This window comes from Actinocorallia populi (assembly GCF_002995495.1).
GTDB classification, from domain to species: Bacteria; Actinomycetota; Actinomycetes; order Streptosporangiales; family Streptosporangiaceae; genus Actinocorallia; species Actinocorallia populi.
On sequence record NZ_PVZV01000001.1, the window covers coordinates 1,120,277 to 1,175,774 of the forward strand.

The 55,498-nt window shown below is 71.7% G+C and carries 57 protein-coding genes (2 of these 57 cut by a window edge); 45 read left to right on the forward strand and 12 right to left on the reverse strand.

What is annotated here, in order from left to right:
• A protein-coding gene (gene folK, locus C2865_RS05480; protein WP_232835372.1) for a 2-amino-4-hydroxy-6-hydroxymethyldihydropteridine diphosphokinase crosses the window boundary here: on the forward strand, positions 1-526 show its 3' portion. The gene continues 20 nt to the left of window position 1, outside the view; 526 of the gene's 546 nt are visible here — the last part of the coding sequence; the start codon falls outside the window, past its left edge; the stop codon is at positions 524-526.
• Positions 523-993, forward strand: coding sequence for a DUF3180 domain-containing protein (locus C2865_RS05485; protein ID WP_106397136.1), 471 nt, complete (start codon positions 523-525; stop codon positions 991-993). Before folK ends, C2865_RS05485 begins: the two co-directional genes overlap by 4 nt.
• 114 nt (positions 994-1,107) lie before the next feature.
• Here C2865_RS05485 and C2865_RS05490 read toward each other — a convergent pair whose 3' ends face one another.
• Positions 1,108-2,262 carry an NADH-quinone oxidoreductase subunit D gene (locus C2865_RS05490; RefSeq protein WP_106397137.1) on the reverse strand — a complete coding sequence of 385 codons (1,155 nt, stop codon included), beginning with the start codon at positions 2,260-2,262 and terminating at the stop codon, positions 1,108-1,110.
• 103 nt (positions 2,263-2,365) lie between these two features.
• Here C2865_RS05490 and C2865_RS05495 point away from each other — a divergent pair, with 103 nt between their 5' ends.
• A complete protein-coding gene (locus C2865_RS05495) occupies positions 2,366-2,905 on the forward strand; it encodes a PH domain-containing protein (protein ID WP_106397138.1) in 540 nt (179 codons plus the stop codon).
• Positions 2,902-4,254, forward strand: coding sequence for a PH domain-containing protein (locus C2865_RS05500; protein ID WP_232835373.1), 1,353 nt, complete (start codon positions 2,902-2,904; stop codon positions 4,252-4,254). The genes C2865_RS05495 and C2865_RS05500 overlap by 4 nt, the downstream gene beginning before the upstream one ends.
• 57 nt (positions 4,255-4,311) lie before the next feature.
• On the opposite strand, the gene C2865_RS05505 is transcribed toward C2865_RS05500, so the two are convergent.
• The 3 genes from C2865_RS05505 to C2865_RS05515 all read right to left on the reverse strand — a co-directional run bounded on the left by C2865_RS05505 (position 4,312) and on the right by C2865_RS05515 (position 5,836).
• Positions 4,312-4,623, reverse strand: a complete 312-nt coding sequence (locus C2865_RS05505; RefSeq protein ID WP_106397139.1) for a hypothetical protein — start codon at positions 4,621-4,623, stop codon at positions 4,312-4,314.
• A gap of 277 nt (positions 4,624-4,900) precedes the next feature.
• Positions 4,901-5,278 carry a hypothetical protein gene (locus tag C2865_RS05510; protein ID WP_106397140.1) on the reverse strand — a complete coding sequence of 126 codons (378 nt, stop codon included), beginning with the start codon at positions 5,276-5,278 and terminating at the stop codon, positions 4,901-4,903.
• Positions 5,279-5,557: 279 nt separating this feature from the next.
• Positions 5,558-5,836: a hypothetical protein gene (locus tag C2865_RS05515; protein ID WP_106397141.1), complete on the reverse strand. Its 279-nt coding sequence runs from the start codon at positions 5,834-5,836 to the stop codon at positions 5,558-5,560.
• 236 nt (positions 5,837-6,072) lie between these two features.
• On the opposite strand from C2865_RS05515, the gene C2865_RS05520 reads away from it, so the two are divergent.
• From C2865_RS05520 to lysX, 8 genes are all read left to right on the forward strand, one after another.
• Complete coding sequence (locus C2865_RS05520; protein WP_332873335.1) at positions 6,073-7,080, forward strand: SAM-dependent methyltransferase; 1,008 nt, start codon at positions 6,073-6,075, stop codon at positions 7,078-7,080.
• A gap of 118 nt (positions 7,081-7,198) precedes the next feature.
• Positions 7,199-8,083, forward strand: coding sequence for a Rossmann-like and DUF2520 domain-containing protein (locus C2865_RS05525; protein WP_106397143.1), 885 nt, complete (start codon positions 7,199-7,201; stop codon positions 8,081-8,083).
• A 32-nt stretch (positions 8,084-8,115) separates the two neighbouring features.
• Positions 8,116-8,955: a pantoate--beta-alanine ligase gene (gene panC / locus C2865_RS05530; RefSeq protein ID WP_106397144.1), complete on the forward strand. Its 840-nt coding sequence runs from the start codon at positions 8,116-8,118 to the stop codon at positions 8,953-8,955.
• Positions 8,955-9,368 (forward strand): aspartate 1-decarboxylase, encoded by a 414-nt coding sequence (gene panD / locus C2865_RS05535; RefSeq protein ID WP_106397145.1) that lies wholly within the window; start codon positions 8,955-8,957, stop codon positions 9,366-9,368. The genes panC and panD overlap by 1 nt, the downstream gene beginning before the upstream one ends.
• Positions 9,369-9,431: 63 nt before the next feature.
• A complete protein-coding gene (locus tag C2865_RS05540; protein WP_106397146.1) occupies positions 9,432-11,069 on the forward strand; it encodes an L-aspartate oxidase in 1,638 nt (545 codons plus the stop codon).
• A 97-nt stretch (positions 11,070-11,166) separates the two neighbouring features.
• Positions 11,167-12,048: a carboxylating nicotinate-nucleotide diphosphorylase gene (nadC, locus tag C2865_RS05545; protein WP_232835374.1), complete on the forward strand. Its 882-nt coding sequence runs from the start codon at positions 11,167-11,169 to the stop codon at positions 12,046-12,048.
• The gene (locus C2865_RS05550) at positions 12,048-12,836 is read left to right on the forward strand and encodes a type III pantothenate kinase (RefSeq protein ID WP_106397148.1); all 789 of its coding nucleotides are present in this window, start codon (positions 12,048-12,050) and stop codon (positions 12,834-12,836) included. Before nadC ends, C2865_RS05550 begins: the two co-directional genes overlap by 1 nt.
• A gap of 45 nt (positions 12,837-12,881) precedes the next feature.
• Positions 12,882-14,375 carry a bifunctional lysylphosphatidylglycerol synthetase/lysine--tRNA ligase LysX gene (gene lysX / locus C2865_RS05555; protein ID WP_106397149.1) on the forward strand — a complete coding sequence of 498 codons (1,494 nt, stop codon included), beginning with the start codon at positions 12,882-12,884 and terminating at the stop codon, positions 14,373-14,375.
• Between the two features lie 94 nt (positions 14,376-14,469).
• Here lysX and C2865_RS05560 read toward each other — a convergent pair whose 3' ends face one another.
• Positions 14,470-15,453 (reverse strand): LacI family DNA-binding transcriptional regulator, encoded by a 984-nt coding sequence (locus C2865_RS05560; RefSeq protein WP_106397150.1) that lies wholly within the window; start codon positions 15,451-15,453, stop codon positions 14,470-14,472.
• A 373-nt stretch (positions 15,454-15,826) separates the two neighbouring features.
• Here C2865_RS05560 and C2865_RS05565 point away from each other — a divergent pair, with 373 nt between their 5' ends.
• Positions 15,827-16,057 (forward strand): LuxR family transcriptional regulator, encoded by a 231-nt coding sequence (locus tag C2865_RS05565; RefSeq protein WP_106397151.1) that lies wholly within the window; start codon positions 15,827-15,829, stop codon positions 16,055-16,057.
• 111 nt (positions 16,058-16,168) lie between these two features.
• Here C2865_RS05565 and C2865_RS05570 read toward each other — a convergent pair whose 3' ends face one another.
• The gene (locus C2865_RS05570) at positions 16,169-17,107 is read right to left on the reverse strand and encodes a C40 family peptidase (RefSeq protein ID WP_232835375.1); all 939 of its coding nucleotides are present in this window, start codon (positions 17,105-17,107) and stop codon (positions 16,169-16,171) included.
• Positions 17,108-17,297: 190 nt separating this feature from the next.
• Here C2865_RS05570 and C2865_RS05575 point away from each other — a divergent pair, with 190 nt between their 5' ends.
• From C2865_RS05575 to C2865_RS05595, 5 genes are all read left to right on the forward strand, one after another.
• The gene (locus C2865_RS05575) at positions 17,298-17,810 is read left to right on the forward strand and encodes an amino-acid N-acetyltransferase (RefSeq protein ID WP_198652938.1); all 513 of its coding nucleotides are present in this window, start codon (positions 17,298-17,300) and stop codon (positions 17,808-17,810) included.
• Between the two features lie 7 nt (positions 17,811-17,817).
• Positions 17,818-18,591 (forward strand): RDD family protein, encoded by a 774-nt coding sequence (locus C2865_RS41320; protein WP_106397153.1) that lies wholly within the window; start codon positions 17,818-17,820, stop codon positions 18,589-18,591.
• A gap of 466 nt (positions 18,592-19,057) precedes the next feature.
• Positions 19,058-19,390, forward strand: coding sequence for a histone-like nucleoid-structuring protein Lsr2 (locus tag C2865_RS05585; RefSeq protein WP_106397154.1), 333 nt, complete (start codon positions 19,058-19,060; stop codon positions 19,388-19,390).
• Positions 19,391-19,662: 272 nt separating this feature from the next.
• A complete protein-coding gene (locus C2865_RS05590) occupies positions 19,663-22,176 on the forward strand; it encodes an ATP-dependent Clp protease ATP-binding subunit (RefSeq protein ID WP_106397155.1) in 2,514 nt (837 codons plus the stop codon).
• A 184-nt stretch (positions 22,177-22,360) separates the two neighbouring features.
• Complete coding sequence (locus C2865_RS05595) at positions 22,361-23,503, forward strand: ScyD/ScyE family protein (RefSeq protein ID WP_106397156.1); 1,143 nt, start codon at positions 22,361-22,363, stop codon at positions 23,501-23,503.
• A 45-nt stretch (positions 23,504-23,548) separates the two neighbouring features.
• Here the strand turns inward: C2865_RS05595 and C2865_RS05600 are convergent, their stop codons facing one another.
• Positions 23,549-24,424 (reverse strand): HhH-GPD family protein, encoded by an 876-nt coding sequence (locus C2865_RS05600; RefSeq protein WP_106397157.1) that lies wholly within the window; start codon positions 24,422-24,424, stop codon positions 23,549-23,551.
• Positions 24,425-24,491: 67 nt separating this feature from the next.
• Between C2865_RS05600 and C2865_RS05610 the strand changes: the two genes are divergently transcribed.
• The 3 genes from C2865_RS05610 to disA all read left to right on the forward strand — a co-directional run bounded on the left by C2865_RS05610 (position 24,492) and on the right by disA (position 28,115).
• A complete protein-coding gene (locus C2865_RS05610; protein WP_232835377.1) occupies positions 24,492-25,193 on the forward strand; it encodes a hypothetical protein in 702 nt (233 codons plus the stop codon).
• Between the two features lie 47 nt (positions 25,194-25,240).
• Complete coding sequence (radA, locus tag C2865_RS05615; RefSeq protein ID WP_106397160.1) at positions 25,241-26,635, forward strand: DNA repair protein RadA; 1,395 nt, start codon at positions 25,241-25,243, stop codon at positions 26,633-26,635.
• Positions 26,636-27,044: 409 nt separating this feature from the next.
• Complete coding sequence (gene disA, locus C2865_RS05620) at positions 27,045-28,115, forward strand: DNA integrity scanning diadenylate cyclase DisA (protein ID WP_106397161.1); 1,071 nt, start codon at positions 27,045-27,047, stop codon at positions 28,113-28,115.
• Between the two features lie 121 nt (positions 28,116-28,236).
• On the opposite strand, the gene C2865_RS05625 is transcribed toward disA, so the two are convergent.
• Both C2865_RS05625 and C2865_RS05630 read right to left on the reverse strand, forming a co-directional pair.
• Positions 28,237-29,286, reverse strand: coding sequence for an alpha/beta fold hydrolase (locus C2865_RS05625; protein ID WP_232835378.1), 1,050 nt, complete (start codon positions 29,284-29,286; stop codon positions 28,237-28,239).
• 62 nt (positions 29,287-29,348) lie between these two features.
• Positions 29,349-30,047, reverse strand: coding sequence for a class I SAM-dependent methyltransferase (locus C2865_RS05630; protein WP_232835379.1), 699 nt, complete (start codon positions 30,045-30,047; stop codon positions 29,349-29,351).
• 113 nt (positions 30,048-30,160) lie between these two features.
• Between C2865_RS05630 and C2865_RS05635 the strand changes: the two genes are divergently transcribed.
• The 9 genes from C2865_RS05635 (at position 30,161) to C2865_RS05675 (ending at position 38,200) form a co-directional block, all read left to right on the forward strand.
• Complete coding sequence (locus tag C2865_RS05635) at positions 30,161-31,033, forward strand: sugar phosphate isomerase/epimerase family protein (protein WP_232835380.1); 873 nt, start codon at positions 30,161-30,163, stop codon at positions 31,031-31,033.
• Positions 31,034-31,035: 2 nt separating this feature from the next.
• A complete protein-coding gene (locus tag C2865_RS05640; RefSeq protein ID WP_106397164.1) occupies positions 31,036-31,629 on the forward strand; it encodes a TetR/AcrR family transcriptional regulator in 594 nt (197 codons plus the stop codon).
• 60 nt (positions 31,630-31,689) lie between these two features.
• Positions 31,690-32,409, forward strand: a complete 720-nt coding sequence (locus tag C2865_RS05645) for an ABC transporter ATP-binding protein (protein ID WP_198652940.1) — start codon at positions 31,690-31,692, stop codon at positions 32,407-32,409.
• Positions 32,406-33,140 (forward strand): ABC transporter permease, encoded by a 735-nt coding sequence (locus C2865_RS05650; RefSeq protein ID WP_106397165.1) that lies wholly within the window; start codon positions 32,406-32,408, stop codon positions 33,138-33,140. Before C2865_RS05645 ends, C2865_RS05650 begins: the two co-directional genes overlap by 4 nt.
• A 28-nt stretch (positions 33,141-33,168) precedes the next feature.
• Positions 33,169-34,074 carry a proline dehydrogenase family protein gene (locus C2865_RS05655; RefSeq protein ID WP_106397166.1) on the forward strand — a complete coding sequence of 302 codons (906 nt, stop codon included), beginning with the start codon at positions 33,169-33,171 and terminating at the stop codon, positions 34,072-34,074.
• Between the two features lie 64 nt (positions 34,075-34,138).
• Entirely contained in the window at positions 34,139-34,933 is a 795-nt protein-coding gene (gene proC / locus C2865_RS05660; protein ID WP_106397167.1) for a pyrroline-5-carboxylate reductase, read from the forward strand.
• Between the two features lie 62 nt (positions 34,934-34,995).
• On the forward strand, positions 34,996-36,333 hold the full coding sequence (locus C2865_RS05665) for an efflux RND transporter periplasmic adaptor subunit (RefSeq protein WP_106397168.1): 1,338 nt from the start codon (positions 34,996-34,998) through the stop codon (positions 36,331-36,333).
• Complete coding sequence (locus tag C2865_RS05670; protein WP_106397169.1) at positions 36,330-37,019, forward strand: ABC transporter ATP-binding protein; 690 nt, start codon at positions 36,330-36,332, stop codon at positions 37,017-37,019. Before C2865_RS05665 ends, C2865_RS05670 begins: the two co-directional genes overlap by 4 nt.
• Positions 37,016-38,200, forward strand: a complete 1,185-nt coding sequence (locus C2865_RS05675; RefSeq protein ID WP_106397170.1) for an ABC transporter permease — start codon at positions 37,016-37,018, stop codon at positions 38,198-38,200. The genes C2865_RS05670 and C2865_RS05675 overlap by 4 nt, the downstream gene beginning before the upstream one ends.
• A gap of 73 nt (positions 38,201-38,273) precedes the next feature.
• On the opposite strand, the gene C2865_RS05680 is transcribed toward C2865_RS05675, so the two are convergent.
• Complete coding sequence (locus tag C2865_RS05680) at positions 38,274-39,302, reverse strand: alpha/beta hydrolase (RefSeq protein WP_106397171.1); 1,029 nt, start codon at positions 39,300-39,302, stop codon at positions 38,274-38,276.
• Positions 39,303-39,485: 183 nt separating this feature from the next.
• Between C2865_RS05680 and C2865_RS05685 the strand changes: the two genes are divergently transcribed.
• The 6 genes from C2865_RS05685 to C2865_RS05710 all read left to right on the forward strand — a co-directional run bounded on the left by C2865_RS05685 (position 39,486) and on the right by C2865_RS05710 (position 44,061).
• Positions 39,486-40,646: an acetoin utilization protein AcuC gene (locus C2865_RS05685; RefSeq protein WP_106397172.1), complete on the forward strand. Its 1,161-nt coding sequence runs from the start codon at positions 39,486-39,488 to the stop codon at positions 40,644-40,646.
• A 2-nt stretch (positions 40,647-40,648) separates the two neighbouring features.
• Positions 40,649-41,428: a phosphatase gene (locus C2865_RS05690; RefSeq protein WP_269802696.1), complete on the forward strand. Its 780-nt coding sequence runs from the start codon at positions 40,649-40,651 to the stop codon at positions 41,426-41,428.
• 109 nt (positions 41,429-41,537) lie between these two features.
• Positions 41,538-41,741 carry a helix-turn-helix domain-containing protein gene (locus C2865_RS05695; RefSeq protein ID WP_106397174.1) on the forward strand — a complete coding sequence of 68 codons (204 nt, stop codon included), beginning with the start codon at positions 41,538-41,540 and terminating at the stop codon, positions 41,739-41,741.
• Positions 41,742-41,930: 189 nt separating this feature from the next.
• Entirely contained in the window at positions 41,931-42,029 is a 99-nt protein-coding gene (locus C2865_RS05700) for a 30S ribosomal protein bS22 (RefSeq protein ID WP_012854759.1), read from the forward strand.
• 38 nt (positions 42,030-42,067) lie between these two features.
• Positions 42,068-43,138 carry an NAD-dependent epimerase/dehydratase family protein gene (locus C2865_RS05705; protein WP_198652942.1) on the forward strand — a complete coding sequence of 357 codons (1,071 nt, stop codon included), beginning with the start codon at positions 42,068-42,070 and terminating at the stop codon, positions 43,136-43,138.
• A complete protein-coding gene (locus C2865_RS05710) occupies positions 43,138-44,061 on the forward strand; it encodes a lysophospholipid acyltransferase family protein (protein ID WP_106397175.1) in 924 nt (307 codons plus the stop codon). Before C2865_RS05705 ends, C2865_RS05710 begins: the two co-directional genes overlap by 1 nt.
• A 41-nt stretch (positions 44,062-44,102) precedes the next feature.
• Here C2865_RS05710 and C2865_RS05715 read toward each other — a convergent pair whose 3' ends face one another.
• Complete coding sequence (locus tag C2865_RS05715) at positions 44,103-44,975, reverse strand: HAD family hydrolase (protein WP_106397176.1); 873 nt, start codon at positions 44,973-44,975, stop codon at positions 44,103-44,105.
• A 235-nt stretch (positions 44,976-45,210) separates the two neighbouring features.
• On the opposite strand from C2865_RS05715, the gene C2865_RS41325 reads away from it, so the two are divergent.
• From C2865_RS41325 to C2865_RS05755, 8 genes are all read left to right on the forward strand, one after another.
• Positions 45,211-46,560 carry a putative quinol monooxygenase gene (locus C2865_RS41325; RefSeq protein ID WP_106397177.1) on the forward strand — a complete coding sequence of 450 codons (1,350 nt, stop codon included), beginning with the start codon at positions 45,211-45,213 and terminating at the stop codon, positions 46,558-46,560.
• Positions 46,557-46,790, forward strand: coding sequence for a glutaredoxin family protein (locus C2865_RS05725; protein ID WP_106397178.1), 234 nt, complete (start codon positions 46,557-46,559; stop codon positions 46,788-46,790). Before C2865_RS41325 ends, C2865_RS05725 begins: the two co-directional genes overlap by 4 nt.
• 184 nt (positions 46,791-46,974) lie before the next feature.
• Positions 46,975-47,676: a redox-sensing transcriptional repressor Rex gene (locus tag C2865_RS05730; protein WP_106397179.1), complete on the forward strand. Its 702-nt coding sequence runs from the start codon at positions 46,975-46,977 to the stop codon at positions 47,674-47,676.
• Entirely contained in the window at positions 47,673-48,998 is a 1,326-nt protein-coding gene (locus C2865_RS05735; protein WP_106397180.1) for a glutamyl-tRNA reductase, read from the forward strand. Before C2865_RS05730 ends, C2865_RS05735 begins: the two co-directional genes overlap by 4 nt.
• On the forward strand, positions 48,995-49,897 hold the full coding sequence (hemC, locus tag C2865_RS05740; protein ID WP_106397181.1) for a hydroxymethylbilane synthase: 903 nt from the start codon (positions 48,995-48,997) through the stop codon (positions 49,895-49,897). The genes C2865_RS05735 and hemC overlap by 4 nt, the downstream gene beginning before the upstream one ends.
• Complete coding sequence (locus C2865_RS05745) at positions 49,894-51,438, forward strand: bifunctional uroporphyrinogen-III C-methyltransferase/uroporphyrinogen-III synthase (RefSeq protein WP_106397182.1); 1,545 nt, start codon at positions 49,894-49,896, stop codon at positions 51,436-51,438. Before hemC ends, C2865_RS05745 begins: the two co-directional genes overlap by 4 nt.
• Positions 51,435-52,403 carry a porphobilinogen synthase gene (hemB, locus tag C2865_RS05750; protein ID WP_106397183.1) on the forward strand — a complete coding sequence of 323 codons (969 nt, stop codon included), beginning with the start codon at positions 51,435-51,437 and terminating at the stop codon, positions 52,401-52,403. Before C2865_RS05745 ends, hemB begins: the two co-directional genes overlap by 4 nt.
• A gap of 162 nt (positions 52,404-52,565) precedes the next feature.
• Positions 52,566-53,213: a bifunctional DNA primase/polymerase gene (locus C2865_RS05755; protein WP_106397184.1), complete on the forward strand. Its 648-nt coding sequence runs from the start codon at positions 52,566-52,568 to the stop codon at positions 53,211-53,213.
• A gap of 105 nt (positions 53,214-53,318) precedes the next feature.
• Here the strand turns inward: C2865_RS05755 and C2865_RS05760 are convergent, their stop codons facing one another.
• On the reverse strand, positions 53,319-54,998 hold the full coding sequence (locus tag C2865_RS05760; RefSeq protein ID WP_198652944.1) for a serine/threonine-protein kinase: 1,680 nt from the start codon (positions 54,996-54,998) through the stop codon (positions 53,319-53,321).
• Positions 54,999-55,210: 212 nt separating this feature from the next.
• On the opposite strand from C2865_RS05760, the gene hemL reads away from it, so the two are divergent.
• Positions 55,211-55,498 carry the start of a glutamate-1-semialdehyde 2,1-aminomutase gene (gene hemL, locus C2865_RS05765; RefSeq protein ID WP_106397186.1) on the forward strand. It continues 1,020 nt past the right edge of the window, so only the first 288 of its 1,308 coding nucleotides appear in the window; it begins with the start codon at positions 55,211-55,213; the stop codon falls past the right edge of the window.

A 55,498-nucleotide genomic window follows, 5' to 3' on the forward strand; every position in this document is an offset into this window, starting at 1 on the left:
CGGCGGGCACATGCTGATCGAACACCGGGTGGTGCTGTCGCTGGGCAGCAACCTGGGAGACCGGTTGGAGAACCTGCAGGACGCGATCGACGCGCTGTTCGACGCGCCCGGCCTCACGTTCCTGGCGATCTCCCCGGTGTACGAGACCGCGCCGTGGGGCGGGGTCGAGCAGGACGACTTCCTCAACGTGGTCGTCGTCGCCGAGACCCTGCTGACGCCCGAGACGCTGCTGGAGCGCAGCCTGTCGATCGAGGAGTCGATGCGCCGGGAGCGGGTCGTCCGCTGGGGGCCGCGCACCCTCGACATCGACATCGTGCAGTTCGGCGGGATCGTCTCCGACGATCCCCGGCTGACGCTCCCGCATCCCCGCGCGCACGAACGGGCGTTCGTGCTGGTGCCGTGGGCGGGGGTCGAGCCCGACGCGGTGCTGACGGGCCACGGACCGGTCGCCGACCTGGCCGCCGCCGCGGCGGGGGACCAGGAGGTCACCCGCCGCGACGACCTGACCCTCCAGCCACCGGCGTGAGGGCGTCCCGGCCGTCCCTGCTGCTGGCGCTGGTGTTCGCGGCGGCGCTGGCGGTGTGGGCGCTGCTCAAAGGCGTGTACTCGCAGCTGCCGCCGCTGCCGTGGACGGCGGTGCCCACCCTGCTGCTGCTGGCGCTCGGCGAGGTCGTCACCGGCGTCAACATCCGCAACAAGATCCACCACAAGGCCGCCGCGGAGGACGCACGCCCCGTCGACCCGCTGAGCGTGGCGAACATGGCGGTGCTCGGCAAGGCCAGCGCGCACGCCGCGGCCGCCCTCACGGGTGTCTTCCTCGGTTTCGCCTTCCATGTCCTGCCGGACCTCGACCTCCCCACTCCCCGCCACGACTTCATCGTCAGCGCCGCCACCACCGCCTCGGCCCTCATCCTCACCGGCGCCGCGCTCTTCCTGGAGTGGTGCTGCCGCATCCCCAAGGACCCCGAAGAGGAGAAGAACGGCCGCCGCTGACCGCGGCCCGTCCCGCCTTCGAGACCGCCGGACGCGGCCCGGCCGATGAGCCGCGACTTCGGGAGCGGTCCCGCCGTCGAGGACGGCGGGACCGCTCCTCTTCCGGGTAGCGGGTTATTTGTCGATGTCGCCGACGACGAAGAACATGGAGCCGAGGATGGCGACCATGTCGGCGACGAGCTGTCCCTTCAACATCTCGGGAAGGACCTGGATGTTGTTGTAGCTGGCGCTGCGGAGTTTGAGGCGCCAGGGGGTCTTCTCGCCGCGGGAGACCAGGTAGTAGCCGTTGATGCCCAGGGGGTTCTCGGTCCAGGCGTAGGTGTGGCCGACGGGGATCTTGAGGATCTTGGGGAGCCGCTGGTTGATCGGCCCCGGCGGCAGGGCGGCGAGGCGCTCCAGGCAGGCGTCGGCGAGGTCGAGGGAGGCCAGGACCTGGTCGTGGAGGCATTCGAAGCGGGCCAGGCAGTCGCCCTCGGTGCGGGTGACGACGGGGACGTCGAGTTCGCCGTAGGCCAGGTAGGGCTCGTCGCGGCGCAGGTCGAAGTCGACGCCGGAGGCGCGGGCGATGGGGCCGCTGACCCCGTACTGCAGGATCTGCTCGCGGGTGAGGACGCCGACGCCGCGGGTGCGGGCGCGGAAGATCTCGTTGCCCAGGATGATGTCCGTGATGTCGGGCATCCGGGAGCGGACGAGCGCGACGGCCTGGCGGGTGCGCTCCAGCCAGCCGAAAGGCAGGTCCTCCTTGAGGCCGCCGACCCGGTTGAACATGTAGTGCATCCGGCCGCCGGAGACCTCCTCCAGCACCCGCTGCAGCTCCTCGCGTTCTCGGAAGGCGTAGAACATCGGAGTGATCGCCCCCACCTCGAGCGGGTAGGAGCCGAGGAACATGAGATGGTTCAGCACCCGGTTGAGCTCGGCGAGCAGGGTGCGCGCCCAGACGGCGCGCACCGGCACCTCCATGCCGAGCACCCGTTCGGCGGCCAGCACCACGCCGAGCTCGTTGGAGAACGCCGACAACCAGTCGTGCCGGTTGGCCAGCACCACGATCTGCCGCAGGTCGCGCACCTCGAAGAGTTTCTCCGCGCCCCGGTGCATGTATCCGACGATCGGTTCGGCCGAGTCGATGAGCTCGCCGTCGAGGGTGAGGCGCAGCCGCAGGACGCCGTGGGTGGAGGGGTGCTGCGGCCCGATGTTGAGGATCATGTCCTCGGTCGCGAGTTCCCGTGCCCCCGCCCCGATCCCGACAGTGCGTGTCTCCATGACGGCCATCGTCGCAGACTCCGCCGGCCGCCACGCGGCCGTGTCGCCCGCCACCGGTACGGGTGGTGGCTTTGATGTTAAAAAGAGGGCGTTTCCTGTTGACTGGGACACGATGAACGAGCAGCCGCAGATCCTGCCTCCGCAGCCCTACCGCCAGCGCACCCGGGAGGAGGCGTTCGCGCCGCCCGAAGGAGCCCGCTGGTGGCGGATCTCCTCGCGCCACAAGTGGTACCGCCGGACGGTCGCGCTGGTCGTCGCGCTGCTCGCCGGGCCGATCGGCGCGTTCGTGGTCGCCCGGACGGGAGGGACGCCGGGCGCGATCGTCTGGGGCGCGGCGACGGTGCTGGCGTTCGTCCTGGCCTGGCTGGTGGCCGAGCAGGACTACCAGGCCTGGGGCTTCCTGGAACGCGGCGACGACCTCGTGATCACCTCGGGGGTCTTCCAGCGCCGGATCGTCATCGTCCCCTACGCGCGGATGCAGTTCGTGGACGTGACGTCGGGCCCGCTGGAGCAGGTGTTCGGGCTGGCGACGGTGCGGCTGCACACCGCGGCGGCGACGACGGACGCCGCGATCCCCGGGCTGCCGGTCGCGGTCGCCGACCAGCTGCGGGACAGGTTGGCGGCCAGGGGCGACGAGGGGGCCGGCCTGTGAACCCCCACCCTTATCCGCCGCGGCAGCCGTACCGGCCGGGCTGGGCGCCGCCTCCGCGGCCGTCGATGGAGGTGCACCGCCTGCACTGGGCGACCGCTCCGCTGCGTTCGCTGAACATCGTGGTCGTCTATTTCGTCCTGATCGGCATGTGGCTGCTGCTGGACCCGGACGACTGGTTCACGCTGGACCCGGCACGGATCCTGCTGTTCCTGCTGGTCACCTTCCCGGTCGCGCTGGTGGCGGGCGCGGTGGGGGTGTGGACGTGGTGGGCGGTGCGGTTCTGGATCGACGGCGACGACCTGGTGGTCGACACAGGGGTGGTGCGCAGCCGGATCCGCCGCATCCCGTTGTCGCGGATGCAGGGCGTCGACGTGGTCAGCCCGCTGCTGGGCAGGCTGCTCGGGCTGGCGGAGGTGCGGCTGGAGCTGGCCGGGGGCAGTTCCGCCGAGATCACGTTGCGGTATCTGGGCAGGCGGCGGGCGCAGGAGCTGCGGGCCGAGCTGGTGGCGCTGGCCGCGGGGCTGCCCGGGCACACCCCGGAGGCTCCGGAACGGCCGTTCTGCCGGGTGGGGTTCGGGGCGCTGTTCCTCTCGCTGGTGTTGCGGGTCCCGGTGCTGCTGGCCTTCGCGCTGTTCGTCGCGCTGGTCGTCTTCGGGATCGTCACCGGGGAGCTGGCGGTGCTGGGCGTGGCCATCCCGATCCTGCTGGGCCTGTGCCGCGAGGTGGCCGCGCCCCTGGTGATGTACGCGCGGTTCCGCTCGTCGATCGCGCCGGACGGCATCCGGTTGCGGTTCGGCCTGCTGGAGAGCCGGCTGCAGACGGTGCCGCCGGGCCGGATCCAGGCGCTGCGGGTGGTGGAGCCGTGGATGTGGCGGCAGTTCGGCTGGGCCCGGGTGGAGATGACGGTCGCCGGTTACGGCGGGGAGCGCCAGGCCCTCTCGTCCACCCTGCTGCCGGTGGGGCCGAGGGAGGCGGCCTTCGCGATGGTCTCCGAGATCTTCCCCGGGGCCCCGGTCGAGGGCGTGGCGCTGACGGCGGCGCGGTCGCGGTGGCGGAGCGCGGACGCGGCGGGCATCTCCCGTGAGGTCTTCGTGTCCCGGCGGGGCAGGTTCTGCCGGACCTGGGACGTGGTGGACTTCGCCCGCGCGCAGTCCGTGCGGCTGACCGCCTCGCCGGTCCAGCGGCTGCTGGGGCTCGGCACCGTTCAGGTCGACGTGCCGCCGGGGCCGGTCCAGGTGGCCGCGGTGGACTGGGAGCTGGCGCAGGCCAGGGGCCTGGCGGACGAGACGGTGGCGCGGACCGGGCCGGCCAGGGCCAGGTCCGGTTCGCTGGAACGCTGGGCCGGATGAGGGGATGAAAAAGGGCCGGGGCCCCCCAAGGGGACCCCGGCCGGAACGACCGCTTGATCAGTGGCCGTACAGGTGGTGCTTGCTCTTCTCGACCTCGATGGAGTCCTCGTTCTGGCTCTCCTCGCAGGACGCGGTGGTCGGGCTGACGACCGGGATCAGCTCGATCGGGATCACGTTGGACCCGCAGATGTTGATCGAGAGCAGGTTGTTCAGCACGCCGTTGCCGTCGACGCTGGTGGGACTGACGACGTCCGGCCCGCCGAAGTGCGGGTGCGGCTGCGGGCCGGCGAGAGCCGGGCCGGCGGTGGCCAGGACACCGGCCGTGGCCAGAGCGAGCGCACCGGCTGCGGCGAACTTCTTGAGCGTCATTTAGGGGATCCTCCCTGTACTTGTTGATGCCGGAGCACCTGCGCAGCAACCCCGGCCATACGTAGAGTAGTTATTCAGCTACTCCGGGGTAGTGCGACCCCTAGTGATGGAGAGTTACCCGACCTCTATCCAAGCGTGACCATTCGATGACTTTAGGTAGTCGACTTGTCGGTGTGTGGTGGAAGACCAGGGGGAATGTCGGCGCAGCCGGTTTATCGAGTTATGTGGGAGAAGGCCGGGACTCCCAAGGAGTCCCGGCCTGATGCCGTGGAACGGATCAGTGGCCGTGCTTGTGGCCGTGGTGCTTGTGGTCGTCGTGCTTGTAGTCGTGCTTGTAGCCGTGGTGGTGGTGGTAGTAGCCGTGGTGGTGGTGCTTGCGCTTCTCGACCTCGATGGAGTCCTCGTTCTGGCTCTCCTCGCAGGAGGCCACGGTCGGGCTGACGACCGGGATGATCTCGATCGGGATCACGTTGGTGCCGCAGATGTCCAGCGAGATCAGGTTGTTGAGCAGGCCGTTGTCATCGACGCTGGTCGGGGCGATGACATCGGGGCCACCGAAGTGCGGGTGCGGCTGCGGGCCGGCGAGAGCCGGGCCGGCGACACCCATGACGCCGAGGGCGAGCGCACTGGCCACGGCGAACTTCTTGAACGTCATTAGGGGATCCTCCCTGTGTGTTGGCGGTACCGGAGCGCCTGCGCGGCGCCCCCGATCATTCGGGTGGTCGTCCGGCTGTCCGCCGATGGTGCGAGATTGGGTGACGGACGGCTGTTCACTGCCGTCCGGTAACAGGACGGGCGGATCACCTCGGTGATCGACCCGACCAGGCATGCTGGAGAACCGGGGTCGGTGCCGGTACCGCCGATGTGTCGGCCGTACCGGGGAGGCGGCCGGGGCTCTGGACGAGACCCCGGCCGGGGACGTCACCGGACCTGATCAGTCCTCGACCTCGATGTTGTCGTCGTTCTGGCTGTCCTCGCAGGTCGCGATGGTCGGGCTGAGCACCGGGATGACCTCGATCGGCACCACGTTGGTGCCGCAGATGTTCAGCGAGATCAGGTTGTTGGCGATGCCGTTGCCGTCGACGCTGGTCGGGGCGATGACATCCGGGCCGCCGAAGTGCGGATGCGGGTGCGGGCCGGCGAGAGCCGGGCCGGCGACACCCATGACGCCGAGGGCGAGCGCACCGGCCGCGGCGAACTTCTTGAGCGTCATTTAGGGGATCCTCCCTGTACTTGTTGATGCCGGAGCACCTGCGCAGCAACCCCGGCCATACGTAGAGTAGTTATTCAGCTACTCACGGGTAGCGCGACCCCTGTCGGCGGAGGGTTGCTTTACCTGTGCCCAAGTGTGACGGGTACATTACTTTAAGTAGTTATTTCGTCCGTGTGTACTGGTGGTTGAGCTGAATGTCGGCACCGCCGGGTTGCTGGGCATGCGACCCTGGTGCAGTGATCACCTGGCGCGCGGCGATGGAGCGGGCCCTGTACGGGCCCGACGGGTTCTACCGGCGGGAACATCCTGAGGCCCACTTCCGGACCTCGGTGCACGCCTCGCCGTTGTTCGCCCGAGCCTTGGCCGGTCTGCTGGAGGAAGTTGACGCCCGGCTCGGCCGCCCGGACCGGCTCGACGTGGTGGACATGGGCGCCGGCTGCGGCGCGCTGCTCACCGGCATCAGGGAGGCGGTACCGCCGGACGTGGCGCGGCGGCTGCGCGCGGTGGCCGTCGAGGTCGAGCCCAGGGGCGGCCGCGAGGGCGTCGTGTGGGCCACCGAGCCGCCGGAGGGGATCACCGGGCTCGTCGTCGCCAACGAGTGGCTCGACAACGTGCCGCTGGACATCGTGGAGTACACCCCCGACGGGCCCCGCCTGATGCTCGTGGACGCCGAGGGACACGAACGGCCGGGGCCCGCCCCCGCGGAACCCGACCTCGCCTGGCTGGAGCGCTGGTGGCCGGACCGCACGGGCAGGGCGGAGATCGGGCGCAGCCGGGACGAGGCCTGGTCGTGGCTCGTGGGGCGGCTGGACGCCGGGGTGGCCGTCGCCGTCGATTACTCCCACGACGTGGAGACCCGGCGGCCCACGCTGGCCGGCTACCGGTACGGCATGGCCGTCTGGCCCGTCCCGGACGGCTCCTGCGACGTCACAGCGCACGTCGCGCTGGACTCCTGCGCCGTGCCGGGACTGGAGACGGTGCTCACCACCCAGCGGGAGGCCCTGCGCGTCCTGGGTGTGGACGGGCGGAGGCCGCCCAGGGAACTGGCCTTCAGCGACCCGCGCGGCTACGTGACCGCGCTCTCGCGGGCCGGGGAGGCCGCCGAGCTCACCGATCCGGGAGGCCTGGGCGGATTCGGCTGGCTGATGCAGGCCAAGGGGCCGGTGAGCCTGGAGCGTTTCGAAGGCGGGGGCGGCGCTCCTCGGGATCCCGGCCCGTCCCGTGACACCCTCGAAGGGTCATGACCGCCGGGGCTGCGATGCGAAGGCCCTGAGTCGGGGGAGGGCGTCAGACGGGGCGCTCCCCGGCTTGGGTAACCTTGGCTCGCACCGTCCGGTACCCCTTTCGAGGACTGGAACGTTCATGGATCTGCCTACCCAGCGGCCCGGCAGGCTGAAGGTCGGCGTCGTCGGCGCCGGCCGCGTCGGCGCCGTGCTGGCCGCCGCGCTCGCGCGCGCCGGCCACCGCGTCGTCGCCGCCTCCGCCGTCGCCTCGCGCCCCCGCGCCGAGGAACTGCTGCCCGGCGTGCCGTTCCTGGCGCCCCAGGAGGTGGTGGCCGCCGCCGACCTCGTCCTGCTGACCGTCCCCGACGACGCGCTCGCCGGGCTCGCCGAGGGCCTGGTCGGCGCGGGTGCCCCGGTCCAGGGGCGGATCTTCGCCCACGCCAGCGGCCGGCACGGCGCCGCGGTGCTGGCCCCGCTCACCCGGGAGGGCGGCCTGCCGCTGGCGCTGCACCCGGTGATGACCTTCACCGGCCGCACCGACGATCTGGAGCGGCTCGCCGGTGTCTCCTTCGGGGTGACCGCGCCGGGGCCGCTGCGCCCGGTGGCCGAGGCGCTGGTGGTGGAGATGGGCGCCGAGCCCGTCTGGATCGCCGAGGAGCAGCGCACGACGTACCACGCGGCGCTGGCCCTGGGCGCCAACCACCTGGTCACCCTGGTGGTGGAGGCCTCCGGGCTGCTGAGCGCCGCCGGGGTCGCCGAGCCGGGCCGGATGCTCGGGCCGCTGCTGGGCGCGGCCCTGGACAACGCGCTGCGGCTGGGCGGCCAGGGGCTGACCGGCCCGGTGGCGCGGGGCGACGCCGGCACCGTCTCGGACCACCTGGCCGCGTTGAAGAAGGTCGAACCCGACGCGGTGCCGGGCTACCTGGCGCTGGCCCGGCGCACCGCCGACCTGGCCCTGGACTCCGGCCTCCTCAAGCCCGAGGACGCCGAACGGCTGCTGGGCGTGCTGGCCGACTCCCGGTGAGCCCGCCTTCTTCCCGAGCAGGAAGGACCTCGATGATCGTTCACTCTCTCGCCGACCTGGCGCGGGCCCGCGGGGCGCTGCCGGGCACCGTCGCGTTCGTCCCGACGATGGGGGCGCTGCACGACGGGCACCGGGAGCTGATCCGGCGGGCGCGCGAGGCCGCCGACCACGTCGTGGTCAGCGTCTTCGTCAACCCGCTGCAGTTCGGCGAGCAGGCGGACCTGGAGCGCTACCCCCGGACGCTGGAGGCCGACGCGGCGGTCTGCGACGCCGAGGGCGTGGCGGTCGTGTTCGCGCCGTCCGTCGAGGACGTCTACCCCCGGCCGCTCGAGGTCTCGGTGAGCACCGGCCGGATGGGCCGGGTCGTGGAGGGGGCGGCCCGGCCCGGCCACTTCGACGGGATGGCCACGGTGGTGGCCAAGCTCTTCGGAATGGTCCGTCCGGACAGCGCGTTCTTCGGGCAGAAGGACGCCCAGCAGCTCGCGGTGATCCGCCGGCTCGTCGAGGACCTCAACCTCGGCGTGCAGGTCGTCGCGGTGCCGACCGTCCGGGAGCCGGACGGCCTGGCGCTCTCCAGCCGCAACCGCTTCCTGTCGGAGGCCGAGCGGCGCACCGCGCTCGCGTTGTCGCGAGCCCTGTTCGCGGGACGCGACGCCGTGCCGGACGGCGTCGCGGCCGTCCTGGCGGCGGCGCAGCCCGTGCTGGACGAGGCGGCCAAGGCCGATCCTCCGCTGTGCCAGGACTACCTCGTCCTGGCCGATCCGGCGACCTTCGATCCCGTCGAACCCGGGCACCGCGGCCCGGCCGTCCTGGCCGTCGCGGCACGCGTCGGCGCCACCCGTCTGATCGACAACCTCCCCCTGGAGTTCTGATGTTCCGGACCATGTTCAAGTCCAAGATCCACCGTGCCACCGTCACCCAGGCGGACCTGCACTACGTCGGTTCGGTCACCATCGACGCCGACCTGATGGAGGCGGCCGACCTGCTGCCCGGCGAGCAGGTCCACATCGTGGACATCACCAACGGCGCGCGGCTGGAGACCTACGTCATCGAGGGCCCGCGCGGCACCGGGGTGATCGGGATCAACGGCGCCGCCGCGCACCTGGTGCACCCGGGCGACCTGGTGATCGTCATCAGCTACGCCGCGATGTCCGACGCCGACGCGCGCTCCTTCCACCCGTCGGTGGTGCACGTGGACGCGGACAACCGGATCGTCCTGCTCGGCGACGACCCGGCCGAGCCGGTGCCGGGCACCGACACCCGCCGCCCGGACCTCGTGCACTGACCCCGGGGAATAGCCCTCCCCGGATTAGTGTCATACTGACGAAAACCCCCCGAGGAGGGCGTCATGATCGAGGAGCTGGCCGCAGGGGCGCCCGGCTGGACCGCGCACACCGACACGGTCGTGATCGGCTCGGGCATCGCCGGGCTGGTGGCGGCCATGCGCGCGACGCGGCACGGCCGGGTGCTGCTGGTCACCAAGGCGCTGCTGGACGCCGGGTCCACCCGCTGGGCGCAGGGCGGCATCGCCGCGGCGCTCGCGCCCGAGGACACCCCCGAGGAGCACCTGGCCGACACCCTCACCGCCGGGGTGGGCCTGTGCGACACCGAGGCCGTGCGCACCCTGGTCACCGAGGGCCCGGACGCGGTGCGCCGGCTCATCGCCCTCGGCGCCCACTTCGACCTCGCCGCCGACGGCACGGTCTCGCTCACCCGCGAGGGCGGCCACCACCGGCGGCGCATCGCCCACGCCGGGGGAGACGCCACCGGCGCCGAGATCAGCCGGGCGCTGCTGGCCGCGCTCAAGCAGGCCGAGGGCGTCGAGGTCATCGAGCACGCCCTGGTGCTCGACCTGATCACCGAGGGCGGGCGCGCCGCCGGGGCCACCCTGCACGTCATGGGGGAGGGCAGCCGGGACGGGGTCGGCGCGGTGCGGGCGCGCTCGGTCGTGCTGGCCACCGGCGGGCTCGGCCAGGTCTTCTCCGCCACCACCAACCCGGTGGTCTCCACCGGCGACGGGGTGGCGCTGGCGCTGCGCGCCGGAGCCGAGGTCGCCGACCTGGAGTTCGTGCAGTTCCACCCCACGGTGATGTGTCTGGGGGAGGGCGCCACCGGCCAGCAGCCGCTGATCTCCGAGGCGGTCAGGGGCGAGGGCGCGCACCTGGTCGACGCCTCGGGCGCGCGCTTCATGCTCGGCCGGCACGAACTCGCCGAGCTCGCGCCCCGCGACGTCGTCGCCAAGGGCATCATGAACCGCATGCGCGAGACGGGCGAGCCGCACATGCTGCTCGACGGGCGCCACCTGGGCGCCCGCTTCTGGGAGTCGCGCTTCCCCACGATCCTGGCCAGCTGCCGGGAGCACGGCATCGACCCGGTGGTCCAGCCGGTCCCCGTCGTCCCGGCCGCCCACTACGCCAGCGGGGGCGTGCGCACCGACGGGTACGGGCGCACGTCCATCCCCGGCCTGTACGCCTGCGGCGAGGTCGCCTGCACGGGCGTCCACGGCGCGAACAGGCTGGCCTCCAACTCGCTTCTGGAGGGTTTGGTCTTCGCCGAGCGCATCGGCGAGGCGCTGGCCGAGGAGCAGCCCGTGTCCGGGACGCGCGTGCCGCCGCCCCCGCGCCGCAGGGGCCTGCTCGACCCCTCCGTCCGCGGCGGGGTCCAGCGCGTCATGAGCGCCCACTGCGGGGTCCTGCGCTCGGCGGAGGGACTGGCCGAGGCGCGCCGCCTGCTGGCGGAGCTGGGCGGGCGCGGCTGCGACGACCCGTGCGTGGAGGCGTGGGAGGCCACCAACCTGCACACCGTGGCGACGGCGATCGTGGCGGCGGCCGAGCGCCGCGGGGAGACCCGGGGCAGCCACTGGCGCGAGGACTTCCCCGACCGCGACGACGACCGCTGGCTGGGACGGCTGAGCGGGCGGCTGGCGGAAGGGGGGTTCCGGCTGGAGTTCACCCCCGAGCGCTCCCACCGGACCACCGCGGCCTGAGCGGTACCGGGCCCCGCGGGCCCGATCAGGCACCACCCCGTCAGCACGGCCGCCGTGCCGCGCGAGTGAGCAAGTGAGTGAGGAACCGATGACGCCGATGACGCCTGAGCTGGCACAGCGGCTGCGGGACCAGGGGCTCGATCCCCGGGCCGTGGAGGGCATCGTCAGGGCGGCGCTGGCCGAGGACGGCGAGACCGACGTCACCAGCGAGCCCATCTTCGACCCCGAGCAGGTCTCCACCGCGGACTTCACGGCCAGGGCCGAGGGCGTCGTGGCAGGTCTGGTGGTCGCCGAAGTGGTCTTCGAGGTCCTGATGGACGGCGAGGCCGGACTGGAGCAGCACTTCCTGGACGGCGACCGCATCGCCAGGGGCGACGTGCTGCTGACGGCCACGGCCCCGACGGTCAAGCTGCTGCGGGCCGAACGCGTCGCCCTCAACTTCATGACGCACCTGTCGGGCATCGCCTCCCAGACGGCGCGGTGGGTGGAGGCGATCGAGGGGACCGGCGCCCGCGTGCGCGACAGCCGCAAGACGCTCCCCGGCCTGCGCGGGCTGCAGAAGTGGGCGGTGCGGTGCGGGGGCGGCGTCAACCACCGCATGTCCCTGCAGGACGCCGCGCTGGTCAAGGACAACCACGTCGCCGCGGCGGGCGGCGTCACGGCCGCGTACAAGGCCATCCGTACGCGTTATCCCGAGCTGCACATCCAGGTCGAGGTGGACACCCTGGAACAGCTGGAAGAGGCATTGACGGCCGGAGCCACCGACATTCTGCTGGACAATATGTCGGACATGACGATGGCCGAGGCCGTCCGGCTCACGGCCGGGCGCGCCACGCTGGAAGCATCGGGCGGGCTGAGTTTGGACAGGGCCCGGGATGCCGCCGCCACGGGGGTGGACTACCTTGCGGTGGGTGGCCTCACGCATTCCGCGGCGGCCCTCGACATCGGCCTTGACTTCCGTACCGCAGCGGGGACCTGATGCTTCTCACGATAGACGTCGGCAACACCAACACCGTCCTGGGGCTGTTCGAGGGCGAAGAGGTCATCGAGCACTGGCGGATCAACACCGATCCGCGCCGGACCGCGGACGAGATCGCCGTCGTCCTGCAGGGGCTGATCCAGCAGAGCCCGCTGCTGGTCGAGACCGACATCAGCGGCATCGCCCTGTGCTCCACGGTGCCGTCGGTCCTGCACGAGATGCGGGAGATGTGCCGCCGCTACTACGGCGACGTCCCCGCGGTCATCGTGGAGCCCGGCGTGAAGACCGGGGTGCCGGTGCGCATGGACAACCCCAAGGAGGTCGGGTCCGACCGGATCGTCAACTCCCTGGCCGCCATCCACATGCACGGCGGCCCGGCGATCGTGGTGGACTTCGGCACCGCCACGACCTTCGACTGCATCTCGGCCCGCGGCGAGTACGTCGGCGGCGCCATCGCGCCCGGCATAGAGATCTCCATAGACGCCCTGTCGGTGCGCGGCGCCCAGCTGCACAAGATCGAGCTGGTGCGGCCGCGGAACGTCATCGCCAAGAACACCGTCGAGGCGCTGCAGTCGGGCATCATCTTCGGTTTCGCCGGCCAGGTCGACGGGCTGGTCGACCGGATGGCCGAGGAGCTGTCGGACAACCCCGACGAGGTGAAGGTCGTGGCGACCGGCGGTCTGGCGCCGCTGGTGCTGGAGGAGGCGCGCAGCATCGACGCCTTCGAGCCCTGGCTCACCCTGCACGGTCTGCGGCTCATCTACGAGCGCAACGTCGGCGGGTCCTGAGATACGCGTTCGCACCGGTTTTCCGGGGTCGATAGCCTTGACAGCGTGAGCGAAAATGTCTACGACGACGCCCCGGAGCAGATGCGCGTCCGCCTGGACAAGGTGGCACGGCTCCGGGAGAGCGGCATCGACCCCTATCCGGTGAACTTCCCGCGGACCCACACCATCGCCGAGGTCCGTGAGAAATATCCCGACCTCGAGCCGGGAACCGAGACGGGGGAGAAAGTCGCCGTCGCGGGCCGGGTCATGCTCTCCCGCGTCGGCGGCAAGCTGTGCTTCGCCACCCTGAAGGACGGCACCGCCGAGATCCAGGTCATGGTCTCCCTGGCCGGGGTCGGCGAGGAGTCCCTGGCCGCCTGGAAGCACGACGTCGACCTCGGCGACCACGTCGGCGTCACCGGCGAGGTCATCACGTCCCGCCGCGGCGAGCTGTCGATCATGGCCGAGAGCTGGGCGATCACCTCCAAGTGCCTGCGCCCGCTGCCGGAGAAGCACGCCGGGCTCACCGACCCCGAGGCGCGGGTGCGGTACCGCTACGTCGACCTCATCGTCAACGACGAGGCGCGCCGGATGGCGCGCCTGCGCAGCGACACCGTGCGCGCCGTCCGCGACTTCTGGCACGAGGAGGGCTACCTCGAGGTCGAGACGCCGATGCTGCAGCCGATCCACGGCGGCGCGACGGCCCGGCCGTTCAAGACGCACATCAACGCCTACGGCATGGAGCTCTATCTGCGCATCGCGATCGAGCTCTACCTCAAGCGGCTGGTCGTGGGCGGCGTCGACAAGGTCTTCGAGATGAACCGCAACTTCCGCAACGAGGGCGCGGACTCGACGCACAACCCCGAGTTCACCATGCTCGAGGCCTACGGCACCTACCTCGACTACAACGACATGGCCGACCTCACCCAGCGCATGTACCAGAAGGCCGTGGTGGCCGCGCTGGGCGGCACGGTGGTGGTGCACGAGGGCGAGGAGTACGACCTCGGCCTGAAGGAGTGGCCGCGCGTCACGCTGTACGGCGCGGTGTCGGAGGCGGTGGGGGAGGAGATCACCCCGCACACCCCGATCGAGGCCGTGCGCAAGCTCGCGGACGCCCGCGAGGTGCACTGGGACCCCAAGTGGGGCCAGGGCAAGGTGGTGCAGGAGCTGTTCGAGGAGCTCGTCGAGCACACCCTCAAGCAGCCGACGTTCGTCATGGACTACCCGCTGGAGACGTCCCCGCTCACCCGCGAGCACCGCGAGGAGCCGCTGCTGACCGAGAAGTGGGACCTCATCGGCTTCGGCACCGAGCTGGGCACCGCCTACTCGGAGCTGGTCGACCCGGTCGAGCAGCGCCGCAGGCTCACCGAGCAGTCGCTGCTGGCCGCCGGCGGCGACCCGGAGGCGATGCAGCTGGACGAGGACTTCCTGCGCGCCCTGGAGTACGCGATGCCGCCGACCGGCGGCATGGGCGCGGGCATCGACCGGATGATCATGGCCTTCACGGGGAAGAACATCCGCGAGACCATCCTCTTCCCGCTGGTGAAGCCGGGTTCCTGATCCCGTGCCCCGCCGAGGCGCGCCGCCTGCGCGCCTCGGCGGGCCGGCTCGGCGGTGCGCCGCGCCCGGCCCGCGGGCATGCCGGCCGCCCGGTTCAGGAGGCGGACTCCCGGACGACGAGTTCGGGGGTCAGCGTGACGTGCCGCCCCTCGGTGTCGTCCAGGAGGAGTTCCGCCGCGGCGGCGCCCAGCTCGTTGCGGGGCTGGCGCACGGTCGTGAGCGGCACGACGCAGGTGGCCGCCGGGACGATGTCGTCGTAGCCGACGACCGCGACGTCCTGCGGGATCTTCACCCCGTTGCGGGTGAGCTCGTTGATGAGCCCGATGGCCAGCAGGTCGTTGACGCAGAAGATGCCCGTGGGGAGCGTTCCAAACTCCAGAAGCCGTCGTGCCGCGCGCTGCCCCGCCGCCGGTGTGGGCTCAGGCTCCGCGATGGTGAGCACCTGCTCGGGCGCGTACCCGGCCTGGCCCAGGGACTGCAGCGCGCCGCCGCGCCGCCGCCGTACCGTCGGCGACTCGGGCTCGGTGGTGACGAACGCGATGTCGTGCCGGCCGAGCTCGACGAGGTGGCGCGTGGCGAGCCTGCCGCCCTGCAGGTGGTCGACGCCCACCGAGGACGCGACCGACCCGGTCGCCCTGCGGTCGACCAGCACCGTGCGGATGTCACGGGCGCGCAGCCGGGCGATGCGGTCGGAGTCCAGCGCGACGGGGGTGACGATGACGCCGGAGACGCCCTGCTGCTCCAGGAAGTCCAGCCGCCGCCGCTCCTTCTCCGGGTCCCCGTCGCTGGTGCACCAGATGAGGTCGTAGCCGCCGGCGTCGCAGGCGCGTTCGGCGCCCCGGACGAGGTCGGCGAAGTAGGGGTCGGCGAGGTCCTCGACGATCACTCCCAGTGTCCGCCCTGAGCCCTTGCGCAGGGTGCGCGCGGCCTCGTTGCGCACGAAGCCGAGCTCCTCGATGGCGGCGAGCACCCGGACACGGGTGGCTTCGGCCACGACGTCTGGCCGATTTAGGACATTCGAAACGGTCCCAACTGAAACTCCCGCGCGGCGTGCTACCTCCCGGATGCTGGCTCGCATCAGTCCACTCCCCCCCGGGTCGGGATGTGTTGTCGCAGGTTAACGGCTTTCGGGCGTGAACCGCGCCACGGCGGCGGCACGAAACGTGATTCAGGGGTCACTTTTTGCGCTCTCGGAGAGCTTGACGGTCCGCATCCGGCCGCCTAGCGTTCCGGGTCGTAGGGAGTTTGAAACGATTCATGGACCGGAGAGGGGAAGGCTGCAACCGATGACCCTTCTCTCGAGCCGACGTTACTCAGCGTTCCCCGCGAACGGCACTCGAACGACGTATCGGCCGAGTCCGGCCACCGACGGACAGTAGTACGGGACCCATTGCCCACAGCAGCGCAAGCTGCGCCCCCGCGGTCAGCACCAGCGACGAGGGAGGAATGGAGTGGATCAGGGCACACTCGCGCGCCGGGCCTTCGACGAACCCCGGCTGAACGAGGATGAACTGAAGTTGCTGGCGCAGATCGCCAGCGGCGTGACCGCCGACGTTGCGGCCCGGAAACTCGAACTCAGCGCGCGCACCCTGCGACGCCGGCTTCGGGCCATCTGCGACCGCCTCGACGTCAACACCCCCATCGAAGCCGTCGTGTGGGCGGCTCGCAGACAACTCATCTAGAACGACCGCGGAACGGGCGATCCGGTGATCCCGGTGCCCCCGGCGAACACCGCCGTCATGGAAGCCCCGGCCTCCGTGGCGGCGTTCTCCTTGTCCGGCGCGGGAACGGCCTCAGGCCACCCGTACGCCGCCCGCGAAGGGGCGGCCGTCGATCGGGGCTATCTTCACCACGTCGCCCGTCTGGGGGGCGTGCACCATCTGCCCGTCTCCGATGTAGAGGCCGACGTGGTGCAGGTCGCTGTAGAAGAAGACGAGGTCGCCCGGCTGCAGCTCGGAGCGGTCGATGTGCGCGCCGGCGTTCCACTGGCTGCCGGTGTAGTGCGGCAGGTGGATGCCGACCTTGGCGTAGGCCCACATGGTCAGTCCCGAGCAGTCGTAGCTGTCGGGCCCGTCGGCGCCCCAGACATAGGGCTTGCCGAGCTGGGTGAGCGCCAGCCGCAGCGCCTCGGCGGCCTTGCCCGCGCCGGGGACCGGCGGGATGTCGACGATCTTCTTGGGGTTCTTCCGGACTATTCTGTCGCGGATCTGGGTGTAGTCCTTCTTGAGCTTGCGCTGCCGCTCGGTCAGCTCGGTGTTGAGCCGGCGGACCTGGCCGGCCCGGTCGTCGGCCGCCTTCTTGGCGCGCTGCGCCGACTGCATGGCGGCCAGCAGCTCGTTCACCTTGGTGCCGTTCTGGGAGGCGAAGAAGCTGAGCGTGGAGGTGCGGTCCAGGAACTGCTGCGGCTGGTCGGAGGTGGCCAGCACGAGCGCCTGGTCGGTGCCGCCCAGCATGTAGCTGGTGGCGGCCAGCCCGCTCACCTCCTGCGCCACGACGTCCAGCTCCTTCTGCTGGCGCGTGGCGTTGTCGGAGGCGACCTTGGCGGCGCGCTCGGCCTGCTTCAGCTTGACCTTGAGCCCGTTGATCTGCTCACTGACCTTCTCGAGCTCCTCGTGAATGGACTCGATCCGCTTCATCGGATCGGGCTCGGCGTACGCGACGCCGGGAACGGCGACGACGGCGGCGGCGACACCGCAGGCCAGGGCCAGCAGACGATGATGGGGGCGCTTCACGGGCTTTCCTCTCCTCGGCCGCCCACCGGATCAGCTGTGGGGTGGAGGCCGGAGCAGCAGATGCGAACCACTGCCGATGCTCAGCGCAGGAGACTAACGAAGTCTGTCGTCCATGCCAACCGCGGCCGCTGATTCCGCAGGTCGTTCCCGGTCCGCCGAGGGGCCCGGTGCCACTAGTCTCAAGCCCATTATGGAGTTGACGATCCGGCGGGCGCGTACGCCCGATGTCCGTGACATCCGGTGCCTCGTCGACACGTACGGCGGCCCCGGACGGCGTCTTCTGGAGAAGAGCACCGTGAACCTCTACGAGGACGTCCAGGAGTTCTGGGTGGCCGACGCCCCGGAACTCGGGGGAATCATCGGATGCGGTGCCCTCCATGTGATGTGGGAGGACCTCGCGGAGGTCCGCACCGTTGCCATCGATCCGGAATGCCGGGGTATGGGCATCGGCCACCAGATCGTCGACAGGCTTCTGTCCACGGCGCGAGAACTGGGTGTGCGGCGGGTTTTCTGCCTTACCTTCGAGGTGGAGTTCTTCGCGCGTCACGGTTTCCGAGAGATCCAGGGCACTCCGGTGGCGCACGCCGTCTATGAAGAGCTCCTGCGGTCCTATGACGACGGGATCGCGGAGTTCCTCGACCTGGATCGGGTGAAGCCCAACACACTGGGAAACACGCGGATGTTGCTCCGCTTGGAGGAATGACGACATCATGACCGAACCCCCCAACCCGTACGGTCCGCGTTCGGGCGGCGGATATGGTCCGCCCCCGCCCTCGCAAGGCCCTTACGGAGCTCCTCGCCCGCCGCAACAGCCCGGGTATGGTCCGCCAGGTCCTGGATATGGCGGAGAGCAGGGATATGGCCAGCCGCAGTCGGGATATCCCGGTCCTGCGGAAGAGCCGCGGCGGACTTACCCTTCTTCCGGGCCCAGCGGTCCGCATCCGGCGGAGAACCTTCCGCTGGCCGCATTCAAGCAGCGCGCGTTCGCCCGGCTCATCGACGCGGGCCTGGTGTGGGTGGCCGGTTTCGCACTGGTCTTCCCGATCGTTCTGGCCGCCATCGGCGTCAACAAGGACGAGGACGGCGGGTGGTCGACCCCCGTCCTGTGGACGACGTTCATCGTGGTGGCGGTGCTGCCGTTCGTCTACGAGGCGGTCCAGCTCGCCCTGTGGGGCCGCACGCTCGGCAAGCGGCAGATCGGCCTGCGGGTCGTGCTGGCCGATCCGGCGGGGGACCCGCTGCCCATCATGACGGCGCTATGGCGCGCGGCCGTCAACAATCTCGGCTACATGCTGGGTGTTTTTCTGTTCCTGCTGCTGGGCGTGAAGGTCTGGGCCTTCTTCCTCTTCTTCATGTTCGTCGCGGCGGCCGGGGTGCTCATGGCCTACTTGTGGGCGATCTGGGACCGTCCCCTCTTCCAGGCGATCCACGACCGTTACGCCGGAACCGTCGTGGTGGACGACCATGCGGAGTGGAACCCATAGCGCTTCGGCGCCCTTGCGAGAGCTTCATCACAGGTACTCGCGACAAGGCCCTTCGGGATCGTCTCCGGAGGGCCTTCGCCGTGGGCATAGTCTTGCGACTGAGAAGGTAGATGTCCGTAGGGCCCCCAAGATCACGCAATTCTCACCTTATCTCCCCTTTATAGGGGATGTCTCCTGAGGTGACGTTGCTGTTGGGTTATCGGGGGACATGGGGGCTGGAATCGGTCCGCTATGCAAGATCGACTTCAGTGTTCGATGGGGATCCTATGAATCTCGCCCCGGATTTCGGCCGCCGGAGCCGATTACCGTGTGTTACGCGGTCGGCGCGTTACCGGACCACCGCAGAAGCCGGGAGAAATCTTCGCGCGGCTCGAATTGTCAAGTGCTGACGGCGGGTATATGTTTAGGAACCGAATGGAGTTTGCCGGGGCCTCCCGGCACTGACACTTGCGGAAAGGCCAGCCCCATGGCACGCGAAACTATTGTTCGTCTGGTCGACGATCTCGACGGCGGCGCGGCGGACGAGACCGTGTCGTTCTCGTTCGATGGTGTGGCCTATGAGATCGACCTCAGCTCGGAGAACGCCAAGAAGCTGCGTGATTCGCTGATCCCCTTCATCGAGCACTCGCGCCGCGCCGGTTCGGCCAAGCGCGGCCGGACGGGCACCGCCAAGCGCGGCGCCTCCAACCGTGAGCGCAGCGCGGACATCCGTGCCTGGGCCAAGGGTCAGGGCATCAAGGTGAATGAGCGCGGTCGCATTCCCGCCTCGGTCGTCGAGCAGTACGACGCCGCCCACTGACGCGGCTCCGCCCGTGCGAACGGCCCGCCTCTGGAACCCGAGGCGGGCCGTTCGCTTCTGGCGTATCGAAAAAATCGGTCATCTCGGGATCTCGTGCGTCTATGCGGGTAGCAGGGGGGAATGGCGGTTCCAGAGCCGTGGTGGTTCGTTCGCCTGTGGCGTATCGGGAACATCGCATGGCGAACCGGTAGTTGGATGAGGATGAACAGCCTCGGCTCTGGGAAGGTCTTCACCTGATGGCCTCCTGCGGGGCGGTGTGAGGGAGCGACGAGATGTTCGAAAGGTTCACCGACCGTGCGCGGCGGGTGGTCGTCCTGGCCCAGGAAGAGGCCAGGATGCTCAACCACAACTACATCGGCACTGAGCACATCCTCCTGGGGTTGATCCACGAGGGTGAGGGTGTCGCCGCAAAGGCCCTTGAGAGCCTGGGGATCAGTCTCGAAGCGGTGCGCCAGCAGGTCGAGGAGATCATCGGCCAGGGTCAGCAGGCGCCGTCGGGGCACATCCCCTTCACCCCGCGTGCCAAGAAGGTGCTCGAGCTGTCACTGCGCGAGGCGCTGCAGCTGGGCCACAACTACATCGGCACCGAGCACATCCTGCTCGGGCTGATCCGCGAGGGCGAGGGAGTCGCCGCGCAGGTGCTGGTGAAGCTGGGAGCGGACCTCAACCGGGTCCGCCAGCAGGTGATCCAGTTGCTCCACGGCTACCAGGGCAAGGAGCCGGCCGCGTCCGGCGCGGCGTCGGAGTCCGCTCCCTCCACATCGCTCGTGCTCGACCAGTTCGGCCGCAACCTGACCCAGGCCGCCCGCGAGGGCAAGCTGGACCCGGTGATCGGGCGCGACAAGGAGATCGAGCGGGTCATGCAGGTATTGTCCCGCCGCACCAAGAACAACCCGGTGCTGGTGGGCGAGCCCGGCGTCGGCAAGACCGCCGTGGTCGAGGGCCTGTCCCAGAAGATCGTCAAGGGCGAGGTTCCCGAGACGCTCAAGGACAAGCAGCTCTACACGCTGGACCTCGGCGCGCTGGTCGCCGGCTCCCGCTACCGCGGTGACTTCGAGGAGCGCCTGAAGAAGGTCCTCAAGGAGATCCGCACCCGCGGCGACATCATCCTGTTCATCGACGAGCTGCACACCCTGGTGGGCGCGGGCGCCGCCGAGGGCGCGATCGACGCCGCCAGCATCCTCAAGCCGATGCTGGCCCGCGGCGAGCTGCAGACCATCGGCGCCACCACCCTGGACGAGTACCGCAAGCACCTGGAGAAGGACGCGGCCCTGGAGCGCCGCTTCCAGCCCATCCAGGTCGCCGAGCCGTCCCTGTCGCACACCATCGAGATCCTCAAGGGCCTGCGCGACCGCTACGAGGCCCACCACCGGGTCTCGATCACCGACGGCGCGCTGGTGGCCGCCGCGCAGCTGGCCGACCGCTACATCAGCGACCGGTTCCTGCCGGACAAGGCGATCGACCTCATCGACGAGGCCGGCTCGCGCATGCGCATCCGCCGGATGACCGCGCCGCCGGACCTGCGCGAGTACGACGAGAAGATCGCCGACGTGCGCCGCGAGAAGGAGAGCGCGATCGACGCGCAGGACTTCGAGAAGGCCGCCGCGCTGCGCGACAAGGAGAAGCAGCTCCTCGCCGCCAAGTCCCAGCGCGAGAAGGAGTGGAAGGCCGGCGACATGGACGTCGTCGCCGAGGTCACCGAGGAGCTCATCGCCGAGGTCCTGGCCACGGCCACCGGCATCCCGGTCTTCAAGCTGACCGAGGAGGAGACCACCCGCCTGCTGCGCATGGAGGACGAGCTCCACCGCCGGGTCATCGGCCAGGAGGACGCCATCAAGGCGCTCTCCCAGTCGATCCGCCGCACCCGCGCCGGCCTGAAGGACCCCAAGCGCCCCGGCGGCTCGTTCATCTTCGCCGGCCCGTCCGGCGTCGGTAAGACCGAGCTGTCCAAGACGCTGGCGGAGTTCCTGTTCGGCGACGAGGACGCGCTGATCGCCCTCGACATGTCCGAGTTCATGGAGAAGCACACCGTCTCGCGGCTGTTCGGCTCGCCTCCCGGCTACGTCGGGTACGAGGAGGGCGGCCAGCTGACCGAGAAGGTGCGCCGCAAGCCGTTCTCGGTCGTGCTGTTCGACGAGATCGAGAAGGCGCACCCGGACATCTTCAACTCGCTGCTGCAGATCCTGGAGGACGGTCGCCTGACCGACGCCCAGGGCCGGGTCGTGGACTTCAAGAACACCGTCATCATCATGACGACCAACCTCGGCACCCGGGACATCTCCAAGGGCCTGTCCATCGGCTTCGGCCGCGCGGACGACGCCAAGGGCGACTACGAGCGGATGAAGGCCAAGGTCGGCGAGGAGCTCAAGCAGCACTTCCGCCCCGAGTTCCTCAACCGCGTCGACGACATCGTGGTCTTCCACCAGCTCACCCCGAAGGAGATCATCCAGATCGTCGACCTCATGGTCGCCCGCCTGGACGAGCGCCTGCGCGACCGCGACATGGGCATCGAGCTCAAGCAGCCCGCCAAGGACCTGCTGGCCGAGCGGGGCTACGACCCCGTGCTGGGCGCCCGGCCGCTGCGCCGGACCATCCAGCGGGAGATCGAGGACGCCCTGTCCGAGAAGATCCTGTACGGCGAGCTCCAGGCCGGCCAGATCGTCGTGGTCGACGTCGAGGGCGAGGGCGAGAACGCCAAGTTCACCTTCAAGGGCATGCCCAAGCCGTCCTCGGTGCCGGACGTGGCCGAGATCGGCGCCTCCTCGCTGAACCTGAAGAAGGACTGACGGTCCGCCGGTTCGCGCCGGACCGCTGAAAGGCCCGCACTCCCGGTGAGTGCGGGCCTTTCGCGTGCGCGGATGTCCCGGCTCCCGCGGCCGGTACCCAGGGACATCGGGCCCATGCTCACGGGACGCCGGGACTGGCAGGCTCAGCCGGGGGTCATTCGGGGCGACCGGACGAGGAGAACGTATGCGTAAGGCAGTGGCGGTGATGGCCGCGGGCGTGCTGGCCGCCGGGTTGGTGCCCGCGTCGGCCGAGGCGGCGCCGAGGGTGAAGGTGGTGGCCAAGGGGCTCGACAATCCGCGGGGGCTGGTGGTCGGCCGCGACGGGACCGTCTACGTGGCCGAGTCCGGCGACGCCGGGTCCCGGTGCGCGGGGACGGGTGAGGCCAGGATGTGCCTGGGGCGCACCGGCGCGGTCACCGCGATCAAGAACGGCCGCAAGAAGCGGCTCCACACGGGCCTGCCCTCCCTGGGGCTGCGCAACTCCTCCGCGTCGGGGCCCCAGGACCTGGCCTTCGACTCCCGGGGGCGGCTGCGGCTGCTGCTGGGCGGCATGTCGCGGGCCGAGCTGAAGAAGTTCGGTCCGGGCGCCAGGAGGCTCGGCACGGTCGTCTCGCTGCCCGGCCGCAAGGTGCTGGCGGACCTGGCGGCCTTCGAGGCGAAGAAGAACCCGGACGGGACGCCGCCCGCGATGGACGGGCTGAACAGCAACCCGCAGTCCTTCGTGATCAACAGGGACGGGAGCATGGTCGTGGCGGACGGCGGCGCCAACGACGTCCTGCACATCTCCAGGAAGGGCAGGGTGCGGCTGCTGGCGCTGCTGCCGCCGCAGTGCGCGAAGCTCCCGGAGGGCTTCCCGGCGGACCAGGCCCCGCCGCCCGGCGACTGCGCCGAGGGCGAGGTGCCGGCCGAGTCGGTGCCGACCTCGGTCGTGAGGGGCCCCGACGGCGCCTACTACGTGGGCGAGCTGACCGGTTTCCCGTTCGCCGCGGGTTCGGCCCGGATCTGGCGGGTCACCGAGTCCGGCAGGAGCAAGGTCGTGGCGACCGGCTTCACCAACATCATCGACCTCGCCTTCGACCGGAGGGGGAACCTGCTGGTCCTGGAGATCAGCCACAAGGGGATGATGTCGGGCAGCACCCAGGGCGCCCTGATCCGCCTGTCCAAGGGCGGGAAGAAGACCGTGCTGCTCGGCGGGCGGCTGGTGGGTCCCACGGGCCTGGCGGTGACCAGGGACGGCCGCTACGCCTACATCAGCAACGCGGGGGTCCCCGGCCAGGAGGGCGGCGGCAAGCCGCACAGGGGCCAGGTGCTGCGCTACCGGCTCTGATCTGGACGCGGTGGCCCCGCCGGCGCGGGCGGGGCCGCCGCACTCTCAGCGGGGGAGCGCGTAGCGCCCGTCCTCCAGCGGGTCGACGAGCCCGTCGGCGATCAGGCCGTCCAGGGCGCGCTCCCGCTGGACGGCGTCGGACCACACGACGTCCAGGGCGGGCTTGTCCACCGGGCCGCTGGCCTCCCGCAGCACGGCCAGGAGGCGCCCCCGGCACTGCCGGTCGGTGCCCGCGTAGGTCTGGCCGCGGCGGGGCGGGCCGTCGTAGGGCGGTCTGCCGTCCAGGTACCAGGTGCACTGGTCGACGACGGGGCAGTCGGCGCAGCGGGGGGAGCGGGCCGTGCAGACCAGGGCGCCCAGCTCCATGACGGCCACGGCCCAGGTGGCGGCGGTCTCCGGCTCCGCGGGCAGCAGGGACTCGGCCAGTTTCGTCTCGGCCCGGGTGGCGGCCTTGGGCGGGTACTCCACGCCGGTCCGCAGCCGGGCCAGGACGCGGCGCACGTTGGTGTCCAGCACGGCGTGCCGCTGCCGGAAGGCGAAGCTGGCGACGGCCGCGGCGGTGTAGGAGCCGACCCCGGGCAGGGCGAGCAGGGTGTCGTGGTCGTCGGGGACCTCGCCGCCGTGCCGCTCGGTGATCGCCACGGCGCAGGCGTGCAGGCGCAGGGCGCGGCGCGGGTAGCCGAGCCTGCCCCAGGCGCGCACGGCCTCTCCGGACGGCTCGGCGGCCAGGGCGGCGGGGGTGGGCCAGCGGTCCATCCACTCCCGCCATACCGGGAGGACCCGGACGACCGGGGTCTGCTGCAGCATCAGCTCGCTGACCAGGATCGACCAGGGGGAGGCGGTCGGCTCCCGCCACGGGAGATCGCGGGCGTTCGCCGCGTACCACTGCAAGACGGATTCGGTGGGCATCTGGGAGGACATCGGCGCCAGCTTAAGGCTTTCGCGTGTCGCTCGGGGAACACGAAGATCAGAAAAGCATACTGTCCGCATGGATTCGGCCACGGTACGTCATGACGACGAGGGCGACGAGGAGTACCAGGAGGCCTACTGGCGCCGCAGGGCGATCGCGCTCGGCGCGGTCGTGCTGGTCGTCGGCGGCCTGGCCTGGAGCTGCTCGGCGGGCGGCGGCGAGCAGGCTCCCGCCGCCGCGAAGAAGACCGCGGCGGCGAGCCCGTCGCCCACGGTCTCCGGCGGCGGGAGCGGCAGCGGGACCCTGGCGATCCCGACGGTCATGGTGACGGTCACCCAGACCGCGACGGTCGCCGCGCCGCGCCGCCCGGGGGACGCCTGCGCGCCCCGCGACGTGGTGGTCACCCTCACCCCGGTCGCGCCGGAGTTCGGCCCGGGCGTGGCGCCGTCCTTCACCCTGACCGTGGTCAACACCGGGAAGATCGACTGCACCTTCGACGTCGGCGCGCAGAAGCTGGTGACGCGGATCAAGTCGGGGTCGGACCGGATCTGGACCTCGGCGCACTGCGACGACACCGCGGGCTCGTCCATCCAGCGGCTGCGCAGGGGCGTCCCCCACACCGGGGTGCTCGTCTGGGACCGGCGCCGCAGCGACAAGGGCTGCGACGGGCCGCGGACCAAGGCGCTGCCGGGCACCTACGTGATCCAGGCCGAAGGCGGCGGGGTGCGGACGGACAAGGGCGTGTTCGAACTCGCCGAGGGCGGCCGCGGCAGGGGCTGACGGCGGCCGGCGCGCTTTTGTCGGTGCCGCGCCCTAGGGTGCTGACCATGGCCAAAGCAGTGAAACCCGCCTACAGGTGCGGCGAGTGCGGTTGGCAGACCGCCAAGTGGGTGGGCCGGTGCGGCGAGTGCCAGGCCTGGGGCACCGTCGCGGAGGCGGGCGCGGCGACCCCGCCCCGGGTGGTGACCGCGGGGCCGGTGAGCTCGCCGGCGCGGCCGATCGGCGAGGTGGACGTGCGCTCGTCGCACAGCCAGCCGACCGGCATGGACGAGCTCGACCGGGTGCTCGGCGGCGGCCTGGTGCCCGGCGCGGTGCTGCTGATGGCCGGCGAGCCGGGCATCGGCAAGTCCACCCTGCTGCTGGAGGTGGCGGCCCTGGCCGCCGACCGGGGCAAGGTGCTGTACGTCACGGGTGAGGAGTCCGCCGAACAGGTCCGGCTGCGGGCCGACCGGGTCGGCGCGGTGGCCGCGCAGCTCTACCTGGCCGCCGAGACGGACCTGGGCGCGCTGCTGGGCCACGTGGAGACGGTGGAGCCCCTGCTGCTGATCGTCGACTCGATCCAGACGATCGGCTCGGCGGACGCCGACGGGGCGCCCGGCGGCGTCACCCAGATCAGGGAGGTCACCGCCAACCTCATCCGGGTCGCCAAGGAGCGCGGCATCACCGTGGTCCTGGTCGGCCACGTGACCAAGGAGGGCGCGATCGCGGGCCCCCGCCTGCTGGAGCACCTGGTCGACGTGGTCCTGTACTTCGAGGGCGACCGGCACAGCAGGCTGCGGATGATCCGCGCGGTGAAGAACCGCTACGGGCCGACGGACGAGCTGGGCTGCTTCGACCTCTCGGAGGTCGGGATCGTGGGCCTGGCCGACCCCAGCGGGCTGTTCCTGACCCGCAGGGAGGAGCCGGTGCCGGGCACCTGCGTCACGGTCACCCTGGAGGGCAGGCGCCCGCTGGTGGCCGAGGTGCAGGCGCTGGTGGGCCCGAGCTTCCTGCCCTCGCCCCGGCGGGTCACCTCGGGCCTGGAGACCAGCCGGGTGGCGATGGTGCTGGCGGTGCTGCAGCAGCGCGCCCGGATGAAGATGCACGAGAAGGACATCTACGTCTCGACGGTGGGCGGGGTGCGGCTGACCGAGACGTCGGTGGACCTCGCGGTGGCCCTGGCCGTCGCCGGATCCGACACCGAGCAGCCGCTCTCGCCCACGCTCATCGCGGTCGGCGAGGTCGGCCTCGCCGGCGAGGTGCGCCCCGTCCCCGGCGCCCAGCGCCGCCTGAGCGAGGCCGCCCGGCTGGGCTTCCGCAGCGCGCTCGTCCCCCGCGGCGCCCTGGAGCTGGGCAAGGGCGGCCCCCTGCGGCAGCTGGGCGCGGTGGAGTTCGAGGGCATGAAGGTCATCGAGGTCGACAACCTGGCCGAGGCCACCCGCGTCGCCTTCACCGCTCCCTGAGGCCCCGCGTCGCGCCGGAACCCCGGGGGAGGCCCAGGAATGCCAGGAATGCCATGGAAAGGGCTGAGAAAGGCCTGAGGGCGTGATTCCGGGGGCCGTGCCGTCCGGGGTGGTAAGGGTCCTCTGACTCCCCGGGGAGGGGGTTTCGGGGGCGCGGAAGTGGACGGCCGCGGGTTCCGGGGTATGGGCCCAGGGTGGGTGGGGCTTGTCCCGAGGGAAGGATTCGGCTCCGTGGGGAAAAAGAAGGGAACCGATGGGCCGGATCCGGCGTCGAATCAGAGCGGGAAGCGGCCTCGATAGGCTGTCCGCGCTCTGACGTCCCCTTCGGGAAGGCCTTCGGAAGATCTCCTTCTTCCGGCGGAAGGCCGAGGGCGCACCTTGTTGACGACCGGCGACCTGCGGGGGTCAAGTGCCAGCACAAGAAAAAATCGTCGACGAGAGGCGCCGCGCGACACTGGCGGCGGTGGCTCCGGGGACGGCTCTTCGTGACGGCCTGGAGCGCATCCTGCGCGGCCACACCGGCGGCCTCATCGTCCTGGGCTACGACCGGACCGTGGAGGAGGTGTGCTCGGGGGGCTTCGCCCTGGAGGTGGAGTTCTCCGCGACCCGCCTGCGCGAGCTGGCCAAGATGGACGGCGCGATCGTGCTGGACTCCTCCTGCACGCGCATCGTGCGGGCGGCGGTGCACCTCATGCCCGACCCGACCATCGAGACCGAGGAGTCGGGCACCCGGCACCGCACCGCCGAACGGGTGGCCAAGCAGACCGGCTACCCGGTGATCTCGGTGAGCCAGTCGATGCGGATCATCGCCCTGTACCTGGACGGCCGCTACGTCCTGGAGGACTCGGCGGCGATCCTGTCCAAGGCCAACCAGGCGCTGGCCACGCTGGAGCGCTACAAGCTCCGGCTCGACGAGGTCTCCGGCACCCTGTCGGCGCTGGAGATCGAGGACCTGGTCACCGTCCGCGACGTCACCGCGGTCGTGCAGCGGCTGGAGATGGTGCGCCGGATCGCCGACGAGATCGACGGCTACGTGGTGGAGCTGGGCACCGACGGGCGGCTGCTCTCCCTGCAGCTGGAGGAGCTGGTCTCCGGTGTGGAGGAGGAGCGCGAGCTGATCGTGCGGGACTACCAGCCCAGCGAGCGCCCCACCGAGGAGGTGCTGGCCGCCCTCGACGAGCTGACCACCAACGGCCTGCTGGAGCTGGGCGACGTCGCCCGCACCATGGACTTCAGCGGCGCCGACGCGCTGGACCTGCCGGTGAGCCCCAAGGGCTACCGGCTGCTGGCCAAGGTGCCGCGACTGCCCAACCCGGTGGTGGAGCGGCTGGTGGAGCACTTCGGCGGCCTCCAGAAGCTGCTCGCCGCGACGATAGACGACCTCCAGGCCGTCGGCGGGGTGGGCGAGGCCCGCGCCCGCTCGGTCCGCGAGGGCCTCTCCCGGCTGGCCGAGTCCAGCATCCTGGAACGCTACGTCTGACCGCCGCGAAAGGGCAGGGCCGACGCGGCCGGGCCGCCCGCGGGGCGCGGGGTCTCCGAGGACGGTCCGTCCGCCGGGAGGGGCCGGGCCCGCCGGAGGCCCGGGGGTCTCCGGCGGGGGGTCACAGCGCCTTGCGGGTGCGTTCGACCAGGTCGCCCAGGTGGTCGCTGACCACGGAGGGGCGTTCCATCATGGCCATGTGGCCGGCGGTGGGGATGACCTCCAGGCGGGCGTCGGGGCACTTGGTGGCGATGGTGAGGCTGTGCTCGACGGGGGTCAGCGCGTCGTTCTCAGCGGCGATGATGAGGGTTTCGGCCTTCTTCAGGGTGGCGCAGGGGCTGAGCTCCGGAGCGTCGGTCATCGAATGGATGAACCCGGTGAGGGCCTGCATGCGGGTGTGGGTCATCATCTCCTCGGCGAAGCGCACCGCCGAGGGGCTGGCGTCGGGGCCGAAGGCGATGAGGTCCTCCACCAGCAGGGCGGAGTCGCGGCCGAGGTGGCGCAGCCGCTCCAGGACCCCGGAGCCGAGCCCGGCGGCCCTGAGGCCGTGCGGCATCAGCAGCCGGTTGACCCGGGCCAGCGCGGCGGGCAGGCCGAGGGTGACCTCGCCCAGGCCCCCGGAGGAGGTGCACAGCAGGGCGGCCGCCCTGACCTTGGAGCCGATGAGGTCGGGGTACTCGTCGGCGAACTTCATGATCGTGATGCCGCCCATGGAGTGCCCCACCAGGACGACGGGGGTCTGCGGCGGGACGGTCTGCTCGATGACGGCGCGCAGGTCGTGCGCGAGCTGCTCCACGCGGTAGGAGGAGCGGTCGTCCGCGGAGCCGGAGCGGCCGTGGCCGCGCTGGTCCCAGAAGACCAGCCTGCCCAGGCCGCGCATGGCCCTGCGCTGGAAGTGCCAGGAGTCCCCGGTGAGGGTCCAGCCGTGGCAGAACACGACGGCCAGGTCGGTGCGGTCGTCGTTGTCGATCTCGGCGTACAGCCGGGTGCCGTCGTCGGCGAGCACCGGCACGGGGGTGCCGTGCAGGGAGCCGAACTGCTCTCCGGCGTGGGGGTCGGGACGCAGCCGCAGGCGGCGCAGGGCGTGCCGCTGCAGGGCCATCCCGCCCGCGGCGCCCGCCGCGCCCAGTCCGAGGGCGGTCGCCGCCAGCATCACATTACGACGAGTCATGGAAGACCTCCTGTTTCCCGGCATTGTTATACAAACCGTCTAGCAAGTGAAGCGCAGGGCGGTCAGTAGGACCGGTGCCACAGGTTGACCGCGTAGTCCACCTCGGTCCCGGGCACCTCGGCCAGGAACCGGGCGGCCAGCTCGGCGGGGAACTCGATGTTCAGCACCGCCTCCAGCTCGGAGCGGTCGGCGAAGGCCCAGCGGATGGTCAGCGGCCGGCGGGAGAAGCCCTGGCGGGCCCAGAAGAGCTCCACGCCGTCCGGGTCGTAGGCGGGCAGCCACCGGCGGAACCAGCGGCCGAAGGTGGAGCGGGTGGCGTCGTTGTCGATGATGAAGGCCGCGCCGCCGCGCCGCGTCACCCGGGCGATCTCGCGCAGCCCCGGCTCGCAGCCGGGCCCGAAGAAGTACGCCCACCGGGCGTGCACGACGTCGACACTGGAGTCGGGTAGCGGCAGGGCCTGGGCGGCGGCCGTGCGGACGGTCACATGGCCCAGTCCGGCCACCCGGCCGCGGGCCGCGGCGGCCAGCCCCGAGTGGGGCTCCACCCCGATCACCCGGGCGGCTGACTCCGCGAAGAAGGGCAGGTGGTAGCCGGTGCCGCAGCCGACGTCCAGGACCGTGGCGCCGTCCCAGGGGCGCAGCTCCCGCATCGCCCCGGCCAGCACTCCGTCGGGGTCGACGGCGCGGTTCTCCAGCTCGTACGTCTGGGGGGTGTTCCAGATGTTGGGACTGGGCACGGCACCGGGGGCGATCTCTACCACGGACAGAGAGTAACCAACAGTGCTGATGGTTCGTCCTTTTCCCGCCAAGTAACGGTCCTGTCGCGGCGGGGAACGCATAGGCTTTCGGCAGAACGGTCAGAGAGCGAGGAGCCTTGTCCCGCAACGACGTAGCCGAGTCGATCCGGGTGCCCGACGCCCCGATCACGCTGTCCACCGCTTCGGTGTACCCCGAGAAGGTGCCGAGCGCCTTCGAGATGGCGTCCTGGCTGGGTTATGACGGGGTGGAGGTGATGGTCACCCTGGACGCCGCCTCGCAGGACCTCAACGTGCTGCGCCGGCTGTCGGACTACCACCAGATGCCGATCAAGTCGATCCACGCGCCCTGCCTGCTGTTCACCCAGATGGTGTGGGGCCGCGACCCGTGGAACAAGCTGATGCGCTCCAAGGAGATCGCCGAGCGGCTGGGCGCCGAGGTCGTGGTGGTGCACCCGCCGTTCCGCTGGCAGCGCGAGTACGCCCGCGACTTCGAAGTGGGCCTGGCGCGCATGCAGGAGGAGACCGACGTGGTCTTCGCGGTGGAGAACATGTTCCCCGCCAAGGCGCGCGGCACCGAGCTCGGCATGTACGCCCCGCACTGGGACCCGACCGGCTACGACTACCCGCACCTGACGCTGGACACCTCGCACACCGCGGTCTCCGGCAGCGACGCGCTGGAGATGGCCGACCGCTACGGCGAGCGGCTGCGCCACCTGCACCTGGCGGACGGCGTCGGCATCCCCAACAAGGACGAGCACCTGGTGCCGGGCCGCGGTTCCCAGCCGTGCGGGGAGATCCTGGAGCGATTGGCGCTGCAGGGCTTCCGCGGCCACGTGGTGCTGGAGGTCAACACCCGCAAGGCCACCTCGCGCGCCGAGCGCATCGAGGACCTCGCCGAGGCGCTGGCCTTCGCCCGCCTGCACCTGGCGGCCAGCCGCACCTGGGAGGTCTCGCGCTCGGGCGAGGTCTCCCGCCAGCGCACCAGCTGACCATGGCGCCGAGCAAGGACGGCGCTCCCGCGCGGCCGGGACGGCGCAGAGGCCCCTCCGGCACCCGGCCGCTGATCGTCAAGGCCGCCCGCGAACTGTTCGCCGAGAAGGGCTTCGACGGCACGTCGCTGCGCGCGGTGGCCCGTGCCGCCGGGGTGGACCCGGCGCTGGTGCACCACTTCTTCGCCGGCAAGGAGGCGCTCTTCGTCGAGGCGATGGAGTTCCCCGTCGATCCGACGCGGCTGGTGCCGCTGATCCTCCAAGGGCCGCGGGAGGAGATCGGCGAGCGGCTGGTCCGCGTCTTCCTGGGCCTGCTGGGTGACGAGGAGACGAGGCCGCGGCTGCTGGCGATCGTGCGCTCCGCGGTGACCAGCGAGCAGGGCGCGACGATGGTGCGGGAGTTCATGACCGCCGCGATGCTGGAGCGGCTCGCCGAGGCGCTGGCCGTCCCTCCGACGCGGGTGGGACTGGTCGCCGCGCAGATGATCGGCGTGGTGATGGTGCGGTACGTCCTGGAGGCCGAGCCGCTGGCGCGCGCCACCGACGAGGAGCTGGTCGAGCTGCTCGCCCCGGTCGTCCAACGCTATCTGGACTGAACCGTTCTTCTCACTTCCGGAGTCCTTGACGGTCCCCGCGTGCCGACTTAAATTCACCACATGATGAATTATGCCGTCCGGGTCGCGGACCTGAGGGTGCGCAGAGGCGGGCGCGAGGTGCTGCACGGGCTGGGCTTCGAGGTGCCGCGAGGACGCGTGGTCGGGCTGCTCGGGCCCAGCGGCTGCGGGAAGACGACCCTCCTGCGGGCGATCGTCGGGGTGCAGGCCGTCGAGAGCGGGACGGTCGAGGTCCTGGGCCGCCCGGCGGGCGCGAAGGAGGTGCGGAGCCGGGTGGGTTACGCCACCCAGCATCCGGCGGTCTACCTGGATCTGACGGTGCGGGAGAATCTGCGCTACTTCGGCAGGGTGATCGGGGCGCCGGGGGAGGACGTCGACCGGGTGATGGGCCAGGTCGGTCTCGGCTCCCAGGCGGACCAGCTCGCCGGATCCCTCTCGGGCGGGCAGCTGGGCCGGGTGAACCTGGCCGTGGCGCTGCTCGGCGCGCCCGAACTGGTCGTGCTGGACGAGCCGACGGTCGGCCTCGACCCGGTGCTGCGCCAGGAGTTGTGGGCGCTGTTCCACCGGCTGGCCGAGGACGGCGTGACGATGATCGTCTCCAGTCATGTGATGGACGAGGCCGCCCGCTGCCAGCGGCTGGTCCTCCTGCGCGACGGACGGATCCTGGCCGACGAGACCCCGGCCGAGCTGAGCGCGCAGACCGGCACGGACGACCTGGAGGAGGCGTTCCTGCGCCTCATCGGCGCACAGGAGGCGGTGTGAACACCAAGGTGACCCTGGCGACGGCCGGACGGATCCTCGACCAGCTCCGGCACGACCACCGGACGCTGGCACTGCTCGTCGCCGTCCCGGCCCTGATGATGGTCCTGCTGCGGTACATCTTCGACGACCAGCGGACCTTCGACCGGATCGGGCCGATGCTGCTGAGCATCTTCCCGTTCATGTTCATGTTCGTGGTGACCAGCGTGGCCACCCTGCGCGAACGCACGGGGGGCACCCTGGAGCGGCTGATGACGACCCCGCTGGGCAAGCTCGACCTCCTGATCGGTTACGCCCTGGCGTTCTCGGCGGTCGGGCTGGCGCAGGTCGCGGTGATCCTGGGGACGTCGCTGCTGTTCCTGGGGCTGACCGTCAGCGGGCCGCTGTGGGCCCTGGTGCTGATCGCGCTGCTGGACGCGCTGCTGGGGGTGGCGCTCGGCCTGTTCGCCAGCGCGTTCGCCCGGACGGAGTTCCAGGCCGTCCAGCTCATGCCGGCGTTCGTCCTGCCGCAGGCGCTGCTGTGCGGCCTGTTCGCGCCCCGCGACGCCATGCACCCGGTGCTGTCCGCGCTGTCGGACGTGATGCCCCTGTCGTACGCGGTGGACGCCATGAGCGAGCTGACCGTCTCACCGGAGCTCGGCTCGGGCTTCGCCGCGGACGCCGCCGTCATCACCGTCGCGGCGCTGCTCTCCCTGCTGGTCGGCGCGGCGACGCTGCCCCGCCGTACTCCCTGAGGGAGCCCCCAGCGCTTAGGGTGAGGAGATGCTCCGCCGAAGCCTGCTCGCCGCCTCGCGCAGCCCGGGCCTGCGCACGACGCTCGTGACCGCCCCGGTGACCCGCAGGGTGGTGCGGAGGTTCGTCGCGGGGGAGGACTCCGCGCAGGCGCTGGAGGCCGCCGCGCGGCTGCTGGGCGACGGGCTGCTGGTCAGCCTGGACCGGCTCGGCGAGGACGTGCGGGACCCGGCGGGCGCCGAGACGACGGTGCGGGCGTACGAGAAGCTGCTGCCCGAACTCCCCGAGGGCGTGGAGGTCTCGGTCAAGCTCACCGCGCTCGGCCAGGCGCTGGACGAGGACCTGGCGCTGGCCAACGCCCGCCGGGTGTGCGCCGCCGCCGCGCGGGCCGGCACCACGGTCACCCTGGACATGGAGGACCACACGACCGTCGGGTCCACGCTGCGCGTGCTGGACGCGTTGCGCCGGGAGCACCCGTGGACGGGCGCGGTCGTCCAGGCCCAGCTGCGCCGCGCCGAGGAGTACTGCGCGAGCCTGGCGTACGAGGGCTCCCGGGTGCGGCTGTGCAAGGGCGCCTACGACCCGCCGCCGTCGGCCGGCTACACGGCCAAGGCGGAGGTCGACAAGTCCTACGTGCGGTGCCTGCGGACGCTGATGGCCGGGCGCGGCTACCCGATGGTCGCCACCCACGACCCCCGTCTGATCGAGATCGCCGACGCGCTGCGGATGGTCAACGGCCGGGACCTCGACTCGTTCGAGTACCAGATGCTCTACGGCATCCGCCCGGATGAGCAGCTGCGGCTGGCCCGGACGGGCGCGCGGGTGCGCGTCTACGTGCCCTACGGTGAGGACTGGTACGGCTACCTGGTGCGGCGGCTCGCCGAGCGTCCGGCGAACCTGGCCTTCTTCCTGCGCTCCCTGCGCACGCGCTCGTAGTCCCCGGGGCCGTTAGGCTGGCGAGGCCGTCCGTACGACTCAGGACTACCAGGTCAGGTGTGTGATGATCGCGATTCTCGGTACCGGCAAGATGGGCGAGGCCCTGCTCTCGGGCCTGCTGCGGGCCGGCCGGCGCCCGTCGGAGCTGCTGGTGACGGCCCGCCGCCAGGAGCGGGCGGCGCTGCTGCGCGAGCGCCACGGCGTGACGGCGGTGGCCAACGTCGAGGCCGCGAACAAGGCGTCCGTGCTGGTGCTGGCGGTCAAGCCGCAGGACATGGCGGCGCTGCTGGCCGAGATCGGGCCGCACGTGTCGTCGGGCACCCTGGTCGTCTCGATGGCGGCGGGCATCACGACCTCCTTCATCTCCGAGCGGCTGCCCTCCGACGTCCCGGTCATCCGGGTCATGTCGAACACCCCGGTGCTGGTGGACGAGGCGATGAGCGTCATCTCCGCCGGGGAGCACGCAGGAGCCGAGCACCTGGCGCTCGCCGAGGAGCTGCTGCGGCCGGTCGGGAAGGTGACACGGCTGCCGGAGTCGCTGCAGGACGCGGCGACCGCGCTGTCGGGTTCGGGCCCGGCGTACTTCTACTACCTGGTCGAGGCCATGGTCGACGCGGGCATCCTGCTGGGCATGCCGCGCGCCGCGGCGCTGGAGCTGGTGATCCAGTCGGCGGTCGGCGCGGCGGTGATGCTGCGCGACTCGGGGGAGCACCCGGTGCTGCTGCGCGAGGCCGTGACGTCGCCGGGCGGGACGACCATCGCCGCCATCCGCGAGCTGGAGAAGCACGGGGTCCGCGCGGCGGTGCTCGAGGCGATCGAGGCGGCGCGCGACCGGGGCAGGGAGCTGGCGGGCGGCTGAACCCGCCTTACTTTCGCGCCAGGGCTATGTTTATGGGGTTTATGGAGAAATAGCATGCCCCTGTGGCATCGCTACGAGTTCTTCCCCCCGCGCTCGCCCTCGTGCTCACCACCGCGCTGCTCGGCGCCTGCTCCGGCGGCGGCGACGGGGAGCGGCCGCGGCTCGGCACCGTCGAACGCGGCCCGGTCGCCGAGGTCGTGGAGGCGCCCGCGACCCTGACGGCCCGCGCGAACGTGACGCTGCGCAGCCCGGCCGAGGGCACGATCACGCTGCTCCGGGTCCGGGACGGCGACCGGGTGGACAAGGGCGACGTGCTCGCCCGGATCGACTCCCCGGCCGCCCGAGAGCAGCTCGACCAGGCCAGGGAGGCCGACCGGCGGGCGGACCTGGGCGCGGCGCTGCCCCCCGGCCCGAGCCTCGGCTCGTTCGGCGCCCGGTCCGACCGCATCGCCCGCCGCGGGTTCGCGAAGGCCAGGCAGGCCGCCCGGAAGATCCCCGACCCGAAGGACCGGGCCAAGGCGCTGGCCGAGATCGCCGAGGCCGAGGGCGACTACGCCACCGTGGCCGGTGCGGCGCGGCTGGCCGTCACCCGGCTGAACACCGGCCTGGGCGGCCTCACCTCGGCGCTGTCGGCCCTGGGCGCGTCCAGCCGGGTGCAGACCGGGGCCGCGGTGCGGGCCGCCGAGCGCACCGTGGACGGGCTGGTGCTGAGGGCGCCCTTCGCCGGGGTGGTCAGCCTCGGCGGCCCGGCCGGCGGCAACGGCTCGTCGTCGGCGCTCGCCGGGCTGATGCCCTCGTCGCTGTCCGGGCTGACCGGCGGGCTGAGCCTGCCGGGCGCCGCCGGCGACCCCTCGTCCATCGCGACCGGCGTCCCGGTCGAGCCGGGCGCGGCGGTGGTGACCGTGACGGACGTGTCGCAGCTGCGCCTGTCCGCCGACATCGACGAGTCGGACATCCTCAAGATCAAGCGGGGCGGGGAGGCCGAGGCCGCCTTCGACGCGCTGCCCGAGGCGTCCTACGGCGCCGAGGTCCACAGCGTCGGCGTCACCCCGTCGGAGAACTCCGGCGGCGGCGTCACCTACCGGGTGCAGCTCACGCTCGGGGACGGCGTCCTACCCGACGGCTCGGCGGCGCCCGACCCCAGACCTGGCATGAGCGCGATCGTCCGGCTGACCGTCCGCGAGGTCGAGAACGTGCTCGTGGTGCCGACCAGCGCCGTCGTCAGCAGCGGCCAGGACAGCACCGTGTGGGTCGTCGAGAACGGGAGGGCCGTCCGGCGGACGGTCGTGCTCGGCGCGGAGGGCGAGGCGAGCGTCGAGGTGCGGTCGGGGCTGGCCGAAGGCGACCGGATCGTCGTGGGCTCCGCGGACTCGGTGCGCCCGGGGCAGGAGCTCGGGTGAGCGCCCCGGCGCTGGAGGCCGTGGACGTCACCCGCGCCTACGAGATGGAAGGCGTCCGCGTCCAGGCGCTGAAGGGCGTCAGCCTCACGATCGGGCAGGGCGAGTACGCGGCGATCCTCGGCCCGTCCGGATCGGGCAAGTCCACGCTCATGCACCTGCTCGGCGCGCTGGACCGGCCCAGCACGGGAGTGCTGCGGGTCGGCGGGCGCGACGTGGCGTCCCTCGACGACTCCGCGCTGGCCGAACTGCGCAACGAGCACATCGGCTTCGTCTTCCAGTCCTTCCACCTGCTGGCCCGCACGACCGCCGTCGACAACGTCGGGATGCCGCTGATGTACCGGGGCGTGCCGCGGGCCGAACGGCGCGCACGCGCGGTCGCCGCGCTGGAGCGGGTCGGGCTCGGGCACCGGCTCGGCCACCGCCCCAACCAGATGTCCGGCGGCGAGCAGCAGCGGGTGGCCATCGCCCGCGCCCTGGTCGGCGAACCCCAGCTGGTGCTGGCCGACGAACCCACCGGCAACCTCGACACCAGGACCGGCGAGGAGGTGATGGACCTGCTGGAGCGGCTCAACGCCGAGCAGGGCGTCGCGGTCGTCCTGGTGACGCACGAGCCGGACGTCGCCGAGCGCGCCCGCCGCCAGATCTACATCCGGGACGGCCTGATCGAACGGGACACCGCCGCATGAGGACGTCCGAGCTGCTCGGTGTGGCGTTCGAGGCGTTGCGCGCCAACCGGACGCGCAGCCTGCTCACCATGCTCGGCGTCATCATCGGCGTGTGGGCGGTGGTGGTGCTGGTGGCCATCGGCGGCGGCGCCCGGGACATGGTCGAAGGCGAGATCGAGGGCCTCGGCTCCAACATCATCTTCGTGGTGCCCGGTGAGTTCGGCCTGGACTCCGGCGGCCCCACCGTCAGCAGGCTCGACCTGGAGGACACTCGGGAGCTGCGCCGGATCGCGGGCGAGGACGCGGTGACCGCGGGCCTCAACTCCAGCGAGGTGGTGCGCGCCGGCTCCCGCGAGGTGTTCGCCTCGCTGCTGGGCGCCGACGAGAACGTCGCGAACGTCTACGTCCGGCCGCTGGCCAGGGGCCGCCACCTGACGGAGATCGACGTGGAGACCCGCCGCCGGGTGGCCGTGCTCGGCTCGCAGGCGGCCGAGCGGTTGTTCGGCGAGGTGGACCCGCTCGGCAGGCAGGTGACGATCGGCGGTGGCAGGTTCCGGGTCGTCGGGGTCTTCGAGGAGGTCGGACAGACCTTCGGCCAGTCCCGCGACAACGAGGTGCAGGTCCCGCTGACGACCGCGCAGCGCATGCTGGGCGTCACCCGGGTCGACTACATGGCGGTGCGGGCCGCGGACGCCGACGCGGTCGAGCCGCTGCAGGCACGGCTGGTGGCGGCGCTGGAGTCGCGGCACCAGGGCGAGCGGTACTCGGCCGTCACCCAGACCCAGCTGCTGGGCACCATCGGGACCGTGCTGGGCGCGCTCACCGGGGTGCTGGCCGCGATCGCCGCCATCTCGCTGCTGGTCGGCGGGGTCGGGGTCTCCAACATCATGCTGGTGAGCGTGCGGGAGCGCACCCGGGAGATCGGCCTGCGCAAGGCGGTGGGCGCGCGGCAGCGGGACGTCCTGGCGCAGTTCCTGGTGGAGGCGGTGCTGCTCACCTCCACCGGAGGCGTGCTCGGCATCGCCCTGGGCGTCGGCACGGCCCTGGCCATCGCGGCGCTCTCCCCCGTCCCGGCGGTGATCGCCTGGTGGTCGCCGGTGCTGGCGTTCACCGTCTCGGCGGCGGTCGGCGTCTTCTTCGGCGTGATGCCGGCCCGGCGCGCGGGCAGGCTCGACCCGGTGGTGGCGCTCCGCTCGGACTAGGCGACGGCGTGCGAGGAGGCGGTCACGCGGGAGTGCGCGAGGGGGCGGTCACGCGACGGCGCTCGTTCCGTCGCTACGCGACGACGGTGAGACCAGGGCGCTGACCCTCGATCACGGACGCGATGAAGGAAGCGGTCTCGCGCATGGCCTCGTCGGCGTCCGGCAGGAGTTTGTTGAGGAGCTGGAAGACGTGCATCTGGCCGGGCCAGACCTGCAGGTCCACCGGGGCGCCGGCGGCCATGAGGAGCTCGGCGAAGGCCTCGCCCTCGGGGCGCAGCACCTCCGCGCCGCCGAGCTGGATGAGCACGGGGGGCAGTTCGGACCACTCCAGGGACAGCAGCGCCATGCGCGGGTCCATCTCGCGGCCCGCCACCAGCCGGCCGACGCGCTGCGCGGTGTGCGGGCTGATGTAGGGGTCGCGGACGAGGGCGTCCTCGGCGAGGGAGAGCTCGCACGACAGGTCGACCCAGGGGGAGTAGAGCACCAGGCCGGTCGGGGCGGGCAGCTCGTGCCGGCTGATCTCGGCCGCGAGGCTGGCGGCCAGGTGGCCGCCGGCGGAGTCGCCCGCCACCACGATCCGGGTGAAGCCGCGGGCGAGCAGCCAGCGGTAGGACTCCAGGGCGTCCTCGAGCGCGGCGGGGAAGGGGTGCTCGGGGGCGAGCCGGTAGTGCGGGACGAGGACGGGCATCGTGTTGTCCACCGCGAGCCGGGTGGTGATGCCGCGGTGGGTCTGCGGGGAGCAGACGACGTAGCCGCCGCCGTGCAGGTAGAGGACCGCGGCGCCCTCGGTGCGCTCGCCGTCGGGGATGACCCACTCGGCCTTGACCACGTGCCCGTTGTGCAGCTGGGGGTCGCGGACCCGCTCGATTCTGACACGGCGGTCGGTGGGCAGCAGGAGGGAGGCGCGGTCGATGGCCGCGCGCGCCGCGCGGATGGGCAGGGGACGGCCGGGCATGCGGTGCAGCAGGGGGCGCACGGTGAAGCGGAGGGCACCGCCCACGAGCCTGCTCTGAAGACTGGGATCGCGTTCCAGGACCGGTGTGGGGCGCGGTACCCGGGGGGTCATCGCGGGGACGGAGGACGCCGCCTCTTCCTCGAACATGGCCACCCCCCCTCTGGTAGATCAGGTGATCTCGATCACGTGTTTCTGCTTTGTTAAGCAGATACCCATTTTGACTCAGTGTTTCACTTCACAAAAGGGTGACTTTGGTACGCTCCATGTCACTCTGCGTAACGCGCTACCTTTGATCCACAGGGACGGGAACGGCGGCGGGAGAGTGGACGTATGACCGGAGCGCTTCAGGTCTTCTGGGACGACAAGCTGCTTTCCTACGACTTCGGGGACACCCACCCCCTCAACCCCGTCCGGGTCGAGCTCACCATGGACCTGTCCCGCCGCCTGGGGGTGCTCGACCACGTCGAGCTGCGCGGTTTCGAGTCCGCCGGGGACGGGCTGATCTCGCTGGTGCACGGGCGCGAGTACATAGAGGCGGTGAAGACGGCGGGCCGGGAGCTCAAGCCCCACTACGTCTTCGGTCTCGGCACCACCGACAATCCGCTGTTCGGCGGTATGCACGAGGCCTCCTCGCTGGTCGTCGGGGCGAGCGTCGCGGCGGCGAGGGCGGTGTGGACGGGCGAGGCGGAGCACGCGGCCAACATCTCCGGCGGGCTGCACCACGCGATGCCGGACTCCGCCGCGGGGTTCTGCATCTACAACGACCCCGCGGTCGCCATCGCCTGGCTGCTGGAGCACGGCGCGCGGAAGGTGGCGTACGTGGACGTGGACGTTCACCACGGCGACGGCGTCCAGAAGGCGTTCTACGACGATCCCCGCGTCATGACGATCAGCCTGCACGAGTCGCCGCGCACGCTCTTCCCCGGTACGGGGTTCCCGCACGAGACCGGAGCCGAGGGCACCTCCGTCAACGTGGCGCTGCCTCCCGGCACGGGAGACCGCGCCTGGCTGCGGGCCTTCGACGCGGTGGTGCCGCCGCTGCTGCAGGCCTTCCAGCCGCAGATCCTGGTCACCCAGCAGGGCTGCGACACGCACCTGTCGGACCCGTTGGCCCACCTGTCCCTCACCGTGGACGGGCAGAACGCCATCTACCAGCGGCTGCACGGGCTCGCCCACGAGATGGCCGGTGGCAGGTGGGTCCTCACCGGTGGCGGCGGCTACGAGCTGGTGCAGGTGGTGCCGCGGGCGTGGACCCACCTGCTGGCCGAGGCGAGCGGGCACCCGATCGACCCGCGGACCGCCTGTCCCGAGGAATGGCGGGATTTCGCCCGGATGCGAACGGGCGAGATAGCCCCCAAAGTGATGACCGACGGTTTCCAGGTGGAGGTGCAGACGTGGGGCGAGGGCTACGATCCGGCCAACCCGATCGATCAGGCGATTCTGGCGACGCGCCGGGCGGTGTTCCCGGAGCACGGCCTCCTTCCCGAGTAGAGCTGCGCGACCATCTGGTGCGCACGTTCATCGCCGGGGACGTGGCCACTCCCCGGCACAACAACCTGCGCCACTTCCGCAAGATGGCAGCGGGCGAGCCGTACTACCAGTTCGGGCTCGACCTGGGCGAGTGGACGTACGAGCAGACCATCGAGATGATGGCGCGCCTCGCCGGCACGAGCCCCGACCCCGGGCACTTCTACGGCGAGGACACCATCGACCCCGACCGCACCCTGGACGCGCTCGAGGCGATGGCCGAGCGCATCGGTCGGGCGGCCCGGGAGAAGCAGAACGTCATCCTGGCCACCGGCCATCCGGGGGCCCTGCTGGAGCCGCTGTACAGGCCGGTGGCCCGGGCGCTGCGCGAGGCGGGCTGCCGGGTCCTGACGCCCGCGGAGGGGTGGTCCTACCTGTCCGACGAGCCCTGGGACGGGCCGCAGCGGCGCACCGTCCGCTACACCGAGGGGGTCGCCGCGCTGGAGGCCGGCGGCGTCTTCCACCACACGCACCACGCCGCTCCCATGGAACGCATGCTGGCAAACCTCGCAGCCGCATCCGGGTATTGGCCGGATCTGGCCATCGCCGACCACGGGTGGGCCGGAGCGGCCGGCGAGGCGGGCGTTTCGACGGTCGGATTCGCCGACTGCAACGATCCCGCCCTGTTCGCCGGGCATGTCGTAGGGAAAATCGAGGTCTGTGTGCCGCTGGACGACAACGTGCTCCCCGCTCACTACACCCCGATGACGGCCTATCTCCTGGGCCATGCGGGCCTGTTGGCGTAAAGAACCCTCTTGCGACTTGGGATGCACGATTTACGCTGGATGAAGTACGCGTGCGTGACCGAAGTCACCCAAAGGGCAGGTGGCGGGCACGTGTGGAAAAGGGCGGCCCATGGCTTCAGGCGAGCGTCCGCTCAGCGAGGTGCGGTTCCTGACCGTCGCTGAAGTGGCATCGGTGATGAGGGTGTCCAAGATGACCGTCTACCGACTCGTTCACTCGGGGGAACTTCCGGCCATCCGGGTCGGGCGCTCCTTCCGGGTGCCGGAACAAGCTGTCCACGACTACCTGCGAGAGGCCTACATCGAGGCCGGCTAGCCGCGGGTCGTCCAAGCCTGTCCGGACGCGTGAGCGGACGAGACGACACCGGCGGCCGAGAGGCCGCCGGTTCTCCTCAACGTGCGAGCGGCGGTAGTGTTAGCCGTTGGGCTGCGCTGTAGCCCGTTTTCCTGCACGCCCCATGACGGTCATCTCGGCGATGGCCGGGGATCGTATGAGTGAGGTTTCGTGGGCTCCGTTATCAAGAAGCGTCGTAAGCGGATGGCGAAGAAGAAGCACCGCAAGCTGCTGAAGAAGACCCGCGTGCAGCGCCGTAACAAGAAGTGAACACGCCGCTCGACCAGCCGTGAGGGGTGGGCCGCACAGTGTCCTCCACACGCGCCTCAGACCCCGGGAACCCACGGGCCGCCGCCCGTGTCGTGCTGGTCACCGGCGTGTCCCGCTTCCTCGGCGCCCGGGTCGCCCACACACTGCAGGCCGACCCGGGGATCGAGCGCGTCATCGGCGTGGACACCGTCCCGCCGACCAGGCGGCTCGGCCGCACGGAATTCGTCCGGGTGGACATCCGGACGCCGAGCATCGCCAAGGTGATCGACTCCGCGCGGGTCGACACCGTCGTGCACCTGAACCTGGTGACCTCCCCGTCCGGACAGCGGTCCGCGACGAAGGAGATCAACGTCATCGGGGCGATGCAGCTGCTCGGCGCGTGCCAGCGCTCGCCGTACACGCGCAAGCTGGTCGTGCGCTCCTCGGCAGCGGTCTACGGCTCCTCGCCGCGCGACCCCGCGGTCTTCACCGAGGACGCCCACGCGGCGGTGCCGCCGTCCTCGGGTTACGCCAAGGACGCCCTCGAGGTCGAGGGGTACGTACGGGGGCTGCAGCGCCGCAGGTCGGACCTGACGGTGTCGGTGCTGCGGTTCGCCAACTTCCTCGGCGCGGGCGTCGACTCCCCGCTCACCCGGTACCTCCGCATGCCGGTGGTGCCGACCGTGCTGGGCTTCGACCCCCGCCTGCAGTTCCTGCACGAGGACGACGGCGTCGAGGTGCTGCGCCGGATGACCGTGGAGGACCATCCGGGCGTCTTCAACGTGGCGGGTGACGGCGTGCTGCTGCTGTCGCAGTGCCTGCGCCGGGCCGGGCGGCAGCCGCTGCCGCTGCCCGGGCCCGCCTTCGGAATGGTCGGCGACGCGGGCAAGCGGCTGGGCGGCCTGCCGGGCTTCTCCGACGAACTGCGGCGCTGGCTCACCTACGGCAGGGTCATCGACACCGCGCGGTTGGTCGAGGAGCTCTCCTGGCGGCCGAAGTACGGCTCCGAGGCCGCCTTCAGCGAGTTCCTCCAGGCCCACGGACTGGGCAACACCCTGCCGTTGGAGCTTTTCGATCTGGTGACCGGAGCCCTTCCGGGGCGGCCGGAGCGAGGGGGCGGTGTCCGGTGATGGACGCGTACGGCAAGGGCGACCCGCCGGGTCCCGCCCTCGCGCAGGTCATCCCGCTGAACGTCAACCGGCCTCCCGAGCCGGAGCGCAACCCGCTGGAGCGGGCGCTCGCCGGCGGCCTGTCCTTCCTGCGGCGCAGGATCTCCGGCGAGTACGAGGTCGACGAGTTCGGGTTCGACCCCGACCTCAACGCCTCGGTGCTGCTTCCGCTGGCCCGGCTCCTGTACGACCACTGGTTCCGGGTGGAGCTGCACGGCCTGGAGAACGTCCCCGAACACGGCGGCGCGCTGCTGGTGGCCAACCACTCGGGCACCGTCCCGCTGGACGCCGTCATGCTCCAGGTCGGCCTGCACGACACGGTCGAGCGCAATCTGCGCCTGCTGGGCGCCGACCTGGTCTACCAGGTGCCGTTCCTGGCGCATCTGGCGCGCAAGTCGGGGCACACCCTGGCCTGCCCCCAGGACGCCGACAGGATGTTGCGCCAGGGGGAGCTGGTCGGGGTCTTCCCCGAGGGCTTCAAGGGCGTGGGCAAGCCCTTCGGCGAGCGCTACCGGCTGCAGCGGTTCGGCCGCGGCGGCTTCGTGGCGACCGCGCTGCGCGCCGGGGTGCCGATCATCCCGTGCTCCGTCGTGGGCGCCGAGGAGATCTACCCGAAGATCGCCGACCTGCGGCCGGTCGCCCGGCTGCTGGGCCTGCCGTACTTCCCGGTCACCCCCACCTGGCCGCTGCTGGGGCCGCTGGGGATGGTGCCGCTGCCGTCCAAGTGGATGATCCGGTTCGGCGAGCCGATCCGGCTGGAGGAGCACGGTCCCGAGCAGGCCGACGACCCGATGGTGGTGTTCGACCTCACGGACCGGATCCGCGAGACGATCCAGCACCAGCTCTACGACCTGCTGCTGCGCCGGGGCCCGGCCTTCTTCTGACCTGAGGCCTCTGACCTGCGGGCCCCGCCCGGCCGCCGTGCTCAGGCGGTGCCGCGGTAGTGGCGGCGCAGCGCCATGCCGGCGGCCACCCCGCCCGCGAGCGCGCCCGCCCCGGCGGCCGCGGGCAGCGCGATCAGCGTGACCTTGCGCCCGGTGCGGAAGTCGTGGACCGGCCAGTTGTCGGCCTTGGCACGCTCCCGCAGGTCGCCGTCGGGGTTGACCGCGTGCGGATGCCCGACCGCGGTGAGCATCGGCAGGTCGTTGTGGGAGTCGCTGTAGGCCGAGCAGTTGGCCAGTTCGAGGCCCTCCTTGAGGGCCAGGGCGCGGACCGCCTCGGCCTTGGCGGGCCCGTGCAGCAGGCTGCCCACGAGCCGGCCGGTGTAGTACCCGTCGGCGGTCTCGGCGACGGTGCCCAGCGCCCCGGTGAGGCCCAGCCGGTTGGCGATGACCCGGGCGATCTCCACGGGGGTGGCGGTGACCAGCCAGACCTGCTGTCCGGCCTCCAGGTGGGCCAGGGCCAGGGTGCGGGTGCCCTGCCAGATCCGGTCGGCCATGACGTCGTCGTAGATCTCCTCGCAGAGCTGGACGAGCTCGTCCACGGACATGCCCGCCACGAAGGACAGGGCGGCCTCGCGGGCGCTGCCGATGTGCTCGGTGTTCTCGGTGCCGCGCAGCCGGAAGGCCGCCTGGCCCCAGGCGAACATCGCCAGGTCGCGGGTGGTGAACAGCTTGCGCTTGGCCAGGCCGCGCGCGAAGTGGTAGATCGACGCGCCGCGGATCATCGTGTTGTCGACGTCGAAGAACGCGGCGGCCGTGGGGTCGGGGGCGGGCCACGACACCGTCTCCGCCGCTTCGGCGGCCACCTTGCCCGCGTTGACCGGATCCGTCGCCTGCCGTTGCCAGAAGTGCCGCATGTTCACGTCTTTCCTACGCTGGGCCCGGAACCGCTGACGGCGAGCCTGCTTCCCCTGATGTACAGATCTACCCGACCCCCCGGTCCCGCACAACGATCACGGCTCCGGACCGCTTCCCGCACCTCACCCTAGGTACCGCCGGGGAGGCGGGCAACGCCCTCCTGCCGGGAAATACGACGAGAAGTTGCCCTCCCAGTACGCCTCAGTGACATTCATCGGGCACCATGGGGGCGCGATGGTCGAAGGAATGCTGGCTCTGGTGGCGACCCTGGCAGCCCTAGTGGGCGCCGGGTTGCTGGTGCAGAACGCCCTGAAGGACAGCCGGATCCACCTGTGGGTCTGGGCCGCGGCCACCGGTCTGCTGGGGCTGGCGCTGGCCGCCGTCGCGATCGGGCGGTTCGCCGGCTTCAACGGCCTCACCTTCCGGACCATGGCGATCACCGGGGCGCTGCTGGCCCCGGTCTGCATCGCGGTCGGCGCGGTCGAGCTGTGCGTCAAGGCGCTGCAGGCCCGCTTCGCCGCCCGGCTGATCGCGATCTCCTACTCGCTGGTCGCGGTGGTCGTCCTCGTCTTCGACCCCCTGCCCAACGGGGCGCTGGGCGACGCGGTGCCCGACCCCGGCGACGCCTACGGGCTGCTGCCCGACGGGCTGCTGACCGGCGCGATGGTGCTGGTGATCGTCGCGCTGGCGGCCGCCGCGGTGACCACCGTGGTCCGCTCCCAGAAACGGGACAAGGAATCCTACGAGCTGATGGTCCCCTCCGCCGTGGCGGTGGGCGCGGGCCTGGTCGACCTGGTCGCCGTCGGCTACCTCCCGGGCCTGCTGAAGATCACCGGTCTGGCCACGGCCGCCGGGCTGGTCTGGTTCGCGGCCTGGCGCACCGTCGACACGGCGGACGGCGCGGACGAGGATGAGGAGTCCCGGGAGAACGACAGGCAGGGCGGGGCCCGCGAAGGCCGCGCCTCCAGGGATGCCCGTGGATCCCGCAACGAACGCCGAGACATCCAGGAGAAGGAGGCTGAGGACGAGATGGCCTACGAGCCGCCGCGTTCCCACCGCGCCCGTCCCGACACGCACGGCATGATGCGGCCCGAGCCGCCGCAGCCTCCCCAGCCCCCGCAGCCGCGGCACACCGGCTCCCGGCCGCTGCCGCCCCTGCCGCCGCAGCAGCCCGTGCCGCAGCAGGGCCCGCCCACGACGCAGCTGCCGGGCCCGGTGGTCGGCGACGACTGGTTCGCCCCGCCCCCTCCGCCGCAGCCCTCCCGGATCATGGGCCCCTACGGCCAGATGGTGGTCTACACCCTGCTGGACGGCCGGGAGCAGGCCTTCGACCGGCAGGTCAACCAGCTCATCGGCCAGGCGGTGCAGGCCGAGCCGGGCATCCTGATCTTCACCTGCCACGAGGTGGAGGGCGCGCCGACCCAGCGCATCTCCTACCAGCTCTTCCGCGACCGCGAGGCGTTCGACGAGCACCAGGGCCGCCCGTACGTGCACCGCTTCCAGGCCGAGAGCCGCACCCACGTGCTGGCCACCAACGTGATCGACCTGAAGCTGACCGGCGGCAGCCTCCCGGTGCTGCGATGATCACGCTGCTGTCCCGCCCCGGCTGCCACCTGTGCGACGACGCCCGCGCGGTCATCGCGCGGGTGGCCGCGGACGCCGGCGAGCCGTGGGAGGAGAAGGACATCACCCGGGACGAGCGGCTGCTGCACGAGTACCACGACCACATCCCGGTGACCCTGGTCGACGGCAGGCAGATCGACTTCTGGCGGGTCGACGAGCAGCGGCTGCGCCGGGCGCTCGCGGAGCGGTGACCACAGCCGGACGCCGAAAATGATGTCTCGTTTGTCACAGCTCACCCCCGCACCGGCCCGCTAGCTGGGGGATCGGCGGAGAACCCCGTTCACGGACTTTGTGCATTCGTTCACAACGGGGTTAACCTGAGGGAAACTACGCCTCTCCCGGTGGGAGGCCGCGCAGAGAGGCCGTGCCACCGCGATGAGTCCCCGGCAGACGAACGCGAGGGCCCTCAAGGACTCCGCCAAGGGGATCCCCGAGGCCACCGTGGCGCGGCTGCCCGTCTACCTGCGGGCCCTGCAGGGCCTGAAGGACCGGGGCGTCGCGACGGTCTCCTCCGAGGAGCTGGCGGCGGCCGCCGGCGTCAACTCCGCCAAGCTGCGTAAAGACCTGTCCCACCTCGGCTCGTATGGCACACGCGGAGTCGGGTACGAGGTTGAGTACCTCGTGTACCAGATCTCACGTGAACTCGGTCTCACCCAGGACTGGGTGGTGGCCATCATCGGGGTGGGTAACCTGGGCCGGGCCCTCGCCGGTTACGGCGGGTTCGCTTCCAGGGGATTCCGGGTGGCCGGACTGCTCGACGCCGACTCCTCCATCGTCGGCGAGCGCATCTCCGGGCTCACCGTGGAGCACACAGACAAGCTGGAGACCATCATCAAGGACCAGGGCGTGTCCATCGCCGTCATCGCGACCCCCGCGGCGGCTGCCCAGGCGGTGTGCGACCGGGTGGTCGCCGCCGGGGTCACCAGCGTGCTCAATTTCGCCCCCGTCGTCCTCACCGTCCCCGAGGGCGTCGACGTCCGCAAGGTCGACCTGTCGATCGAGCTGCAGATCCTCGCGTTCCACGAGCAGCGTAAGGCCGGCGGACCGCATGAGGAGTACATCGAGGTACATCCATGAGCCTGCTAGTCGTCGGTCTGAGCCACCGGTCGGCCCCCGTCGCGCTGCTGGAGCAGACGTCGATCACGGGTGACGACCTGGTCAAGCTGCTGCACGAGATCCACGACGCCGTCAGCGAGGTGATGATCGTCTCGACCTGCAACAGGGTCGAGGTGTACGCCTCGGTGGACAAGTTCCACGGCGGCGTCCAGCTGGTCTCCGAATCACTCGCCCGGCACTCGGGGGTGCCGCTGGAGGAGCTGTCCCGGCACCTGTACGTGCACTACGAGGACCGCGCGGTCCAGCACGCCTTCACCGTCGCCTGCGGCCTGGAGTCGATGGTCGTGGGCGAGGGCCAGATCCTCGGCCAGATCCGCTCGGCGTTCCGGTTGGCGCAGGCCGAGGGCACCATCGGGCGCACCCTGCATGAGGTGGTCCAGCGGGCGCTGCGCGTCGGCAAACGGGCGCACTCGGACACCGGCATCGACCAGGCGGGCGCCTCGCTGGTCAGCGTCGGCCTCCAGGTCGCCGCGGGCCATCTGGGCGACCTGTCCCAGTCCCGCGCCCTGGTGATCGGGGCGGGCGCGATGAGCGGCCTGGCCGTGGCCACCCTGGCCCGGGCCGGCGTCGCGGAGATCACGGTCGCCAACCGCACGTACGACAAGGCCGAGCGGCTGGCCGAGTCGGCCCGCACCGTCGGCGTCCCGGCCCGCCCGCTGCGGCTGGAGGACCTCGCCGGCGAGCTCAACTCCGCCGACCTGATCGTCTCCTGCACCGGAGCCGGGCAGGTGATCGCCCGGGAGCAGCTGGTCCCCGGGCGCCGCTTCATCCTCGACCTCGCCCTGCCGCGCGACGTCGACCCCGCGGTGCGGGACGTCGAGGGCACCGGCCTGGCCTCCCTGGACGACCTGCGCACCGCCGAGGAGGCGGCGCGGGCCATCGGCCCCGAGGCGGTGGAGGCGGTCCGGCAGATCGTCGCGGACGAGGTGGCGGCCTTCCTGTCCGCCGCCCGCGCCGCCGCCGTGGCGCCGACCGTGGTCGCGCTGCGCAGCAAGGCCGCCGAGGTGGTGGACCTGGAGCTGACGCGGTTGCGCGCCAGGCTCCCCGACCTCGACCCCAAGACCGAACACGAACTCGCGATGACCGTCCGGCGGGTGGCCGACAAGCTGCTGCACGCGCCGACCGTCCGGGTCAAGGAACTCGCCGCCGCTCCCGGCGGCGACTCCTACGCCGACGCGCTGCGCGAGCTCTTCGACCTCGACCCCACGGCACCTCAGGCCGTGACCCGCGCCGACCTGCCCGCGGGCAAGGGCACGGAGCGGCAGGAACGGAGCAAGGCGTGAGCACTCTGAAGCTGGCCACCCGCAAGAGCCTGCTGGCGATGACCCAGTCCGGGATGGTCGCCGACGCGCTGACCGCGGCCACGGGACGGCCCGTGGAACTGGTCGGCATCACCACCGAGGGCGACGTCAACAAGGCGCTGCTCGCCCAGATCGGCGGCACCGGCGTGTTCGTCAACCGGCTGCGTGAGGAGATCCTCGCCGGCTCGGTCGACTTCGCCGTGCACTCGCTGAAGGACCTGCCGACCACGCCCGCCGAGGGCATCGAGCTGGTCGCGCTGCCGCCGCGCCACGACCACCGCGACGCGCTGTGCGGCCCCGGCAAGCTGTCGGAGCTGCCCGCGGGCGCGCGGGTCGGCACCGGTTCGCCCCGCCGTGTCGCCCAGCTGCGGGCGCTGCGCCCCGACCTGGAGGTGGTGCCGATCCGCGGCAACGCCGACACCCGGCTGGCCAAGGTCTCCGACGGCGAGCTGGACGCGGTGGTGCTGGCCAACGCGGGCCTGACCCGGATCGGCCGCACCGAGCTGGTCGGCGAGCTCTTCGAGCCCGAGCAGATGCTGCCCGCGCCCGGCCAGGGCGCGCTGGCGGTGGAGTGCCGCGCCGACGACGCCGAGCTGATCGAACTGCTGCGGGTGCTGGACGACCCGGCCACCCGGGCGGCCGTCACCGCCGAGCGCGCCGTCCTGGCGGTGCTCGAGGCGGGATGTTCCGCGCCGGTGGGAGCGTTCGCACAGGTGGAGAACGAAGTACTGAGCCTGACGGCCACCGTCGTGTCGCTGGACGGCACCCGCCAGATCAGGCTCTCCGCGAGCGGCCACCCCGAACACGCCGCGGAACTGGGTCGCGAGCTCGCGGCCCGGCTCTTCGAGCAGGGGGCCGACAAGCTGATGGAGGGACCATGACCGTCACTTTCGTAGGTCTCGGACCGGGCGATCCCGGCCTGCTGACACTGCGCGGAGCCGAGGCGCTGGGCCGCGCGGACACGGTCGTGGTGAACCGTTCGAGCTGCCCCGCGGAGGTGCTCCGGCACTGCCGTCCCGAGGCCGAGGTCGTCGACGCCGACGAGCGCGACGCGGTCAAGCTGGTGTTGTCGGCGGCCCGCGACGGCGCGGTGGTGCGGCTGATCTCCGGGGACTCCGGGCTCGGCGGCAGGGCGGCGCGGGAGGCCGCCGCGTGCGCCGAGGAGGGCATCGCCTTCGAGGTCGTCCCCGGGGTGTCCGCGGTGACGGCGGTGCCGCAGTACGCGGGCATCCCGCTGCGCGACGAGCGGACCCGCGAGGTGCGGGTGATCGACGTGGCCGACGGCGGGGTGGACTGGACGGCCGCCGCGGCGGGCGAGGCCACCCTGGTCGTGCTGGGCGCCGAGGGCCAGGTGAGCGAGGTGGCCAAGCGGCTGATCGCCGCGGGCCGCAAGGACTCCACCCCGGCCGCCTACACCAGCCTGGGCAGCACCACCGAGCAGGAGACGGTGGTGACCACGCTCAACCGGCTGTACGCCGAGTCCAAGGGCATGGACGCCCCGGCGCTGATCGTGGTCGGCGACGTGGTGAACTGGCGGGAGAAGCTGTCCTGGTTCGAGACCAAGGCGCTGTTCGGCTGGCGGGTGCTGGTGCCGCGCACCAAGGAGCAGGCCGCCGACCTGTCGGAGCAGCTGCGCGCCTACGGCGCGGTGCCCCAGGAGGTGCCCACCATCTCGGTCGAGCCGCCGCGCACCCCGCAGCAGATGGACCGCGCCATCAAGGGCCTGGTCACCGGCCGCTACGAGTGGGTGGTCTTCACCTCGGTCAACGCGGTGAAGGCGGTACGGGAGAAGTTCGCCGAGTACGGCCTGGACGCCCGCGCCTTCGCCGGCCTGAAGGTCGCCGCGGTCGGCGACCAGACGGCGGCGTCGCTGGTGGAGTTCGGCGTGCAGCCCGACCTCATGCCGCCGGTCAACCAGTCCGGTGAGGGGCTGGTGGAGATCTGGCCGCCCTACGACGAGGACCTCGACCCGATCAACCGGGTGCTGCTGCCGCGCGCCGACATCGCGACCGACCGGCTGATCTCCGGCCTGACCGAGCTGGGCTGGGAGTGCGACGACGTCACCGCCTACCGGACGGTGCGGGCGGCTCCGCCGCCGCAGCCGATCCGCGAGGCGATCAAGGGCGGCGGGTTCGACGCGGTGCTGTTCACCAGCTCCTCCACGGTCAAGAACCTCATCGGCATCGCGGGCAAGCCGCACAATGTGACGGTCATCGCGGTCATCGGGCCGCAGACCGCCAAGACGGCCGAGGAGTACGGCCTGCGCGTCGACGTGATGGCCGAGAAGCCCGCCATCTCGGATCTGGCGGTCGCGTTGGCGGAGTACGGTGCGAAGCGGAGAGCCGCCCAGATCGAGGCGGGCGAGCCGCTGCGCAAGCCCAGTCAGATGCGGCGGGGGGCCCGGAAGAAGAGGTTCACATGATGATCGAGCGTCCGCGCAGGCTGCGCCGGTCGGCCGCGCTGCGGCGGCTGGTGGCCGAGACCCGGCTGAACCCGGCCGACCTCGTCCTGCCCGTGTTCGTCAAGGAGGGCATCGACGAGCCCGCCGAGGTCTCCTCGATGCCCGGGGTGTACCAGCACACCCGCGACAGCCTCCGCAAGGCCGCCCACGAGGCGGCCGAGGCGGGGGTCGGCGGGCTGATCCTGTTCGGCATCCCCGAGGTCAAGGACGAGCGGGGCTCGGCCGCCGACGACCCGCAGGGCGTCATGCAGCGCGCGCTGCGGGACCTGTCGGCCGACCTGGGCGACGCGGTGGTCCTGATGACCGACCTGTGCCTGGACGAGTACACCTCGCACGGCCACTGCGGCCTGCTCACCCCGTCCGGCGAGGTCGACAACGACTCCACGCTGGAGCGGTACGCCTCCATCGCGGTGGCGCAGGCCGAGGCCGGCGCCCGGATGGTGGCGCCCAGCGGCATGATGGACGGCCAGGTGCGGGCGATCCGCGCGGCGCTGGACGGCGCCGGATACCAGGACATCCCGGTCATGGCCTACTCGGCCAAGTACGCCTCGGCGTTCTACGGGCCGTTCCGCGACGCCGCCGAGTGCGCCCCGCAGTTCGGCGACCGCTCCTCCTACCAGCAGGATCCGGCCAACGCACGGGAGTCCCTGCGCGAGATCCGGCTGGACCTGGAGGAGGGCGCCGACATCGTCATGGTCAAGCCCGCCGGCGCCTACCTCGACGTGGTGCGCCAGGTGAAGGACGCGGTGGACGTGCCGGTCGCCGCCTACCAGGTGAGCGGCGAGTACGCGATGATCGAGGCCGCCGCCGCGCACGGCTGGATCGACCGCGACCGGGCGATCCACGAGTCGCTGGTCTCCATCCGGCGGGCCGGCGCCGACCTCGTCCTGACCTACTGGGCCACGGAGGTCGCCCGGCGCCTGTGAGGCCGGTGCCGCGCGGGTGAACCCCTGACGAACCCCGGGCGAACGCGCCCGGGGTGACCTGCGTATAGTCATTTGGAACCGTATCCGGGGGTCGGTACGCAGATTTACACCGTCTTTCGCCATGATCTGGGGAAAGGCGGTTCTCTCTTCGGGGGGCGATACATGTTGGCGGTCACCCGCAACACCCGCAACACCCGTAACACTCGCAACGCGCGCGCCGTGAACCTGCTGGTCGTGGCGGCGCGGGAGTACGCCGCGCGGGGCTGGGCCACCGTGGTGGGCGCCTCGGCGCCGGCCGCGGGCGACCGGGCCTGCTCGTGCGACCGGATCGGCTGCCCGCGACCGGGCGCCCACCCGGTCACGACGGGCTGGGCGCGCCAGGCGACCACCGAGCGCGAGACGCTCGACCGCTGGTGGGCCGTCAGCCCCGACGCCAACGTGATCCTGCCCACCGGCCGCGTCTTCGACGTCTTCGACGTCCCGGCGGGGACGGGCCGCGCCGCGATGGCGGCCATGGCGGCCGCCGGGATCGAGGCCGGGCCGGTCGCCGCGATCGGCGACGAGCGCTACCTGTTCTTCGTCGCCACCAGGGGCGCCCCGGAGGACGAGGACGAGTGGTGGTCCTGCCATCTGGACTGCTCGCCCGAGACCCTGGCCGACACCCCGGGCATGCGCTGGCACTGCCGGAACAGCTACGTGGTCGCGCCCCCGTCGGTGCTGCCGTCCGGACGCGAGGTCACCTGGGTGCGCCCGCCGGACGACGCCCCGCTGCCGGACCCGCTGCGCGTGCTGGAGTTCCTGGTCGACTGACCGCCGCACGGGCCGTGCGGGCCGCTCCGGCCCTCAGAAGACGCCGCAGCCCTCCTTCCCCAGGGGAAGGAGGGCTGCGGCGTTCTCGGGGGGCCTCGGGGGCTCTCAGCGCTTCACGGGGGACTTGATGGTGAGCTTGCCGCCCCACTTGGAGAAACCGGTGGTGGTGACGACCTTGGTCCTGCCCGCGGCGGTGATGGTCACCTTGAGGTGCTTGGGCAGCCAGCCGGAGCCGAGCTGGAGCTCGAAGGAGGCCTTGGCCTTGCGGTAGCCGGGCGCCACGGCGTCCAGGCCGGACGCCTGGGGCACGGTGCCGCTCCAGCGGTTGCCGTTGCGGGTGAGGGTCTCGGCGTCCTGCAGCAGGGCGCTCAGCGCGTCGGCGGAGGTGCCCCAGCGGGCCTGCTCGGCCAGCACGCCGTAGCCCTTGGCCTTGTCCCCCAGGGGGAGCTTCACCCAGGACGAGCCCTGCTGCAGGTAGCCCTCGCCGCCCAGGACGATCGCCTGCCGCTTGGCCAGCTTGGGGCCCGCGAGCGAGACCCGGTAGGAGTCGGCCTTGGCACCGCCGTTGACGCTGGTGACCTCCTTGCCCGCGACCCGGCGGAAGGACAGCGTGAACGTGCCCTTGTCGGTGATCGCGCCGGAGACCCGCCGGGCCAGCTCGGGGCCTTCGATCTCCTCGGCGGCCGGGGTGGCGGGGGAGGAGGTGGCCGGCCCCTCGGTGGGGGAGGCGGTCCCCGCCAGGCGGGAGGGGGAGACCGTCGGGCCGGAGGCGGGGTCGTCGCCGGAGCCGCTGAGCCCGTAGGCGACGCCGCCGATGAGCACCACGGCGGCGATCCCGGCGCCCGCGAAGACCAGGGGCCGCCGGTCGCGGCTGAGGTCCGGCGGCGCCGCGGCGGCCGAGGTGCGGGCGTCCGCCTTGCTCGGGGGCGGCGGGGCGGGCGCGGTGGCGGCCCGCTGGGCGAGTTCCCGCACCCGGGCGCGGCCGCGCTTCTCCCAGTCGGCGCCGAAGACGGGACTGACCGCCTCGTCGAGTTCGGTGAGGAACTCGGCGGCCGACGCGGGCCTGTTGCCGGGCTCCTTGGCCAGGCCGTGCAGCACCAGGGAGCGCAGCGGTCCCGGCACGTCGATGACGGGGATCGCGGCGTTGTTGTGCGCCCGGTTCAGCGCGCCGATCGAGGTGGCGGGGAACAGCCGCCGCCCGGTCAGGCACTCCACGAACACGCCCGCGGCCGCGTAGATGTCGGTCTGCGGGCTCTGCGGGGCGCCCTGCCAGCGCTCGGGGGCCTGGTAGACGGGGTCGCCCGCGGGGGCGCCCTTGCCGTGCGGCACCGCGATGCCCAGGTCCGAGAGCTTGGCCCGCCCGTCGGGGGCGATGAGCACCTTGTCCGGTGAGCAGTCGCCGTGCGTGATGTCCTTGCCGTGCGCGGCGGCCAGCCCGAGGAGGATGTCGCTGAGCACCACGACCGCGGACTCGGGGTCCAGCGGGTCGGTGAGCAGCCGCCGCAGGGGGACGCCCTCGAAGTACTCCGAGACGACCGCGGCCTCGGCCGGGTCGTCCTTGGCGGTGACCAGCTCGTAGACCTGGACGAGGTTGTCGTCCTCCAGTTGGGCCAACCGGTTCATCCGCCGGCTGAACTCGTCGTCCTTGTTCAGCGCGGGGGACAGGTAGCGGATCGTGACCTGGGTCCTGGTCATCTCGTCCGTCGCGAGTACCTGCCGCCCGGAGGCATCGGAGCCCAGCTCGCGTACGAGCGTGAACCCCGGTACCGCCCAGCCTTCCGTCACTTCAACCCTTCCCCGCCACACCTGCACGTTAAGTCGCCTTCATGGGTGGATACCGGCCATTGTGGCTCATGGTCAAGGTAGTTACCGGATTGTGTCGGCTCCGGCATCGCGGCGCGTCTCCGCGGTCGCCGCGCGCCGCTCCCCCGGCACCCACCGTGATCATGGTGGGTGCCCGGACGAGGACGGTGCCCGGGCGGTGGCAGACTGGTCGGGTGACTTCCAGCGAGCGATCTCAGCAGCTGTTCGACCGGGCCCGCGAGGTGGTGCCCGGCGGGGTGAACTCCCCCGTGCGGGCCTTCAGGGCGGTGGGCGGGACGCCCCGGTTCATGGCATCCGCGCAGGGCCCGTACCTGACGGACGCCGACGGCGCCACCTACGTGGACCTGATCTGCTCGTGGGGCCCGATGATCCTGGGCCACGCGCACCCGGCGGTGGTCGAGGCGGTCCAGGCCGCGGCGGCCCGCGGCACGTCCTACGGCGCGCCGACGCAGGGCGAGGTG

Excerpts from the sequence above, each read along its gene's own strand:
- C2865_RS05680 (WP_106397171.1), bottom strand. The coding sequence starts at position 39,302 with ATGTTCGAGGAAGAGGCGGCGTCCTCCGTCCCCGCGATGACCCCCCGG.
- C2865_RS05515 (WP_106397141.1), bottom strand. The coding sequence starts at position 5,836 with ATGACGCTCAAGAAGTTCGCCGCGGCCGGTGCGCTCGCCCTCGGCGTC.
- C2865_RS05655 (WP_106397166.1), top strand. The coding sequence starts at position 33,169 with ATGCTCCGCCGAAGCCTGCTCGCCGCCTCGCGCAGCCCGGGCCTGCGC.
- C2865_RS05560 (WP_106397150.1), bottom strand. The coding sequence starts at position 15,453 with ATGCGAGCCAGCATCCGGGAGGTAGCACGCCGCGCGGGAGTTTCAGTT.
- C2865_RS05745 (WP_106397182.1), top strand. The coding sequence starts at position 49,894 with ATGACCGTCACTTTCGTAGGTCTCGGACCGGGCGATCCCGGCCTGCTG.
- C2865_RS05685 (WP_106397172.1), top strand. The coding sequence starts at position 39,486 with ATGACCGGAGCGCTTCAGGTCTTCTGGGACGACAAGCTGCTTTCCTAC.
- C2865_RS05600 (WP_106397157.1), bottom strand. The coding sequence starts at position 24,424 with ATGTCCTCCCAGATGCCCACCGAATCCGTCTTGCAGTGGTACGCGGCG.
- C2865_RS05715 (WP_106397176.1), bottom strand. The coding sequence starts at position 44,975 with ATGCGGCACTTCTGGCAACGGCAGGCGACGGATCCGGTCAACGCGGGC.
- C2865_RS05510 (WP_106397140.1), bottom strand. The coding sequence starts at position 5,278 with ATGACGTTCAAGAAGTTCGCCGTGGCCAGTGCGCTCGCCCTCGGCGTC.
- C2865_RS05710 (WP_106397175.1), top strand. The coding sequence starts at position 43,138 with ATGGACGCGTACGGCAAGGGCGACCCGCCGGGTCCCGCCCTCGCGCAG.
- C2865_RS05725 (WP_106397178.1), top strand. The coding sequence starts at position 46,557 with ATGATCACGCTGCTGTCCCGCCCCGGCTGCCACCTGTGCGACGACGCC.
- C2865_RS05640 (WP_106397164.1), top strand. The coding sequence starts at position 31,036 with ATGGCGCCGAGCAAGGACGGCGCTCCCGCGCGGCCGGGACGGCGCAGA.
- proC (WP_106397167.1), top strand. The coding sequence starts at position 34,139 with ATGATCGCGATTCTCGGTACCGGCAAGATGGGCGAGGCCCTGCTCTCG.
- radA (WP_106397160.1), top strand. The coding sequence starts at position 25,241 with ATGGCCAAAGCAGTGAAACCCGCCTACAGGTGCGGCGAGTGCGGTTGG.
- hemB (WP_106397183.1), top strand. The coding sequence starts at position 51,435 with ATGATGATCGAGCGTCCGCGCAGGCTGCGCCGGTCGGCCGCGCTGCGG.
- C2865_RS05505 (WP_106397139.1), bottom strand. The coding sequence starts at position 4,623 with ATGACGCTCAAGAAGTTCGCCGCAGCCGGTGCGCTCGCTCTGGCCACG.
- C2865_RS05645 (WP_198652940.1), top strand. The coding sequence starts at position 31,690 with ATGATGAATTATGCCGTCCGGGTCGCGGACCTGAGGGTGCGCAGAGGC.
- C2865_RS05495 (WP_106397138.1), top strand. The coding sequence starts at position 2,366 with ATGAACGAGCAGCCGCAGATCCTGCCTCCGCAGCCCTACCGCCAGCGC.
- C2865_RS05525 (WP_106397143.1), top strand. The coding sequence starts at position 7,199 with ATGGATCTGCCTACCCAGCGGCCCGGCAGGCTGAAGGTCGGCGTCGTC.
- C2865_RS05550 (WP_106397148.1), top strand. The coding sequence starts at position 12,048 with ATGCTTCTCACGATAGACGTCGGCAACACCAACACCGTCCTGGGGCTG.
- panD (WP_106397145.1), top strand. The coding sequence starts at position 8,955 with ATGTTCCGGACCATGTTCAAGTCCAAGATCCACCGTGCCACCGTCACC.
- panC (WP_106397144.1), top strand. The coding sequence starts at position 8,116 with ATGATCGTTCACTCTCTCGCCGACCTGGCGCGGGCCCGCGGGGCGCTG.
- C2865_RS05695 (WP_106397174.1), top strand. The coding sequence starts at position 41,538 with ATGGCTTCAGGCGAGCGTCCGCTCAGCGAGGTGCGGTTCCTGACCGTC.
- C2865_RS41320 (WP_106397153.1), top strand. The coding sequence starts at position 17,818 with ATGACCGAACCCCCCAACCCGTACGGTCCGCGTTCGGGCGGCGGATAT.
- C2865_RS05540 (WP_106397146.1), top strand. The coding sequence starts at position 9,432 with ATGATCGAGGAGCTGGCCGCAGGGGCGCCCGGCTGGACCGCGCACACC.
- C2865_RS05675 (WP_106397170.1), top strand. The coding sequence starts at position 37,016 with ATGAGGACGTCCGAGCTGCTCGGTGTGGCGTTCGAGGCGTTGCGCGCC.
- C2865_RS05575 (WP_198652938.1), top strand. The coding sequence starts at position 17,298 with ATGGAGTTGACGATCCGGCGGGCGCGTACGCCCGATGTCCGTGACATC.
- C2865_RS05625 (WP_232835378.1), bottom strand. The coding sequence starts at position 29,286 with ATGACTCGTCGTAATGTGATGCTGGCGGCGACCGCCCTCGGACTGGGC.
- C2865_RS05755 (WP_106397184.1), top strand. The coding sequence starts at position 52,566 with ATGTTGGCGGTCACCCGCAACACCCGCAACACCCGTAACACTCGCAAC.
- C2865_RS05590 (WP_106397155.1), top strand. The coding sequence starts at position 19,663 with ATGTTCGAAAGGTTCACCGACCGTGCGCGGCGGGTGGTCGTCCTGGCC.
- C2865_RS05610 (WP_232835377.1), top strand. The coding sequence starts at position 24,492 with ATGGATTCGGCCACGGTACGTCATGACGACGAGGGCGACGAGGAGTAC.
- C2865_RS41325 (WP_106397177.1), top strand. The coding sequence starts at position 45,211 with ATGGTCGAAGGAATGCTGGCTCTGGTGGCGACCCTGGCAGCCCTAGTG.
- nadC (WP_232835374.1), top strand. The coding sequence starts at position 11,167 with ATGACGCCTGAGCTGGCACAGCGGCTGCGGGACCAGGGGCTCGATCCC.
- C2865_RS05585 (WP_106397154.1), top strand. The coding sequence starts at position 19,058 with ATGGCACGCGAAACTATTGTTCGTCTGGTCGACGATCTCGACGGCGGC.
- C2865_RS05490 (WP_106397137.1), bottom strand. The coding sequence starts at position 2,262 with ATGGCCGTCATGGAGACACGCACTGTCGGGATCGGGGCGGGGGCACGG.
- C2865_RS05735 (WP_106397180.1), top strand. The coding sequence starts at position 47,673 with ATGAGCCTGCTAGTCGTCGGTCTGAGCCACCGGTCGGCCCCCGTCGCG.
- C2865_RS05730 (WP_106397179.1), top strand. The coding sequence starts at position 46,975 with ATGAGTCCCCGGCAGACGAACGCGAGGGCCCTCAAGGACTCCGCCAAG.
- C2865_RS05595 (WP_106397156.1), top strand. The coding sequence starts at position 22,361 with ATGCGTAAGGCAGTGGCGGTGATGGCCGCGGGCGTGCTGGCCGCCGGG.